Raw genomic sequence first — 55,258 nt, 5'->3', positions numbered from 1 at the left:
TTCGCGCTGCTCGCCAGCGACCTCACCTCCGCGGTGACCGGCGTCTGCCTACCGGCGGACCTCGGCACGCTCGCGTCCTGAAGCATCACCTTTACCGAAGGGATCGGCCATGTTGCGCGACAAGTACGAGCCGTGCGTCCTCACCGCCGCGGTGACCGGCGGCGACGTCCTTCCGAGCCAGAGCCCGCACATCCCGTGCGGCCCGGAGGCCATCATCGAGGAGGCCGTCGGCGCCGCCGAGGCGGGGGCCACCTGCGTCCACCTCCACGCCCGCGAGCCCGACGGCCGGCCCTCCGGCGACCCCGCCCTGTTCCGCGAGATCGTGGCCGGGATCCGCGAGCGGTCCGGTGTCGTCATCAACATCAGCACCGGCGGCACCCCGGGGATGCCCGAGGAGCAGCGCCTGGCCGGCATCCGCGCCTGCCGGCCGGAGATCGGCACGCTGAACCTCGGGACGATGAACTACGAGGGCTTCCCGAACAGGGCACGCTGGCCGAAGGTGCGGCATGCCTGGGAGCAGGAGGTCCTGGACAAGTCCGGCGAGGGCGTCTTCACCAACACGCTCGGCACCATCCGCCGCTTCGCGGCCGAGTTCCGCGACCTGGGCGTGACGCCGGAGTTGGAGGCGTACGACCTCGGGCACCTGTCCATGGTCCGCTTCCTGCTCGACGAGGGAACCCTTGAGGGGCCCGTGCGGATCCAGCTCGTGCTGGGCGTGCTCGGCGGCGCGGGCAACGCCCTCGACGACTTCTTCACGCTGTCCCAGGCGGCCGCCCGTATCCTCGGACCCGACGCTGCGAGCCTCAGCGTGGCCGCGACCGGTTTCCCGGGCGAGTTCCGGCATGTCGCGACCGCGCTGTCGTGGGGCGCCGACTGCCGGGTGGGCCTGGAGGACAACATCCGGGTCCGTCGGGACCGGCAGGCGGAGAGCAACGCGGAACTGGTCCGCGTCGCCACCGACCTCGCCGATCTGCTGGCCAGGCCGATCGCGACGCCCGACGCGCTGCGCAGCGAGCTGGGTCCCTGGTACAAGGCCACATAGAGGAGTGGAAACCAATTGGCTGCTCGCCCGCCGGCACATCACCAGAGCGGCAACAAACGCCCCGGCCACTTCGGCGGTCCGGCCGTCGGGGGCGCCCGCGCCGACGAGGGGCCGGACGGTGACGCCGACGCCGTCAAGGTGCTGCTCGGCCGCAACATCAACAGCCTGCGAACCCAGCGCGGCATGGCGGTCCGCGACCTGGCCGAGCAGGCCGGAGTGTCGGCGGCGTTCATCTCGCAGGTCGAGCACGGCACGGCGTCGCCCTCGGTGCCGACGCTGGTCCGCATCGCGCAGGCGCTGCGGGCCCACATCGGCGACCTGTTCCAGGCGACGCTGTCGCGCAGCCAGATCGTCCGGCACGACGAACGCGCGGCGTACGAGTACCCGGACCGCGGCATCACCGAGGCCCAGGTCAGCTCGGACGCCAGTGGGTGCCTGGAGGTGCTGTGGGTGAAGCTCGAACCCGGCGGTGGAACCGGCCCGGAGCTGTTCGCCCACGGCGCGGACACCGAGTTCGTGTTCGTCCTCAAGGGGCAGGTCGCCATCACCGTCGGGTCGGAGGCCCACCGCCTCTCCGCGGGGGACAGCCTCACCTTCCCCGGCAAGGACGTGCACGGCAGCCAGAACCTGTCCCGCGGTTCGTCGGAACTGCTCTGGGTGCAGACCCCCGCCTCGTACTAGGAGAGGTCTCGGCGCGCACCCTTCACCCTGTCACTACGGTCGTCGGGAAACGCCAGTGAACTTGTCCGAGAAGCCGACCGGCTTCGTCGCCATGCCCCAGGGCTCCGTCGCGTACTGGCGCGCCGGCACCCCCGGCCGGACCCCGGTGGTGTGCCTGCACGGCGGGCCCGGCCTGCCGCACTCCTACCTGGAGCCGCTCGCCCGGCTGGGCGCCGACCGGGAGGTGATCTTCTACGACCAGGCGGGCTGTGGGGAGTCCGGCCGGGGGTCGCCGGAGCCGTCGTGGTCGATCCCGTACTTCGTCGAGGAGCTGCGGGCGGTCGTGGCGGCCCTGGGCCTGGAGGAGTTCCATCTCTTCGGCAACTCCTGGGGCGGGTGGCTCGCCCTGGAGTACACGCTCGCCGACCCGCCCGCGGCGCCGGTCTCGCTCCTCCTCAACAGCTCCCCGCCGAGCGTGGAGCGCTGGATCGGCGGGGTGCGCGCGCTGCGCGCCCGGCTTCCGCGGGACGTCGTCCGGGCGATGGACGAGCACGAGAGGGCCGGCACGGTGCGCTCGCGCGAGTACCGGGACGCCCTCGCCATCTTCAACCGCCGGCACATGTGCCGGGTGCGGCCGTGGCCCGCACCGCTCAAGGCCGCGCTCGGCGGATTCGGCGACGAGGTGTACGCGGCCCTGTGGGGGGCGAGCGAGTTCGGGCCGGTGACCGGCGCGCTCGCGGACTGGGACGTCACGCCGCGCCTGCCGGGGATACGCGTGCCCACCCTGGTCACCTGCGGGCGGCATGACGAGGCCGCGCCGGAGCACATGGCGGCGCTGGCGGACGGCATCGCGGGCGCCCGGTTCCGGGTCTTCGACGACAGCTCGCACATGGCGTTCCTCGAAGAGCCGGACGCCTTCATCGCCGAGCTTTCGGCGTTCCTGGCCGACGTCGAGGCGCGGCGCCGGTGAACCCTCTTTCGACAAGGACGGGACGATGAGCGAAACCAAGGTCGGCCGGATCGGCCCCAAAGCGACGGCGGAGGGCCGGAACGCGGTCTGCTCCAGCGCGCATCCGCTCGTGACCGACGCGATGCTCGACATCCTGCGCGAGGGCGGCAACGCCATCGACGCGGCCATCGTCGGATGCCTGCTCAACGCGACGATCCAGCAGGACATGACGTGCCACGCGGGCACGGTCACGATGCTGTTCTGGAACGCCGAGCAGGGCCGGTGCCACGAGCTCAACAGCATGGGCACGATCGTGCCGGGGCTCGCCCCGTTCCGGCCGGTCGCCGTCTCGTCGGGGCCGTACACCGCGATCCCGGAGGGGCCGTGCGCGGTGATCCCCGGCTTCATGCCGGGGCTCAAGACGATGCACGAGCGGTTCGGGTCGCGGCCGTGGGACCGGCTCTGCGCGCCGTCGATCCACTGGGCCGAGGTGGGCCACGAGGTCGACTCCTTCGAGCACCTGGTCCTGGGCCACAGCGTCGAGCTGTACATGAACACCGCGTCCGGGCGGCGCCACTTCACCCCCGACGGGCATCTGCCGCAGGCCGGTCAGCGGTGGCCGAAGCCGGAGCTGGCCCGGACGCTGACGAAGCTGGCCGCCGAGGGGCCGGACCTGTTCATCGACGGTGAGTGGGCGCGGTTGTTCGTCGAGCGCGCGAACGAGGTCGGCTGGCCGATCGAGATGCGGCACATGCGCCAGGACGAGCCCCGGTGGGGAGACGGCCTGCGCTACCGGCACGGCGACGTCGAGGTCGTCCAGCAGGCGCCGCCGGAACGCCAGGCCGTCATGTCGGCGATGGTCCTCGGCATCCTCCACGAGCTGGGCGTCGCCGAGCTCGGGCACTATGCCGAGTCGCCCCAGTCGCTGTACTACATGGCGCACGCGCTGCGCCGGGCCGCGTACGAGACCGGTTTCATCAACGACCCGGAGGTGTTCGAGGACCCCAGCAGCGTGCTGATGTCGCGGGAGTACCACCGCGCGCTCGCCGCCGTGCTCAGGATGAGCCGCACCAAGGTGGACCTCACCGAGCACGTCCGGCTCACCGCGACGCCGGGCGCGCTCGGCGAGGCGACCGGCCGGTCGGGCGAGTCCGTCGGCAGCTGCGAGCTGAGCGTCGTCGACGCCGAGGGCAACTGGGTCCAGCTCGTCAACACGGTGCAGGGGGGAGGCGTCCCGGGCCAGGTCGTCGGCGGTGTACCGATGATCGGCAGCACCATGACGAGCAGCCTCACCGCCATGCTCGGCGGCTGGCTGACCGGCGGCGGCCGGATCCGCTCGGTCATCGGCAACACCCTGCTCCTGCGGGACGGCCGCCCGTGGCTCGCCCTCGGCACGCCCGGCATCCCGCACATCACGGTGCCGCAGGTCATGACGAGCATCCTCGAAAACGGCCTGGACCCGTACGCGGCGGACGACGCGCCCCGCATGCTGCCGCTCGCCGACGACTATTCGGTGACGGTCGAAAGCCGGCTGGCGCCCGAAGTCGTCACCGAGGTCGCCCGCATGGGCATCCTGGTCCGGCCGATGGCGCCGTACCAGTACCAGATGGGCAGCTTCCACATGACCTGGCGCGACGACACGGGGGCCCTGCACGCCTCCGCCGGCCCCCGCCGCGCCGGCCAGGCCGCAGCCTTCTGACCGCCCCCGCCGACGCCCGCCCTCCTCACCAGACCAGCGGGCTAATCCTCGTTTAACCCCTGAGGGGCTCTTATGGGCGGGGCCGGGACAGGGTGTTCCGGGGAGAGGGTCGGCGTGAAGGTTTGGGGTTGGGGTGTTGTCGCGGTGCTCTTGCTGGGGGGCGTCGCCGGGTGTGGGGATGGCGGGGGCGGGAGTGGGGTCGCCAGTGCCGGCGGGGTTACCGCCTCGGGGTCTGCCTCGCCCGGCAAGTCGGTTTCTCCGGAGGATGCTCAGCTGAAGTTCGCGCAGTGCATGCGGGAGAACGGGGTGGACGTTCCCGATCCGGGGAGTGGGGACGAGCACGCGCTGCGGCTGGGGAAGGGCGGTGACCGCTCGAAGCTGGAGGCCGCGCTCAAGAAGTGCCAGTCGTGGCTGCAGGCGGGCGGGAAGATGCCCGATCTCAAGGATCCGAAGGTGCGCGACCAGTACGTCAAGTTCGCGCAGTGCATGCGCGAGCACGGTGTCGACATCCCGGATCCGGGGCCGGACGGGCAGATCAAGCTCCCGACCGGGCAGGTCGACCGGGGACAGGCGGAGAAGGCGCGGGAGGCGTGCAAGGCGAGCCTGCCTGGAGTCGGGAAGTGAGGCGGGTCGTGGTCGCGGGTGGGCTTGCCGTCGTGGTGGTGGTGGTCGGCGGTGCCGTCGCGTGGACCAGGGACGGGAGTCAGGCGCAGGGCGCGCAGGCTCCGTTGGCGACGGCGGTCGTCAGCCGGGGCGATCTCGTGGACACCGAGAAGGTGGACGGGAAGCTCACCTATGGCGATGTCCGGGACGTGTGGGCCGGGGCGTCCGGTGTCGTGACGTGGGCGCCGGAGGCGGGCGCGACCGTTCAGCGCGGCGAGACCCTGCTCTCGGTGGCGGGCAGGCCTGCGACGTTGATGTACGGCGGACGGCCCATGTACAGGACGCTGCGTGAGGGTGTCTCTGGAAAGGACGTCCGGCAGCTTGAGGAGAACCTGCGGGCTCTCGGATACGGCGGTATCACCGTGGACGGGGAGTTCACCGGGGCTACGGGGGCCGCTGTCGAGGAGTGGCAGGACGACCGGGGGCTTACGGAGACCGGGCGCGTTGACGCTGGTCAGGTCGTCTTCCTGGGCGGGGCCGCGCGGGTCCGGGAGGTCAAGGCGCCCGAAGGGAAGCGGGTTGCCCAGGGGCAGCCCGCCCTGACGGTGGCAGGGACGAGACGGATCGTGCACGTCGATCTGGACGCCGACAAGCAGGATCTCGCGAAGAAGGGCGCCCGGGTCTCGGTGGAGCTGCCCGGTGGAGCGACCGTCAAGGGGACGATCAGCGAGGTCGGCGGCATCGCCCAGACGACCGGGTCGGGGCAGGACCAGAAGACCACGGTCGGCGTCGACATCTCGGTGGGGAACGCCAAGACGGGGCGGCTGGACGAGGCGCCGGTCAGTGTCGAGTTGGAGAGCGAGCGGCGGAAGGGCGTGCTCTCGGTGCCGGTCGAGGCGTTGCTGGCGCTGCGGGAGGGCGGGTTCGGCGTCGAGGTCGTGGACGGCTCCCGGCGCCTGCTGCCGGTGAAGGTCGGGGCGTTCGGCGGCGGGCGGGTCGAAGTCGCCGGGGGCGGGCTCCGCGAGGGGATGAAGGTCGGGGTGCCCGCCGAATGAAGGGCTTCGACGACGAGGGCTCGGACATCGTGGAGCTGGGCGGGGTGGTCAAGGAGTACGCGGGCGGGGTCGCGGCCCTCCGGGGGGTCGATCTGGTGATCGCGCCGGGGGAGCTGGTGGCGATCGTCGGGCCGTCCGGGTCGGGGAAGTCGACGCTGCTGCACATGATCGGGACGCTGGACCGGCCGACCCGGGGTAGCGTGCGGGTCGCCGGGCACGACGTCGCGGGGCTCGCGGACCGGGAGCTGTCGGCGCTGCGGGCGCGGCACATCGGGTTCGTGTTCCAGCAGTTCCACCTGGCCGCGGGGGTGAGCGCCCTCGACAACGTCGCCGACGGCCTCCTGTACAGCGGGGTCGGGCTGCGGGAGCGTCGGGGGCGGGCGCGGGCGGCGCTCGCTCGGGTCGGGCTGGCGGAGCGGACGGCGCACCGGCCGCACCAGCTGTCGGGCGGCGAGCAGCAGCGGGTCGCGGTCGCGCGGGCGGTCGTGGGCGAGCCCGACCTGCTGCTGGCGGACGAGCCGACCGGCAACCTCGACACCGCCGCGGGCGCCGATGTGCTCGCCCTGCTGGACGAGCTGAACCGCGCCGGCACCACCGTCGTGGTCATCACGCACGACATGGAGGTGGCGGCCCGGGCGCCGCGGCGGGTGCGGGTCCGGGACGGAGTGATCGTCGCGGACGAGCGGGCGGGGGTGGGGAGCCGATGAGGCCCGCTCGGCTCGGTGCGGGCGACGTGCTGCGCGTCGGGCTCGGAGGGCTCAGGGCCCGTCCGACGCGGGTGCTGCTGTCGGCCCTCGGGATCGCGATCGGGATCGCGACCATGGTCGCCGTCATCGGGATCTCCTCCTCCAGCCGGGAGGACCTGTTGCGGCGGCTCGACAGGCTCGGCACGAACCTGCTGACGGCCAAGCCGGGCGACACGCTGTTCGGAGACAAGGCGGAGCTGCCCGAGACGGCACCGGAGATGGTGCGGCGGATCGGGCCGGTCACGGCGGTCGGCGCGACGGGGTCGGTGGAGGCCACCGTCCGCCGCACCGACAGGATCCCGGAGGAGGTCACGCAGGGGATCGCCGTGCAGGCCGCCACGGCCGGGCTGCTCGGCACCCTCGACGTCGCGCCGGCGAGCGGGCGGCGGCCGGACGCGGCCACCGAGGGACGTCCCGTCGTCGTGCTCGGGTCGGAGGCGGCGCGGCGGCTCGGCCTGGACCGGGCGGGCGGCCAGGTCTGGATCGGCGGCCGGTGGTTCGTCGTCCTCGGCGTGCTCCGCCCGGCGGAGCTGGCCCCGGAGATCGACCGCTCCGCCCTCGTCGGCTGGGACGCCGCGCGCCGGTACCTCGGCTTCGACGGGCACCCCACGACGATCTACGAGCGCTCGGCGGACGCCTCGGTCGGCGACGTCCGGGACGTCCTCGCCCGGACGGTCAACCCCGAGCGTCCCGAGGAGGTCCAGGTCAGCCGGCCCTCGGACGCCCTGGAGGCGCGGGCCGCGGCGTCCGGGGCGTTCACCGGGCTGCTGCTCGGGCTCGGCGCCGTCGCGCTGCTGGTCGGCGGGGTCGGGGTCGCCAACACGATGGTGATCTCGGTGCTGGAGCGGCGCCGCGAGATCGGGCTGCGCCGGTCGCTCGGCGCCACCCGCGGCCAGGTCCGCGTCCAGTTCCTCGCCGAGTCGCTGCTGCTGTCGGCGTTCGGCGGCGCGGCCGGGGTCGTGCTCGGCGCGGCGGTGACCACCGGGTTCGCGCTGTGGAAGGGGTGGCCGCCGGTCGTGCCGGTGTGGGCGCTCGGCGGCGCGCTCGCCGCGACCCTGGCGATCGGGACGGTCGCGGGCCTGTACCCGGCGGCGCGTGCGGCGCGGCTGCCGCCGACCGCGGCGCTGGCGGCCGCGTGAGGCTGGTCACGATCTGTCCGATCGGTGCATGATTGGGCGACGTCGACCCGCCCTGGGGGAGGTGCCTCAACCACCATGCCGGTGCCACGCCCGCTCCGCGAGCGCTGCAGGGAGTTCCTCGGGATCGACGGGGAGATCCGCTACATCTTCCCCGCGATGACCTACGGCGGCGGCGCGGGCTTCCTCTTCGTGGTCACGGGCGACCAGGTCGCGGTGATCTCCACCGGCTCGCTGAGCCGCAGCACCCCGAAGAGCATCTGGGGCAGCTACCCGCGCGGCACCCGGATCGGGCCGGTGGAGACGGGTGTCGGCGCGTCGTTCGAGTTCGCGGGCGCCGTGTTCGAGCTCGACGACGAGTACGTGCCGGTCGTCAACGCGGCCGACGCCGAGGTGTTCGCCCGCGACAGCCTTCCCCGCGACCCGCTGCCCGATCTCTGACGAGGCGTCAGGACGACGGCGCCGGCTCGGTGGCCTTGGCCGGGGCGGGCTTGGACGGCGACGGGCTGCGCAGGAACAGCACCATCACCGGCACCAGGTAGGCCGCCCACATGACCAGCTGCAGCCAGGTGATCTGCGGCGTGACGTTCAGGACGCCCTGGAAGACGGTCTGCATCCAGTCGCCGGCGTCGCCGAACTTGGCGAAGAAGGCGTGCGGCTCCAGCGCGACCGAGTGCAGGCCGGGGAACACCTCGGCCTCCTGGAGGTCGTGGAAGCCGTAGCCGAACACGCCGGCGGCGACGACGATGAGCGCGGCGCCCGTCCAGGTGAAGAACCGCTTGAGGTTGATCTTGAGGCCGCCGCGGTAGAGCAGGTAGCCGAGGGCGACGGCCACGGCGAGGCCGAGGAACGCGCCGGTGATCGGCTGGGTGGACCCGCCGGAGGAGTTGGAGATGTTCGTCCACAGGAACAGCGCGGTCTCCAGCCCCTCGCGCCCGACGGCCAGGAACGCGACGGCGGCGAGGGCGAGCGGGCCGATGTCGAGCGCGCCCTCCAGCCTGCCCTCCAGCTCGGCCTTCATGAACCGGGCGGTCTTGCGCATCCAGAAGACCATCCAGGTGACCAGCCCCACCGCGACGATCGACAGGATGCCGCCGAACAGCTCCTGCGTCTTGAACTGCATCTCCGACGACGCGGCGCTCAGCGCGATCCCGAACCCGCACGCCAGGACGACGGCGGCGCCGATGCCCGTCCAGACGGGGAGCAGGGCCCGGCGGTTGCCGGTCTTCACCAGGTAGGCGATCAGGATGCTCACGACCAGGGCGGCCTCGAGCCCCTCACGCAGGCCGATGAGGAAGTTGCCCAGCAGCATCGACGCACTCCTCGGGGGATCGCACGGACGTTTTAGGCAAACCTAACCTAAGCCAGTGTGTGCCTCGCGGTCGCCCCCGTGCAAGTCCGGCCTAGAGCTCGCCCTTGCTGTCGAGGCGCAGGAACGCCTTGGCGATCGGCTGGGCGGTGAGCTCCACCTGCCAGCCGCGGGCGCCGAGGTCGCGCAGGGCGGCGCCGATCGCGGACGCCGAAGCCTCCGCCGGGGGCGTCCACGCCAGCCGGCGGACGTAGTCGGGCTGCACGAGGTTCTCCGACGGCATCGAGTGCTCCTCGGCGAGCGCGGCGACGACGGCGCGGGCCGCGGTGAGCCGCTTGGCGGCCTCCGGGTCGCGGTCGGCCCAGCGGTGCGCGGGCGGCGGCCCGTCGCCGGGCAGGTTGGACTCGGGCAGCGCGCGCTCGCCGAGCTCGCGGGCGCGGGCGACGGCGCGCAGCCACGCCGACTGGTGCCGGCGGGCGCCGCGGCCCCGCATCGTCGGCAGGGCCTGCAGCTCGGCCGGGGTCTTCGGGGACTTCTGCGCCAGCTCGATGATCGCCGAGTCCTGGAGCACCCGGCCGGGGGACAGGTCCCGCTCCTGGGCGATCTTGTCGCGCGCCTCCCAGACCTCGCGGACGGCGGCGAGCGCCCGCCGGTTGCGCACCCGGTGGATGCCGGACGTGCGGCGCCACGGGTCGGGACGCGGCGGCTTCGGCGGCGTGGCCAGGATCGCCGCGAACTCCTCCCGCGCCCACTCCAGCTTGCCCGCCGCCTCCAGCTCCTCACGGAGCACGTCGCGCAGCTCGACCAGCAGCTCGACGTCCAGCGCGGCGTAGCGCAGCCAGTCGTCGGGAAGGGGCCGCGTCGACCAGTCGGCCGCCGAGTAGCCCTTCTCCAGCACGAAGCCGAGCACGTTCTCGACCATGGAGCCGAGCCCGACCCGGGGGTAGCCGAGAAGCCGCCCGGCCAGCTCGGTGTCGAACAGCCGGCGCGGGACGAGCCCGACCTCGGCCAGGCACGGCAGGTCCTGGTTGGCGGCGTGCAGCACCATCTCGGCGTCGGCGAGCGCGGCGTCCAGCCCGGACAGGTCGGGCAGCGCGACCGGGTCGATCAGCGCGGTGCCGGCGCCCGCGCGGCGCAGCTGGATCAGGTAGGCGCGCTGCCCGTACCGGTAGCCGGAGGCCCGCTCGGCGTCTACCGCGACGGGACCGGTGCCCGCGGCGAACGCCGCGATGACGCGTTCCAGGTCGGCGGGAGCGGTGAGCACCGGCGGGACGCCCTCGCGCGGCTCCAGCAGCGGGACGGCGGGAGGACCGGTGTCGGCCTCCGCGCTCGCCTGGTCGGGGCCCGGCCCGGCCGGCCCGGGAACGGTCCCGGGAGGGGTCGCCGCCGTCTTCTCCGCACCGGCGCCCCGTTCGGGGCCGGTGGCGCGCGTTTCGGACACTCCCACTTCTTCCGTGTTCTCCCCCGCCGCCTCGGTTTCGGACGCTGTGCTCACGCCCCCTACCGTACGTCGCTCAGCCGCCCGCGCCGCCAGGCCGGTCCGGCAGCTCGGCGACACCGGCCGGCGGGAGCCCCGCCGTGGTGCACATCACCTCGCACCAGGCCAGCACGTGACCGGCGAGATCGTCGCCGGTCGGGGACCACGAGGCGCGCAGCTCCAGCTCCGTGGTGGACGGCTCGTCGCGCTTGTCGCCGAAGCTCTCCGACACCGCGCGGGTGATCGTCCCCGACACCCCGGCGTAGCCGGCGGGCTCCAGGGCCTCCAGCAGCCAGTCCCACGCGACGGAGCCGATCAGCTCGTCGGCGGCGATGTCGGGCTCCAGGTCGGCGCGGATGTAGGCGACGACCCGGAAGCCGTTCGTCCAGCCGGCGCGGCCGTCGGGGTCGTACAGCACGATGAGGCGGCCCATGGCGACCTCGGCGTCGTCGTCGCGGTAGACGCTGCCGGACATGGCCGCCGCGTACGGCGCCAGGCTCTGCGGGGCGGGCATGTCCTCCAGGTCGAGCTCCGGCCGGAGGGCGGGCCCGCCGAGGATCTCGCGCAGCGTGTCGACGGCCCGCTGGAAGGCAGGTGGGTTCATGGGTGGACCGGCCTGATCGCGGGGGAGTGTCGGGTCGCCGGGCACCGGCTCGGGCCGGTGGCGGTGGGACGGGGCGGTGCCGCAGGGGGCGGCCGGTGGACGTGGAGGGGAGGCAGGCACGGCACAGGTTTCGTCTCGGGGGCCGGGCCGGTCAGGCCACGGCCCGCACGGTGGCGGCGCGGCCGCGCGCCCGGGCGGTCTCGGGGGCCCGGCGGGGGGCCGGGGCGGTCACGGCGGTCACGGCGGGCGGCAGGCCGACCAGGACGGCCGAACCGCAGTCGGCGCAGGCCCGCTCGGGGCACTCCTCGCCGTGCCCGTCCTCGCACGGCGGCTGCTCGAACACCCGTTCATCACCGCAGGTGAAGCAGTACAAGGGGGAACCTCCCTCGGCTATGACACGCATCACGTTCGCACGCGCCGGTGACAGAATGCGGGACTTCGCTCGGCGTGTCCGGAAGTTCGTTGCGCCTCACGCGCCACTCCGGTGCTCTCCCATCGGCTTTTCGTGGGACCATCACAACGTGACCGCTGACGCAGCCCGTTCGAACGACCACTCTGCGCGCACGCCCGACGACGGCGGCCTCGCCGAGAGCCCCTTCCTGCTGGCCTGCCGGCGCCTGCCGGTGCCGCACACGCCCGTGTGGTTCATGCGCCAGGCGGGTCGCTCGCTGCCGGAGTACCTGCGGGTCCGCGAGGGCGTCCCGATGCTGGAGTCGTGCACCCGCCCGGACATGATCGTGGAGATCACGATGCAGCCGCTGCGCCGGTACGCGGTGGACGCGGCGATCTTCTACAGCGACATCATGGTGCCGCTCCGCGCGGTCGGCGTCGACCTCGACATCAAGCCCGGCGTCGGCCCGGTCATCGCCGATCCCATCCGCGACGCCGCGGGCCTGGACGTCCTGCGCCCCCTCTCGCCCGACGACGTCCCGTACGTGACCGAGGCCGTGGGGGACCTGGTCGGCGAGCTGGGCGCGACGCCGCTCATCGGGTTCGCCGGAGGCCCCTTCACGCTCGCCTCGTACCTGATCGAGGGCGGCCCGTCCAAGAACCACGAGCGCACCAAGGCGATGATGTACGGCGAGCCGGAGCTGTGGGCCCGGCTCATGGAGCGCCTGACCGACCTCACGATCGCGTTCCTGAAGGTGCAGGTCGCGGCCGGGGCGAGCGCGGTGCAGGTCTTCGACTCGTGGGTGGGCGCGGTCGCCGCGCAGGACTACCGCGAGTTCGTCCTGCCGCACGCCCGCCGCGTGTTCGCCGAGATCGAGCCGCTCGGCGTCCCGCGCATCCACTTCGGCGTCGGGACGGGCGAGCTGCTCGGCCTGATGGGCGAGGCGGGGGCGGACGTCGTCGGCGTCGACTGGCGGGTGCCGCTGGACGAGGCCGTCAGCCGGGTGGAGCCGGGCAAGGCCCTGCAGGGCAACCTCGACCCGGCGGTCCTCTTCGCGCCGTGGGAGATCGTGGAGCGTCGCGCCCGCGACGTGCTGGCCCGCGGCCGCACCGCCGAGGGGCACATCTTCAACCTGGGCCACGGCGTCCTGCCGTCCATGGACCCGGACATGCTGGCCCGCCTCGCCGACCTCGTCCACGAGGCGAGCACCGACGACCCGCACTAGACGGGCGGCGGCGGCCCCTGCCGCGGTGCCCGCGAGGGGTCCTCGCCCGCGCCGACGGCGGCCTTCGCGTCATCCGGCTCCGGTGCCTGCTCCGGGTTCCGCGCGGGGTCGGCCGCGTCGCCGTCCGCGGACCGGGCGCGCACCCGGCGGCGCAGGGCCAGCGCCGGCAGCCCGATCACGGCGGCCGCGACGAGGAACGGCAGCAGCCAGCCGACCACGGCGGCGACGCCGCCGACGAACGCGGTGAACGCGTGCCACCCGTTCTCCAGCCCGCCGACGAATCCGCCGCGGGGCTCGTCCTTCTCGGGCGGCGGGGCCTTGCTCACGAGCGTCACGGTCACGGTCGCGAACTGCGTGCGGTGGGCGAGCGACTTCTGGCGCGCCTGGAGCGCCTCCAGGTCGGCCTCCCGCTCGGAGATCTCCTGCTCGATGCTCATGATCTCGCTGACGGAGTTCGCCCGGTCGAGCAGCTTGCGGAACGACTCCAGCGCGGCCTTCGCGGACCGCACCCGCGCGTCGACGTCGGCCACCTCGCCCGTGACGTCCTCGGCCTGCTGGCTGAGCGACAGCTTCGTGCCGAGCTCGGCGCCGAGCCGGCCCAGCACCTCGGCGTACCGGTCACCGGGGATCCTGAGCGCGATCTCCGAGCGGGCCGGGTCGCTCGACGTCGACTCCCGCTCGACGTAGCCGCCCGCCGCGGCGACCAGCTGCTTGGCCTTGGCGGCGGCGGCCTCCACGTCCCCGGCCCGCACCCGCAGGTCGGCCGTGTGGACGACCTCGCGCCCGGTGGGCAGGGGCGCCTCCGGCCGCGCGGTCCCGCTCTGCGGGGCGCCCTCGGCGCGCCGGGCGCCGCCCGGCAGGGCCGGCGCCGTGGCCATGCCCCGGGGGGCGGAGTCCGACGCTCCGGAGGAGTGGTCGCCGCCCCCGCACGCGGCCATGCCCGCGGCCAGCGGCAGGACGACCAGTGCGCAGGTGATGCTCCTGACGATCCGCATGGGGCTTGGACGGGGTGCGGCGGATCACCGTTCCCCGGGACCGGTCGCGATCCGGGCACGAAGCGGGCACGCGGTGATCACGGGCCGTCGGTGAGGACGACCGGCCCGCCGATGTTCACGGACCCGAGCGTCCACAGGGCGCCGGTACCGGGGACGACCGCGAGCGCGGTCGCGTAGATGTTGCTCCTGTTGGGCACGGCGGTGGTCGGGACGCGCTCCCAGGTCCCGCCGCCGTAGCGGAGCAGGCCGGGCTTGGCGGGCTCGTCGAGCGAGTGCCCGAGCGCCCACAGCGTCCCGTCCTCGCCCTCGACGATCCTGGTGAGGGCGTTGAGGCCGGGCGGCGGGGTGACGCCCGTCCAGGCCGTGCCGTCCCAGTGCATCAGGACGGGTGAGGCCGGGGACGTGCGGTAACTGATGCCGGTGGCCCAGGCGTCGGTGGGGGAGAGGGCGATCATGTCGGTGAAGCCGGTCCCGGGGACGGGCTCGTGCACGGGGACGCTCCGCCAGGATCGCCCGTCCCAGTGGTGTGCGGCGAGCGTCTGGTCGGTGCGGGAGGCGGTGCCGAGGAACCAGATGTCGTCGTCGGCCCGGATGTAGGACGCGTACCGCTGCATGTCAGGGACGGCGGTGATGTGCGTCCAGGTATCGCCCGTCCGGCGGTAGACGTCGCCGTCGGTGCCGACCCAGACGCCGTCGGCCCTCGCCTGGAGGTCCGCGGCGCGGGCGCCGGACGGCAGCGCCACCTGCTCGAACCGCGATCCGGTGAAGTGCGCCACGTAGGGGGTCATCGTGGCCGTGTCGCCCGAGCCGTACTTCGGGCCGGTGATCCACACGTCCTCGGGACCGGCCGCGTCGACGTCGGCGATGGTGCCGCGGGCGGACAGGTTCTGGAGGCCGTACTCGACCCAGCGGGCGTCCTTCCAGCGCCGGACGACGGGGTTTCCCGGGATGCTCTGCCCGGTGCCCGGGATCGGGCCGGGGATCACCAGTTCGCCCTGGTTCCCGGCGATCCAGACGCTGTCGGGCGAGGCGGCGTCGACGTCGTAGAGGCTGTTGTTCGGCCAGAAGAACGGCAGCGGGACCTGTGCGAACCGGCCGCGGGCCGCGGCCGACGCGGGGGACGCGAGCCCTCCGGTCGCGAGCACTCCGGCCGTGAGGGCCGCCGTGACGAGGGCGGAGGTCTTCCGAGGCATCATGGGTGCCAGTATTCACTGGCGCGGTCTTGGGGTCTTGTCATCTCCGCGACAAAATCCGGGCGCCCGAGCGCGGCGCCGGGCCCGCCCCGGTGCGCGATCCGGCGAGGCGTCTGGGAGGCTGGAGGCATGACCACGTCCCATGCCGTTGTCGTCGGGGGCGGCATCGCGGGCCTCGCCGCCGCGCGCATGCTCGTCCGGGAGGGCGTCCGGGTGACGGTCCTGGAGGGCTCCCCCCGGATCGGCGGGAAGCTGCGGGTCAGCGAGATCGCCGGGATCCCGGTGGACGAGGGCGCCGAGTCGATGCTCGCCCGCCGTCCCGAGGGCCTGGACCTGGTGCGCGACCTCGGCCGCTCCGGCGACCTGGTGAACCCCGGCACCACGTCCTCGGCGATCCTCAGCCGCGGCGCGCTGCGGCCCATCCCGTCCGGCCAGGTGATGGGCGTCCCGTCCGACCTGAAGGCGCTGGCCGCCGCGCACGTGCTGTCGCCGTCCGGGCTCGCGCGCGTCCCCCTCGACCTCGTGCTGCCGGAGACGCCGCGCGGCGGGGACGTGTCCTGCGCCGACTACATCGGCGCCCGCCTCGGCGGCGAGGTCGTCGACCGGCTCGTGGAGCCGCTGCTCGGCGGCGTCTACGCGGGACGGGCCGAGCGGCTGTCCTTCGAGTCCACGCTGCCCGCCGTCGCCGCCGCCGCGCGCTCCCACCGGTCGCTGATCCACGCCGTCCAGGGCATCCGGGACGCCGCGCCGAAGAACCCCGGCCCGGTGTTCGCCACGCTGCCGGACGGGCTCGGCACGCTCCCGCACCTGGTCGCAGCCGACATCACCGAGGCCGGCGGGACGGTCAGGACCGGCGCCACGGTCCGCGGGCTGCGCCGCCGCGAGAACGGCTGGCGGCTGACCGTGGGCCCGGCCCGCGCCCCCGAGCACCTCGACGCCGACGCGGTGGTGGTCGCGGTGCCGGCGGCCCCGGCGTCCCGGCTGCTGGAGCCGGACGTCCCCGCCGCCGCGCGGGAGCTGGGCGGCATCGAGTACGCCAGCATGGCGATCATCACGCTCGCCTACCGGGCCACCGCGTTCCCGCGGCTCCCGGAGGGCAGCGGCTACCTCGTCCCGAACGTGGAGAGCGACACCGCCCGCGGCGGCCGCGGGGTCAAGGCCGTCACGTTCAGCTCGCTGAAGTGGCCGCACCTGCGCGAGCGCGACCCGGGCGTCGTCGCGGTGCGCTGCTCCATCGGCCGGTACGGCGAGGAGCACACGCTCCAGCGGACCGACGAGGAGCTCATCGCGACCGCGATGGCCGAGCTCGCCGCGACGTGCGGGGTCACCGAGCTGCCCGCCGAGAGCCGGGTGACCCGCTGGGGCGGCGGTCTCCCGCAGTACAACGTGGGCCACGCCGACCGCGTGGCCAAGGTCCGGGCCGCGGTCGCCGGAGCGCCGGGGCTGGCCGTCGCGGGCGCCGCCTACGACGGCCTCGGCATCCCGGCGTGCATCGCCTCCGCGCGTGCGGCGGCGCTCCGCGTGCTTGACCATTTGCGCGATCGAGAAGGAGTGGGACCATGACGGAGCAGCCGGGCAAGCCGAAGGCGCGCGAACTCAACAACGTCATCCGCTACACCATGTGGTCGGTGTTCCGGGTCGCGAACCCGGGAACCGTGGGCGAGCAGGAGGCGGCGGAGGTGCAGGACCTCCTCGACCAGGCCGCCCAGAAGGACGTCACTACGCGCGGCGCCTACGACGTCGCGGGCCTGCGGGCGGACGCCGACTACATGTTCTGGTGGCACGCGCCCACGTCCGACGACCTGCAGGAGGTCTACACCCGGTTCCGGCGGACGGCGCTGGGCCGCGCGAGCGAGCCGGTGTGGTCGCAGATGGCGCTGCACCGCCCGGCGGAGTTCAACAAGAGCCACATCCCGGCGTTCCTCGCCGACGAGGAGCCCCGCGCCTACGTGTGCGTCTACCCGTTCGTCCGCTCCTACGAGTGGTACCTGCTGCCTGACGAGGAGCGCCGCGCGATGCTCGCCGAGCACGGGAAGATGGCGCGCGACTACCCCGACGTCCGCGCCAACACGGTGTCGGCGTTCGCGCTCGGCGACTACGAGTGGATGCTGGCGTTCGAGGCCGACGAGCTGCACCGCATCGTCGACCTGATGCGGCACCTGCGGGGCGCGAGGGCCCGCCTGCACACCCGCGAGGAAGTGCCGTTCTACACGGGTCGCCGCAAGCCGGTCGCCGAACTGGTCGCCGGCCTGGCCTAGCCCGCCCCATCACTCCGAATCGCGCGTGGGGCGGGGGCGGCCGGCAGTAAAGTGCCGTCCGTGACCAAGTCTCCCGCCCGGCACACCCGCGGACGGCACGCCCGGCCGCCGTCCGAGTTCTCCACCCGCCTGCACCGCCTGATCGCGTCCCTGCGAGGCTCCCGGCGACGCCGGCTGGGCGTCGCCGGGGCGGTGACCGCCACGGTCGCGGTGCTCGCGGCCGTCGCCGTCCTGGCGCTGCCCGGCGGCTCGGGCCCCGCGCCCCGCGCCGCCGTCGCCGCCCGCACGGCCGCCGCACCGTCCCCGAACGAGCGCGTCGGGGACCCCGACGAGATCACCGACGCGGTGCCGTACTTCGAGACGAAGGACCCCGGCGGGAAGGTCGTCAAGCACGTCACCGACGTCCGCCGCAGCGGCAGCTTCGTGCGCGTCTACACCGACCTCGGGGAGTCCGACGAGAACTCCGATCCGGCCATCGACCTGTGCAAGTGGACGACCCAGTTCCTCAAGGACGGCGGCGACGACGAGCCCCGCGTCTTCGTCCACGGCAAGAGCGACGACAACGGCAGCGTCGTGCTGGCCAACAAGCAGAGCGACAAGGACGACTGCGAGGTCCCCGAGACCCCCTAGCGGCCGCCGGGCCGCGTCAGGGCCCGGGAGGTCGCGTCATTCGGCCGGTTCGAGGGTGAGGGAGATCGAATTGATGCAGTAGCGGTCGTCGGTCGGGGTGTCGTAGCCCTCGCCGTGGAAGACGTGCCCGAGATGCGAGTCGCACACCGCGCAGCGGACCTCGGTACGGACCATGCCGAGGGAGCCGTCCTCGATCAGCGTGACCGCGTCGGAGTCGGACGGCGCGAAGAACGACGGCCAGCCGCAGTGGCTCTCGAACTTGGTCTCCGACCGGAACAGCTCCGTCCCGCACGCGCGGCACCGGTACACACCGATGGTCTTGGTGTCGGTGTACTCGCCGGTGAAGGGCTTCTCGGTGCCCGCCTCCCGCAGCACGTGGTACTCCTCCGGGCTGAGCCGGGCCCGCCACTCGTCCTCGCTTTTGCGGATCTTCTCCATGGTTCGACCGTACCCGGCGGCGCCGCCGGGGAGGACTGTCGTGCCCGTGGGTTACCGTGCGGTTATGGCCTCGCCCTTCATCGAGATCCCGGTCGGGGATCGCCTCGTCAAGGTGACCAATCCCGACAAGGTCTACTTCCCCGAGCACGGCTACACCAAGCGGCAGCTCGTGGAGTACTACGTGGCCGTGGGGGAGGGGATCCTGCGCGCCACCCGCGACCGCCCGACGACGCTGGAACGCTGGCCCGCCGGGGTCTTCGAGGGCGCCCGCATGGCCACCCGCGAGGACTACGCGCGCGGCCAGGCGGGCATGGGCGCCGGGAAGTCCGACGCGTTCTACCAGAAGCGCATTCCGAAGGGCGCGCCCGACTGGGTGCGGACCGCCCGGATCGCCTTCCCCAGCGGGCGCTCCGCCGACGAGGTCTGCCCCACCGAGGTCGCCGTGATCGCCTGGGCGGCCAACCTCGGGACGCTGACCTTCCACCCGTGGCCCGTCCGCAAGGGCGACGTCGACCATCCGGACGAGCTGCGCATCGACCTCGACCCGCAGCCCGGCACCGACTTCGCCGACGCCGTCCGGGTGGCGCTCGGCCCGGCCCGCGACCTGCTCGCGGAGCTGGGCTACACCGGGTACGTCAAGACGTCCGGCAAGGGCGGCGTGCACATCTACGTCCGCATCGAGCCGCGCTGGACGTTCACCGAGGTCCGCCGGGCCGCCCTCGCCTTCGGCCGCGAGGTGGAGCGCCGCGCCCCCGCCGAGGTCACCACGAAGTGGTGGAAGGAGGAGCGGGGCGAGCAGATCTTCATCGACTTCAACCAGAACGCGCGCGACCGCACGATCGCGTCCGCCTACAGCGTCCGGCCGGCCCCGCACGCCCCGGTGTCGGCGCCCGTGACCTGGGAGGAGCTGTCCGGCGTCGACCCGCGCGACTTCACGATCGCCACGATGCCCGCCCGCTTCGCCGAGCTGGGCGACCTGCACGCCTCGATCGACGACGCGTCCTTCTCCCTGGACGCCCTCCTCGACATGGCCGACCGCGACGAGAAGGACCACGGCCTCGGCGACATGCCGTACCCGCCGAACTACCCGAAGATGCCCGGCGAGCCCAAGCGCGTCCAGCCCAGCAAGGACGCCGGCGACCACTAGGGAATTTCCGCCACGCGGCCTTTCTTGCACCGGGTGGCAGCCGGTCGAAGCGAAGGCGGAGCGATGTCCATACTGACCATCCGGTATCTCGGAGGGCCGAGCGCGATCCTGGAGATCGGAGGCGTGCGGCTTGTCGTCGACCCCACGTTCGACCCGCCCGGCGACTACCCGATGGGGTCGCGGAAGCTGACCAAGACCGCCGGGCCGGTGCTCGGCCCGGCGGACGTCGGCCGGGTCGACGCGGTGCTGCTGTCCCACGACCAGCATCCGGACAACCTGGACACGGGCGGCCGGGCCTACCTGGCCGGGGTTCCGCTGACCCTGACGACGGAGGCCGCCGCCGGACGCCTCGGCGGCACCGCCCGCGCGCTGCCGAACTGGGAGCACGCCGAACTGCCCCGCCCGGACGGCGGGACGCTCCGCGTCACCGGTGTCCCCGCCCAGCACGGTCCGGACGGCACCGCGCATCTGACGGGCCCGGTCACCGGCTTCGTCCTTTCCGGCGAAGGCCTGCCCACGACCTATGTGAGCGGCGACAACGCGTCCCTCGACGTGGTCCGGGCCGTCGCCGGGCGGTTCGCCCCGTTCGACGTCGCCGTGCTCTTCGCCGGTGGTGCCCAGACCCCGCTCGTTGGCGACGCCTACCTCACCCTGACCAGCGAGGGCGCGGCCGAGGCCGCCGTCATCCTGGGCGCCACCCAGATCGTGCCGCTGCACTTCGAGGGCTGGGCGCATTTCTCCCAGGGCCGCGACACCCTGGCGCCGGCCTTCGAGCAGGCGGGGCTGACCGATCGCCTCCACCTCGTCGGAGTCGGCGAGAGCGTCGCGTTGTGACGTGAGTGAGGCCCGCCGCCTCAGGGCGGCGGGCCTCACGGCCGGGTCGGCGTGTCAGGGGATCAGTAGAGCCTGCGCTCCTGGACGGGCAGGCTGACCTCGGACGGGCCGCGCCAGGTGGTCGCGCTGGGCGGCGGGGCGACCAGTGTGTTCACGTCCTCCCCGGCCGCCAGGACCGGGATGGAGACGGAGCTGCCGCGCAGGTCGACCGTCACCTGGGCGCCGGTGGGCGTGTCGAAGTTGTAGTCGGCGTCCGTTCCGGCGAGGACGAGCGCCAGCCGGTGCCCCTTCTTCAGTAGGTACTCCTGGCTGAGCGTCTGCCAGGAGACGGTGTAGTAGCGACCGGACTTCAGCGGCTCGGGCCTGCTCGGCGACCGGTGGTTCTGGGCGTCGAGCCACCCTCGGGCGACGACGTTGACCGGCGAGGTGACCGTCGTGACCTCGGTCTTCTTGTAGCAGGCGTCGTCGGCGGGCGTGCTCTCACCGTGGCAGTCCTCGGTGGTCAGGGTCCGGATGCCGGAGCCCGCGCCGAGGTAGTTCACGCGGGTGTCCTCGCCGTAGTCGACGAGCAGCGCGGTGAGGTTCGACGTGGGCCCGTCCAGCTTGATCCTCAGCCGGGCGTCCGGGGTGCCGGACAGGCGGCCGGTCTTCGGCAGCGGCGCCGACACGAACGCCGTCCGGTAGGGCCTCGTCGCCGTGGGATCGGCGACCATCGCCTCCTCCGGGTAGCCCGCGCCCTCAGGGCCGGCGGCGTCGGTGAAGGAGGCGGCCGCGCCCGCCGCGGCCGGCTTCAGGCCGAGGGAGCCGCCCTCGCCGGGGCGCAGGACGACGCTGCGCGCGTCCCGGGCCGGCCAGTCCCGCTGGGTGATCCACTGGTCCGGGCCGATCTCGATGTCGGCGCGCGGCTCGCTCATGATGCCGTTGGGCACCTTCTGCAGTTCGTGGTCGAACCACTTGTGCAGGGTCGCCACCCACGCGTCCCGCCGGGTGTCGAACGGATCGACGTGGCCGCGCTGGCTCAGCCAGACCTTGCGCTGGACGCCGCGCCGCGCGAGGGCGCTCCACCACTTGGCGAAGTGGTCGTCCTTCACGTTCAGGTCGTTGACGCCGTGGGCGGCGAAGATGCTCGCGTGGACCCGGGAAGCACGCGCGATCGTCCCGTCCCGGTAGTCGGCGGTCTTCCAGTAGGCGTTGTAGTTGCCGGTCGCGTCGTCCTCGCCCTCGTCCAGATCCGCGTTGACGGCCGCGCACTTGGCGGGCGGGTCGGTGTCGACGTAGTCGGCGAGCCACGGCTGCTCGTCGTCGGTGTACTTCACGCCGTTCATCCGGCTGTAGTCGTACCAGCTGCTGATCGCCGAGATGGGGACGATCGTCTCCAGCCCCTCGACGCCGGTGGCCGCCACGCCGTTGGCGAGCGTCCCGTCGTAGGACTTGCCGATCATGCCGGTGCGGCCGGTCGTCCAGGTCGCCTTCGCCGGGCTGCCGTCCGGCCGGTAGGCCCGGGCGCGCCCGTTGAGCCAGTCGATCACGGCCTTGCCGCCGAGGACGTCGGTCGGGCCGCCGCTGACCGGGCAGCCGTCGGAGCGGGTCGTCCCGACCATGTCCACGGCGAGGAACGCGTACCCGCGCGGAACGAAGTAGTTGTCGTAGTAGAGCGGGAACTTCACCGGGTTCCCGTTCGCGTCGTAGGTCTTGCGCTCGCTCTCGTTGCCGCGCCCCGCGTTGTCGTAGTAGGGGCTCTCATCCATGATCACCGGCACCCTCAGACCGTGCTCGGTCTCCTTCGGCCGGATGATGTCCACGTTGACGCGGTCCTTCTTGCCGTCCCGGTCGCTGTCCACGCCGGACTCGACGTAGACGTGCTCGCGGATCGCGTCCTTGTAGGAGAAGACGGGCTGGGTGACCCCGCCCCTCACCACGATCTTGGGGGACGTCCCGGCCAGCGCCGTCGCGCCGCCGCCCGTGCCCGCGAGCGCCGCGCCGGTCAGCACGGCCACCGTCATGGTCCGCCGGGTTCGTCTCAGGGATCGCCTGGCCAACCCGCACCTCCGAGTATGAAAATGATCTCCGACGGGGCACAGGCTCCTCGTCTGGAGGGCACGGGTAAAGGGCGGCGTGCGACGAAGTGGGCCCGGATGTGGTCACCTCCTGCCCTTGCCAAAGCGGAAATGTCCCTATTGCGGATTTCGGTTGTCCGGGAACGGGTCGCGGGGATGCCCGGCGCGCCGGCCGGGCACCCCCGCCTCATGGGTTGGAGCTATAGGAAGTCACTCAGGATGGGCCCGTTCCGCCTCAACTTCTCCAAGAAGGGCGTCGGGCACAGCGTCGGAGGGCGTGGAGCCCGCTACACCCGCTCGGCGGACGGGCGCCGTCACATGACACTGCGCGTCCCCGGAACAGGCCTGTCGTGGCGACGGTCCTTGAAATCGTCTAGCCGCTCTTCGCGCGATTGACCGCCGACAGGACGGCCTCCACCGACGCGTTGAGCACGGACGTGTCGCGTCCCGCGCCCCAGCGGGTCGCGCCGTCCACGCGGCATTCGGCGTAGGCGACGGCCACGGCGTCCCGCCCGGCCCCGGCCGAGTGCTCGGCGTACTGCAGGACGTCCACCTTGATCCCGGCGGACGCCAGCGCGCCGGTCAGCGCGTCCAGCGGGCCGTTGCCCGTGCCGGTGTGCTCGCGCTCGTCGCCGTCGACCCGGACGACGCCGGTGAAGTCGTGCCGCGCCGGGCCGGTGCTGGAGGTCCGCCATCCGGTCACCTGGACCGGTCCCGGCCGGTCGAGGTACTCGGCGCGGAACAGCTCCCACAGCTCGTCCGCCGTGACCTCCTCGCCGCTGCCGTCCGTCGCCCGCTGCACGACCTGGGAGAACTCGATCTGCAGGCGGCGCGGCAGGTCGAGCCCGTGCCCCGTGCGCAGCAGGTAGGAGATGCCGCCCTTCCCGGACTGGCTGTTGACGCGGATGACCGCCTCGTACCCGCGCCCGACGTCGGCCGGGTCGATCGGCAGGTACGGCACGTCCCACGGCAGCCCCTCCGGCGGCACGCCCCGCTCCCCGGCGAGCCGCGCGTGGCGGGCCATGCCCTTGCCGATCGCGTCCTGGTGGGTGCCGGAGAACGCCGTGTACACCAGGTCGCCGCCGTACGGATGCCGCTCGTGGACGGGCAGCCTGTTGCAGTGCTCGACCGTCCGCCGGATCTCGTCGATGTCGGAGAAGTCGATCCGCGGGTCGACGCCCTGCGCGTGCAGGTTCAGCGCCAGTGTGACCAGGTCGACGTTGCCCGTCCGCTCCCCGTTGCCGAAGAGGCAGCCCTCGACCCGCTGCGCGCCGGCCAGCATCGCCAGCTCCGCGCACGCGACGCCCGTCCCGCGGTCGTTGTGCGGGTGGACCGACAGGATGACCGCGTCGCGCCTGGCCAGGTTGCGGTGTATGTACTCGATCTGGTCGGCGTACACGTTCGGAGTGGCGATCTCGACCGTGGCCGGCAGGTTCAGGATCACCGGGCGGTCGGGGGAGGCGTCCCACAGCGCGGTGACCGCGTCGCACACCTCCAGCGCGTAGTCGGGCTCGGTGACGTTGAACGTCTCGGGGGAGAACTCGAACCGCACGCCGGGCCCGGCGAGCCGCGCCACGTCGGCCGCGCCGTCCAGGATCAGCCGCCGCACCCCGTCCCGGCCGGCCCCGAGCACGACGTCCCGCCACACCGGCCCCGTCGCCGTGTACAGGTGGACGACGGCCCTGGGCAGCCCCTCGATGGACGCGAACGTCCGCTCGATCAGCTCCCCGCGCGCGGGCGTGAACACCACGGGCGTCACGTCGTCCGGCACGCCGGTCTCGGCCAGGTGCCGGACGAAGTCGAAGTCGGTCCGGCTGGCCGAGGGATAGCCGACCTCGATCTCCTTGAAGCCCATCGTGACGAGCAGGTCGAACATGCGGCGCTTGCGGGCGGTGTCCATGGGCTCGGCCAGCGCCTGGTTGCCGTCCCGCAGGTCGACGGGCACCCACAGGGGCGCGCTCTCGATGCGCCCGGACGGCCAGGTGCGCTCGACGTCCGGCACGGGCGACGGCACGCGCTCGTGGGCGGACCGGTACCGGTGGAACGGCATGGAGCTGCCGCGCTGGGGGTTCCAGAAGGGCGCGCCGTCCGCCACCGGGCCGGACGGGGTGTGCAGGGTGGGGAAGTGCGTGCGCGGGGTCGGGACGTTCATGGGCCTGTTCCTCGTTCGATCGCCGGACGACCGGCAGCACCGGACCCCGCGGCGGGGTGCCGGTCCGGATCAGGCCCCGCCGCGGCGACCGAGAAGAAGGCCCTGCCACGACACGTCGCCCACCCAACCACACCTCAGCTCCTCAGACAAGCTGAGGTGGCCTAGTCTGGAGGCCCGCCGCCGTCCCCGGAGGACTCCCGATGCCGCTCGGCCCGCTCCGTCCCAGCCCGCTCGTCGAGCAGGCCGCGCAGCGGCTGCGCGACCAGATCGCCGCCGGGGCGTGGCCGGTCGGCACGCGGCTGCCCGGTGAGACGACGCTCGCCGGGGAGCTGGGCGTGGGCCGCTCCACCGTCCGCGAGGCCCTGCGCGCCCTGGCCGGAGCCGGTCTCGTGCAGGCCCGGCAGGGCGCGGGCGTCTTCGTCGTCGCGACCGAGCCGGCCGAGGACTGGCCCGCCCGGCTCCGCCGCGCCTCCGTCGCCGACGTCTACGAGATCCGCGCCATGGTGGAGGTCCGTGCCGCCGAGCTGGCCGCCGAGCGCCGCACCCCGGACGACCTGGCCGCCCTCGACCGGGCGCTCGCCGACCGTGACACGGCCCTCGCCGGCCCAAGCGTCGAGGCGTTCATCGACGCCGACATCGCCCTGCACACCGCCGTCATCGCCGCCGCGCACAACCCGGTCCTCGCCGACCTGTTCGCCGGGTTCGTGCCCGTCCTGCGCGACGGCCTGCTCGACCTCGCCTCCCTCGTCGACGTCCGCGCGGCCGACCACGCCCACGGCAGGACCGCCCACGCCGCCCTGGTCGAGGCCGTCCGCGCCCAGGACCCGGCGGCGGCGAGCGACGTCATCAGGGCCGAGCTCGACCGGACCCTGACCGGCCTACTCCAGAGCCGATAGGAGGGGAGGCAGGTCACCGTCGTGGACGACGGTCAGGCGGCGGGTGGCCCTGGTGAGCGCGACGTAGAGGTCCTGGCCGCCCTTGGCGGACTCGGCGAGGATCCCGGACGGGTCGACGACGACGACCGAGTCGAACTCCAGGCCCTTGGCCTCCTCGGCGGTCAGGACGACCACGGGCGAGTCGAGGGCCTCGGGGGTGGCGCCGACGGCGGCGTCCGGGAGAGCCCGCAGCACGCCGGCGTGGCGCGCCGCCGAGGCGATGACGGCGAGGCGGCCCTCCTTGAAGGCGCCGCCGATGTCCTCGCCGCCGGTCACGAGGACCAGCTCCGAGCGGACGAGGGACGGCAGCTCCTCGACCGGAAGCGCGACCGCGGCCGGCGGCGGCCCGTCGTCGCGGACCGGTTCGGGCGGCGTCTGGTCCGGGGCGACGGCGGCCAGGACGTCCGCGGCGACCTTCATGATGGCGGCGGGGGTGCGGTAGTTGACCATGAGCCGCTGCTCGCGCCACCGGCCCGGGACGTAGCGGTCGAGCATCTGGCCCCACGACGCCGCGCCGGCCGCGCTGCCGGTCTGGGCGATGTCGCCGACGACCGTGAGGGAGCGCGTCGGGACGCGCCGCATCACGGTCCGCCACGCCATCTCCGAGAGCTCCTGCGCCTCGTCCACGATGACGTGGCCGTAGGCCCATTCGCGGTCGGCCATGGCGCGCTGGGCGGTGGTGAGGCGCGGGCCGGCGTCGTGGTGGCGCTCGGCCAGCTCGCTCGCGGAGATCAGGTCGCTCGCCAGGATCATCTCGGTGCCGTCGGTCGTCTGCATGACCTCGCGGGCGTAGCGCTCCTCCTCGGCGAGCGCGGCCTGCGCCGCACGCGCGCGGGCCCTGTCGTCGGAGTCGTCCTTGCCGAGGAGCTCGGCGGCCTCGTCCAGTAGGGGGACGTCGGAGATCGTCCACGGTGAGCCGGGCGGGCGGTGCAGGAGCGCCCACTCGTCAGGGGACAGGCCGGCCTCGGCGCCCACGCGCGCCACCGCCTCGGCGGAGGCGTAGAAGTCGGTGAGGAGCCGCTCGGGGGTCAGGTCCGGCCAGAGCTCGTCCAGGGCGGACCTGACGGCCGGATCCTGCCAGAGGGCCTCCTTGGCCATGCGGAGGTCCGTCTCGTCCAGAAGGGGCTCGTCCTCGGCCTCGTCGACCAGCTCCTGGAGCCAGGCGGGCAGCCCGCCGGACTTGGCGATGTCTTCGAGCGGTTCGTCCATGATGCGGTCGAACTGCTCGGCCCGGTTGAAGGCGAGCGCCTCCAGCATGTCGTGGACGAAGCGGCGCCGCTGGATGTTGTGCGGGGCGCGCAGGGCACGGGCGCGTTCACGGATCTGCTCGCACTTGCCGGCCTCCACGACCAGGGTGAGGCCGTCGGCCTCGATGCGCAGCCCGCCGGCGGGGACGCGCTGCCGGTCGCGGACGGCGGCCTCCACGAGGCCGGCCATGCGCAGGCCGCCCTTGACGACGGCGGCCGCGGGCGTCTCGGCGGCCGCCGCCTTGAGCCCCGGGTACAGCTCGCCGACCGTGGCCAGCGCGACGTCCGTCTCGCCCAGGCCGGGGAGCACCTGCTCGATGTAGCGCAGGAACGTGGCGTTCGGGCCCACGATGAGGACGCCGCGCCGCTCCAGGACGTCGCGGTGCGTGTAGAGGAGGTAGGCGGCCCGGTGCAGCGCGGCGACCGTCTTGCCGGTGCCGGGGCCGCCCTGGACGACCAGCACCCCCTGGAGGCCGGAGCGGATGACCTGGTCCTGCTCCTCCTGGATGGTCGCGACGACGTCGCTCATCCGGCCCGTCCTGCCGCGGCGGAGGGTGGCCAGCAGGGCGGCCTCGCCGACGATGCCGCCGCGCTCGGACTCCTCCAGGCCCTCCAGGTCGAACACCTCGTCGTCCAGCCGGACGACCTCGCGGTGGCGCAGGTGCAGGTGGCGGCGGCGCGCGAGGGTGCCGGGCGCCCCCGGCGTGGCGGTGTAGAACGGCCGGGCCGCGGTGGCGCGCCAGTCGATCAGGACGGGCTCGTGGTCCTCGTCGCGCAGGCCGATGCGGCCGACGTAGAAGGTGTCGCCGGAGCCGTCCGCGTCGGCGCGGTGGTCGATGCGCCCGAAGCACAGGCCGTGCTCGACGGCGTTCAGCCGGACGAGCCGCCGGGCCGCCTCGTCGGTGGCGATGGCGCTCTCGACCCGCGCCTGGAAGGCGGCGCCGCCGCCCGCCGCCGGGCCCTCCCGCAGCGCGGTCGCGGCCCTGTCCCGTTCGGCGTCGAGCCGCGCGTACACGCGGGACACGTACTCCTGCTCGACGCGCACGGCGGCCCGCGCCGCCTTCTCTTCCCGTGCGGGGTTGACAGCGCCCGCTTGACGATGTCCCATGCCTCGACTACACTCCCTATTCATAGGGTGGAGTATCTCTATGCGCATTTGCGACTCGGAAGTCTAGCATCCTCGCACGCGCACCGCGTGATCTTCTAACGCCGTCCAAAAAGATCGTCTCTGTTGTGGCGGGCGTCATCCGCGCGGAACCCCCTGGTCATCGATCTTCGTGAGGCTGTCCGGCGAGCAGCACTGCCGGACCCCTCCGAAAGGTCACCCTCCATGGCCGACTCCGCCCGCCCGCTGAACCGGCGCGCCTTCCTTGCCTCCAGCGGGCTCGCCACCAGCGGACTCCTCACCGCCGTCGCCGTGACCGGCGCACCCGGCACCGCCCAGGCAGCCCCCCGCAGCCGCGCCCTGCCCGCCGATCCGTTCACCCTCGGCGTCGCCTCCGGCGATCCCGAACCCGACGGGTTCGTCCTCTGGACCCGCCTGGCCCTGGACCCGCACGACGAGAACGGCCTCGGCGGCATGCCCGCCCGGACCGTCCCCGTCCGCTGGGAGGTCTCCTCCGACTCCCGGTTCCGCCGCATCGACCGGCGCGGCACCGCCGCCGCCCGCCCCGACGCCGCCCACTCCGTCCACGTCGAACTGAACGGCCTGCGCCCTGGCCGCGACTACTGGTACCGCTTCCGCGTGGACGGCCACGTCTCCCCGGTCGGGCGGACGCGCACCGCCCCCCACCCGGCCACCTTCGGCCCCGCCCTCGCCATGGCCTTCGTGTCGTGCTCGCAGTTCGAGCACGGCTACTTCACCGCGTACCGGCGGCTGGCCGAGGAGCACCCCGACCTGGTCCTGCACCTGGGCGACTACCAGTACGAGTACAAGAAGGGCGTCTACACGATCCCGGGCGGCAACGTCCGCGACCACGAGGGCCCCGAGACGGTCAGGCTCGCCGACTACCGGCTGCGGCACGCCCAGTACAAGACCGACCGGGACCTGCAGGCCGCGCACCAGGCCGCCCCGTGGCTCGTCGTGTTCGACGACCACGAAGTCGAGAACAACTGGGCCGACCTCATCCCCGAGGAAGGCTCCGACACGCCCTCCGAGGACGCCTTCCGCGCCCGCCGCGCCGCCGCGTTCAAGGCCTACTACGAGAACATGCCGCTGCGCCGCCGGTCCATCCCCGCGGGCCCCGACATCCAGGTCTACCGGCGGGTTCGGTGGGGCCGCCTGGCCAACTTCCACATGCTCGACACCCGCCAGTTCCGCGACGACCAGGGCTGCGGCGACGGCTACAAGGACTGCCCCGCCGCCACCGACCCGAAGCGCTCCATCACCGGCGACGAGCAGGAGCGGTGGCTGCTCGACGGCTTCCGCCGCTCCACCGCCCGGTGGGACGTCCTCGGCCAGCAGGTGTTCTTCGCCCAGCGCGACAACACCGCCGGGCCCGTCAAGAAGACCTCGATGGACTCCTGGGACGGGTACGCCGCCTCCCGCGACAGGATCACCAAGGGCTGGCTGGACGCCGAGGTCCGCAACCCCGTGGTCCTCACCGGCGACGTCCACGCGCACTGGGCGAGCGACCTGAAGGCCGACTACGACGACCCGAACTCCAGGACGGTCGGCTCTGAGCTGGTGTGCACCTCCATCACCAGCACCGGCGACGGCGCGGACTCCGACCCCGCCGCCCACCCCTACCTCAAGATCAACCCGCACCTGCGCTTCTACAACAACCAGCGCGGCTACGTGCTGACGAGGATCGGCAAGGAGGAGATGAGGGCCGACTTCAAGACGCTCCCGACCGTCCGGACCCCGGGCGCCGACATCTCCACGAAGGCGACGTTCGTCATCGAGGACCGCGTCCCCGGCGTCCACCAGGCCTACCTGCGGCCCTACGCCTCGGCGAAGGCGGCGGCGCAGCCGGATCAGGAGCTGATCCGGCAGACCGTCCGGAACGAGACCCAGCCCTGAGGACGGGCGGCCGGGACGCGCGGGGCGTCCCGGCCGCCCCCGCCCTCAGCGGTCCACGCGCGGGCTCGTCGCGGGGCCGTCGAAGATGTCGTCGAGGTCGTAGGCCACCGGCACCTCCAGCTGGGCGTAGGTGCAGGAGTCGGGAGTCCGGTCGGGACGCCAGTTCCGGAACCGGGCGGTGTGCCGGAACCGGTCGCCCTCCATCGCCTCGTACGCCACCTCGACCACCAGCTCCGGACGCAGCGGAACCCAGCTGAGGTCCTTCTTGCCGGTCCAGCGGGAGATCGCGCCGGGCATGCGGTCGACGGTCGCCTCCGTCTGGTTCGCCCACGCGGCCCACGGGTGCTGGGCGAGATCCTGCAGCCGGTAGGGCTCCAGCTCCTCGACCAGTTCGGCGCGGCGCTTCATCGTGAACGAGGCCGCGACGCCGACGTGCTGGAGGTGTCCGTCGGTGTTGTAGAGCCCGAGCAGCAGCGACCCCACGATGGGCCCCGACTTGTGCCAGCGGAAGCCCGCCACCACGCAGTCGGCCGTCCGCTCGTGCTTGACCTTGAACAGGACGCGCTTGTCGGGCTCGTACGGGACGTCCCGCGGCTTGGCGATGACGCCGTCCAGGCCGGCGCCCTCGAACTCGTCGAACCAGCGCAGCGCCAGCTCGTAGGAGTCGGACGCGGGCGTGACGTGGATCGGCGCCTTCGCCCCGGCCAGGGCGTCGACGAGCCGCTGCCGCCGCTCGCCGAGCGGCACCTCCATCAGCGACTCGTCCCCGAGGGCGAGCAGGTCGAACGCCACGAACGACGCCGGGGTCTGCTCCGACAGGAGCTTGATCCGTGACGCGGCCGGGTGGATGCGCTGCTGGAGGCCGTCGAAGTCGAGGCGCGTCCCCTTGGGCAGCACGATCTCGCCGTCCACCACGCACCGCTCGGGCAGCTCGCGCCGCACGGCCTCGACCAGTTCGGGAAAGTAGCGGGTGAGCGGCTTCTCGCCGCGGCTGGACAGCTCCACCTCGTCACCGTCGCGGAAGACGATGCAGCGGAACCCGTCCCACTTCGGCTCGTACAGCAGGTCGCCCTTGGGCATGGTCTTGACCGCCTTGGCCAGCATCGGCGGCAGCGGCGGGCTGATCGGCAGGTCCATCCCCCCATCTTGCGCCCCGGCACCGACAAAAGGGCATCCCGGGGGTCCGATAACGTGCAGGTCATGCGCCGTCTGCTGCCCGAGCCCGCCGCCGGCGGCGTCGATCCCTACGAGGCCTACGGCGACCCGCCCCGCCTGCGGCTCGGCATGGTCATGAGCGCGGACGGGTCCGTCACCGACGCCGAGGGCTGGACCGACGGCCTCGGCGGCGCCGCCGACTTCCGCGTCTTCCGGACCCTGCGCGCCCTGGCCGACGGGATCGTCGTCGGTGCCGGGACCGTCCGCACGGGGCGCCTCGGCCCGGCGCGCCTGCGCGACGACCTGCGCGCGCGCCGCGGCGGGCCGCCCGCGCCGATCGTCGTGGTGAGCCGCTCCCTCGACCTGGACTGGACGCTCCCGCTGTTCACCGAGGCCGAGACGCCCACCATCGTCGTGACGACCCGGAACGCCAGGGCCAAGGTCCCGGGCCATCTCCAGACGGTCGCGGAAGGCGACGGCGACGTCGACCTCCCCGCCGCCGTGAGAGCGCTGCGCGAGGACCTCGGCCTCGACCGTCTCCTCTGCGAGGGCGGCCCCTCGCTGGCCACCGCGCTCATCAGGGCGTCCCTCGTGGACGAGCTGTGCCTCAACATCGCCCCCACCCTCCTCGGAGGCGCACTCCACACCCGCCTGCTGGAGGGCCTGGACGCCGAGGTGCCGCTCGACCCGGCCGCCCTCTACCTGGACGAGGGCGTGCTGTTCGTCCGCTACCGGCTGCTGGTGTAGCGCGGCCTCGCCCGGCTCCGCGGAGAGGATCCGCCGAGGGGGATCCGGCCGCCCGGCGACCGGTCAGACCGGTGTGGTGACGGTCTGTCCTCCAATCTGTACGAATCCGTCATGCCGGAAGCGTTGGGGAGCGACACTAGGCGGCAGGGGGACGAGTGAGAATCTCACGAAAGGAGCGGGGGTGGAGTACGCCGCATTGGGCGCGTGGATCATCGCCGCCGTCGCGGGCGGGTACCTGCTGGTCGTGTGGCTGGTCAACGGGGGGCGTTCGACGAAGGTGACGCGGTTCCCGCGTCTGGTCGTGGCGGGGCATCCGCTCTCGGCCGTCGCGGGCCTCGTCGTGTGGATCGCCTACGTCGTCACGGGGAACGCCGCCTACGCCTGGGTCGCCTTCGCGGCCCTGCTCGTCGTCATCTTCCAGGGGCTGCTGCTGTTCACCCGCTGGCTCGTCGGCCGCGGCGGCCGCCACGCCAGGGGCGCCGAGCAGGCGTTCCCGGCCGCGGCGGTCGCCGTCCACGGCGCGGTCGCGGTCGCGACGTTCGTCCTGGTCTTCCTGACCGCGATGGAGGTCGGCCGGGCGTGAGCCCCGCGGCTCACGCCCCGCGCCGCAGCACGAGCAGCGCGCGGTCCCCGACCGTCACGACGTCGCGGGCCTTGAGGCGGGGACGGTCGCCGACGGCGCCGGCCTCGGCGGTGTCGAGGGCGAACTCCCAGCGCTCGCCGTACTCGGCGCCGGGCAGCGTGAACTCGACCGGCTCCGAGCCGGCGTTGACCAGCAGCAGGAAGGAGTCGTCCCGGACGCGCCGGCCGCGCGGGTCGGGCTCGGTGATGGCGTCGCCGTTGAGGAACACGCCGAGGGACTTGGCGAAGCCGACGTTCCAGTCCTGGTCGGTCATGCTCTCGCCGGCCGGGGTCAGCCAGGCGATGTCGGCGGCGGCGCCGCGGCCCGTCCCGGTGAAGAAGCGGCGGCGCCGGAACACCGGGTGGTCGTGCCGCAGCCGGGACAGGAGCCGGACGAACTCCATGTCGCCCGAGTCCTCCCAGTGGACCCAGGCGATCTCGTCGTCCTGGCAGTAGGCGTTGTTGTTGCCCTGCTGCGTGCGGCCGATCTCGTCCCCGTGGGAGAGCATCGGCACGCCCTGCGACAGGAACAGCGTGGCGAGGAAGTTGCGGCGCTGCCGCGCCCGCAGGTCGAGGACCCCGGGGTCGCGGGTGGGGCCCTCGACGCCGCAGTTCCAGGACCGGTTGTCGTCGGTGCCGTCCCGGTTGTCCTCGCCGTTGGCCTCGTTGTGCTTGTGGTCGTAGGACACGAGGTCGGTGAGCGTGAACCCGTCGTGGCAGGTCACGAAGTTGATGGACGCGAACGGGCGGCGCGAGCTGTGCTCGTACAGGTCGGAGGAGCCGGTCAGCCGGGACGCGAACTCCGGCATGGTCGCGTACGAGCCGCGCCAGAAGTCGCGGACCGTGTCGCGGTACTTGCCGTTCCACTCCGTCCACAGCGGCGGGAAGTTGCCGACCTGGTAGCCGCCCTCGCCCACGTCCCACGGCTCGGCGATGAGCTTCACCTGGGACACGACGGGGTCCTGCTGGACGAGGTCGAAGAACGCGGCCAGGCGGTCGACGTCGTGCAGCTCGCGGGCCAGCGCCGAGGCGAGGTCGAAGCGGAACCCGTCGACGTGCATGTCCAGGATCCAGTAGCGCAGCGAGTCCATGATGAGCTGCAGCGCGTGCGGGTTCCGGACGTTCAGCGAGTTGCCGCAGCCGGTGTAGTCGAGGTGGTAGCGCTTGTCGTCGTCGCGCAGCCGGTAGTACGAGGCGTTGTCGATGCCCCGGAACGACAGCGTCGGGCCCAGGTGGTCGCCCTCGGCCGTGTGGTTGTAGACGACGTCCAGGATGACCTCGATGCCCGCCTCGTGCAGGGCGCGGACCATCGCCTTGAACTCCAGCACCTGCTCGCCGGACTGCCCGGAGGAGCTGTAGGAGTTGTGCGGCGCGAAGAACCCGATCGTGTTGTAGCCCCAGTAGTTGTCCAGGCCCCGCGCCACCAGGGCGTGCTCGGGGACCGACTGGTGCACCGGCATCAGCTCGACCGCCGTCACCCCGAGGTCGAGGAGGTGGTCGATCATCACCGGGTGCGCGAGGCCCGCGTACGTGCCGCGCTGCTCCTCGGGGACGGCCGGGTGCAGCTTCGTCAGGCCCTTCACGTGCGCCTCGTAGATGACGCTCTCGTGGTAGGGGACGCGCGGCGACCGGTCGTCGCCCCAGTCGAAGAACGGGTTGACCACCACGTTCTTCGGCATGTACGGGGCGCTGTCGTCCTCGTTCAGCGCGTCGGGGTCGGCGAACCGGTAGGAGAACAGCGCCTCGTTCCAGCGGATCAGCTCGCCCGGCGTGACGCCCGCGACGGCCTTGCCGTACGGATCGAGCAGCAGCTTGGAGGGGTTGCAGCGGTGCCCCTCGCGAGGGTCGAACGGCCCGTGGACCCGGTACCCGTAGCGCTGGCCGGGCCCGATGCCGGGCAGGTAGCCGTGCCAGACGAACCCGTCCACCTCGGGCAGGTCCCGCCGCGTCTCACGCCCCTCGTCGTCGAACAGGCACAGCTCGACCCGCCGGGCCACCTCCGAGAACAGCGCGAAGTTCGTGCCCGTGCCGTCCCAGGTGGCACCCAGCGGATAGGGATCCCCGGGCCATACCTCCCGCATGCTCCTCCACCCCTCGGCCGGTTCGTCCTGGCCCGTCGATTGTGGCCTACCCGCTCCCTTCCCCGCGCGCCGCGGCCCCTCACCGCGCGCGTGTCATTCCCGCGCGGCGCCGCGGGGGAGCCGCCAGACGACCTCCTCGTCGCGGGTCTCCCCGGTGCGGCGCAGCCCGATCCTGGACGCGACGGCCGCGGACGCGCGGTTGTCCGGGGCGACGGTCGCGACGACGTCGCGCACGCCGTGCGCCGCGAGCCAGTCCAGCAGCGCGCGGGCGGCCTCGGTGGCGAACCCGAACCCCTGGTACGGCATGCCGATCACCCAGGCGACCGACGCGGCGGGCCGCGGCGGGCCCGGCGTGATCGTCGACCCGGCCGCGGCGGGCGTCACGGCGAACCCCGGCGGCGCCGGCGCGACCGTCGCCTGCACGTAGCCGACGGCCTGCCCGTCCCGGGCGCGGCGGACGATCCAGTTCAGCCAGCACTCCTGGTGGTAGGGCGCCGGGCCGGCGACCAGGTGCGCGTAGCGGGCGCGCAGCTCGTCGCGCGTGAGGGGCTCGCCGCCGATGTGGCGGTGCAGGCGCGGGTCGTCCAGAACGGGGGCCATCTCGTCCGCGTGGTGGACCGCCAGCGGCTCCAGGACGAGGCGCTGGGTGCGGATGGTGTCGGCGATCGGCCCGTACACCCGCCGATCGTATGCTCTCGCGGGCCGGCGGGCCCGGGAACGGCCGTCAGAGTCGCCACTCGGACCGCTTGTCGGACAGCCGCCGCGTCCAGGCGCCGCCCGGATGCTGCCGCGGGTGGAGCCACAGCCACGGCTGGGCGTGCCGGAACGGCAGGTCGGTGCCGGGCTGCCACGGGAACAGGCCGTCCCCGTTGGGCCACACGACCTGGAGGATCGGCAGCGGCGGACGCCGGTAGAACGCCACGGCGCCGCCGAACAGCCCGTCGAACCAGTGCGGGTCGACGTCCCGGAAGGCCGCCTGCTGCCCCCGCACGACGCCGTCGCGGCGCTCGCCGTCCGCGGGGACGCGGCCCTCGGCGGTCTCTCCGCCGAGCATGTTGAGGATCTCTTCCGTCTCGTACACGTCGCCGCCGAACATCGCGAGCTCGGGGGCGCCGTGGCTGTGCCACAGGCCGACCGTGTACGCCCAGCCGGGCCCGTCCTCGTCCGGCTGGACGAGGACGACGCTCCAGCCGTACTGGGTGATGTGCACGATCGTGCGGAGCTGGAAGTTGTCCAGCCGGTCGCGGTCGCCGTAGTCACGGCACATCACGCAGGTGCATGAGGGGCGATCGCCGGACATGACCCTCAGTTTACGATCAATGGACCCTGGGCGAGCATGCCGTCACGCGCAGGATCACCAGAACACGCCGGTGTCGCGCGGCGGCGCCTCGTGCCCGTGCCGGGCGTCGGGGCCGCGCAGGCTCCGGACCGCCATGGCGCCCAGCAGCATCGCGGCGGGCATGCCGAGGGGCAGGGCCGTGAGCGGCGCGACGGACGCCACGTCCAGGGCCGTCCCGCCGAGCAGGCCGGCGACGCCGAGGTCGGCGCCGCGGCGTCCCGCGCCCAGGGGCAGCGCCAGGAGGGCGGCGGCGACGGCGAGCCCGGCCGCGGGCGCGGCCAGCGCGCGGCGCCGGACGAAGAAGGCCAGCGCCACGCCCAGCGCTCCCAGCACGGGCAGCGCCATCACGCCGTACCAGCGTTTCGGCTCCGGCCTCATGCCGATCTGGATGACCGGCGCCGGGACGCCTTTGCGCAGGTGCCACAGGCGATTCCCAGATTTGTCGGGACCCGCCGTCGCGGATACCGGCGGCAGCCGCAATTTCATGACGGTGTCGTCGAAACCCCCCGCGGCGAGTTCGCGCGCCGCGGCGGAAGTGTCGATTCGCAGGAACGGCCTGCGTCCCGTCCGGTAGGCGCGGTCGATCTCGGCGCGGGCGAACGGCGCCCCGCGGCCTTTTCCGGTGCGGACGCGGACACCCCCGGTGCCGGGGAACAGCGCCCTGATGATCCGCTGCGCGAGCGCCCGCACCTCGGCGTCCGACCGGAGCCGTCCCGCCGCGTACAGATCGACGTGGGCGCCGCCGCCGGCCAGAAGGACGACCTCCATGCGCGACCGCTGCTCCCGGGGCGGCGCCGCACCGCCGCATCCGGCGAGCACGGCGAGCACTAGCAGGGTCATCGCGACCGAGGCAAGCCGCCGAAAACGCACCCAGGGCCTCGCTTCGTCGGTCGGTGTCGCGGCACCGGAAGAATGATCTATTTTATGCGCGACCACCGGTGGAGCACAGTAGGGAGAAGATGATGGCCGACGATCCGGTCAACGCGATCGACACCTCCGTTCCGCACTCCGCGCGGATATGGAACTACTGGCTCGGCGGCAAGGACAACTACCCGGTCGACCGCGAGGCCGGTGAACAGTACGTCAGCATCTATCCGGGGATCGTGGACATCGCGCGGACCGGCCGGCACTTCCTGGCCCGCGCCGTCCGGTATCTGGCGGGGGAGGCGGGCGTCCGCCAGTTCCTGGACGTCGGCACCGGGCTGCCCACCGTCGACAACACCCACGAGGTGGCGCAGCGCGTCGCGCCCGAGGCGCGCATCGTGTACGTCGACAACGACCCGCTCGTGCTGTCCCACGCGCACGCCCTGCTGACGAGCCGTCCCGAGGGCGAGACCAGCTACATCGAGTCCGACATGCGGAATCCCGAGCAGATCCTCCGGGTCGCCCGGGGCAGGCTCGACTTCGACCGCCCGATCGCCCTGATGCTGATGGGCGTCCTCGGGCACGTCGACTCCTACGACGAGATCCTGCACATCATCCGGACGCTGATGGGCGGCCTGCCCTCCGGCAGCCACCTCGCCCTCTACGACGACACTGACACCGACGAGGCCCACAACAAGGCGCAGCAGGAGTACGACGACACCGGCGCCGTCCCGTACCGGCTGCGCCGCCCCGAGCAGATCGCCGGGTACTTCGACGGATTCGAGCTGGTCGAGCCCGGCGTGGTGGCGTGCGAGAAGTGGCGCCCGGAGCCGAGCCCGTTCGGCGAGACGCCGAGCACCTCGACCCTCTGCGGGGTCGCCCGCAAGGCCTGACCGGGCGGCGCGACCGGACGAGGCGGTCGGCCGGAACCGGCCGACGGCCCGTCCGGCCCGGCCACCGGTCAGGCCGTCGCCAGTTCCACCGGGATGTTGCCGCGGGTGGCGTTGGAGTAGGGGCACACCTGGTGGGTGGTCTCGACGAGCTGCCGCTTGGTCTCCGCGCTGAGGGCGTCGGGCAGCTTCGCCAGCAGTTTGACGTCGAGCTGGAAGCCGCCCGAGCCGTTCGGGCTGAGACCGACCTCCGCGGTCACCGACATGCCGGAGACGTCGATCTTCTGCTTCCGCGCCACCAGCTGCATCGCGCTGGCGAAGCACGCGGCGTACCCGGCCGCGAACAGCTGCTCGGGGTTCGTGCCGTCGCCGTCGCCCCCGAGCTCCTTCTGCAGGGCCAGCCGGAGGTCCAGCCGCCCGTCGGAACTGAACGCGCGCCCGTCGCGCCCGGTGGCGGTGGCGGTGGTCGTGTACTGCCGCATGAACTGCTCCTTCCAATAGACAGACAGGTCTGTCTGCATTCCGGAGCCTAGACCGATCTGTCTGGTAGCGTCAAGGTGTGACCACGACATCCTCGGCGCCTCGCCGGAGCGCGGCCTGGTCCCGCGTCTTCGACACCGCGACGCGCCTGTTCTACGCCGAGGGCGTGCACGCCGTGGGCATCGACCGGATCATCGCCGAGGCCGGCGTGGCTAAGGCGACCTTCTACCATCACTTTCCGAGCAAGGACGACCTCGTCCGCGTCTACATCAACGAGCAGAGCCTGCGGCAGCGCGGCATCGCCGACATGCCCGAGTCCGCGACGCCCCGCGAGGCGATCCTCACGGCGTTCGAGCGGATGTGCACCTTCGGCTCCTCCGCCGCCTACCGCGGCTGCCCGTTCATCAACGCCGCCGCCGAGTACCCCGACCCCGCCCACCCGGTGCGCCGGGCGATCGACGAGCACCGGGAGTGGTGCCGGAGCCTGTTCCGCGACCTGCTGGTCGCCGCCGGCCACCCCGAACCCGACCGCACCGCCCACGTCCTCATGCTGCTCAGAGACGGCCTCTCCGTCGGCTTCGACCTCGACGACCCGGCCGCGGTCCGCGCCGCGGTCGACGAGGCCGTCACCACAGCCCTGGACGCCCCCACCCGTCCCCCCGAACCCGCCGCGCACTGACCGCCGGTCCACCGATTCCCGCTAGGGTGCGCCCGTGGCCGGACCCTCGCGGCGGCCGCTGCTCTTCCTCGACGTCGACGGACCGCCCTCGCGCATCGGGTCGACCCCGGTGGGGGAATCACCGGGGCCGACTACCGGGTGCTGGGGGAGTGGATGCGCGCGGTCGTGTCCTGAGCGCGTGGCGCGAGCTCCCGCTCGTCAGCGGTGGAGAAGGGTCTCCTCGGTCATGCGGGAGAGTTTTTCGGGGTTGCGGACGGCGTAGAGGCCGGTGACACGGCCGTCGTCGATGCGGGTCGCGATGACGGTGTCGATCTCGCCGGTGCGGCCGAGGACCAGCGCGGGGTGACCGTTGACGTGCGTCGGCCGTAGCGAGACCGCGCCGGAGATCCGGGCGAGCACGTCGGCCACCTTGTCGGCCCCCACGACGGGCGCCAGCGCGGCCTGGACGACTCCGCCGCCGTCGGTCAGCAGGACGACGTCCGGTGCGAGGACGTCGAGCAGGTTCTGCAGGTCGCCGGTCTCGACCGCCCGCTGGAAGGCGTGGAGCGCGGCCCGGGTGTCGGACGGGGAGGCGGCTTCGCGGGGCCGGCGCGCGGCGACGTGCCTGCGGGCCCGGTGGGCGATCTGGCGGACCGCGTCGGGGTTCTTGTCGACGGCGTGGGCGATCTCTCCGTAGTCCAAGCCGAACACCTCGCGCAGCACGAACACCGCCCGCTCGGTCGGCGCGAGGGTCTCCAGCACCATCAGCATCGCCATCGAGAGGCTCTCGGCCAGCTCGACGTCCTCGGCCACGTCGGGCGCGGTCAGCAGCGGCTCGGGCAGCCAGGGCCCGACATAGGACTCCCTGCGCCGGCGCAGCGTGCGCAGCCGGGTGAGCGCCTGCCGGGTGGTGGCCCGCACCAGGTACGCGCGGGGATCCCGCACCGTTTCGAGGTCGACGCCCGTCCACCGCAGCCAGGTCTCCTGCAGGACGTCCTCGGCGTCGGCGGCCGAGCCGAGCATCTCGTAGGCGACGGTGAACAGCAGGTTGCGATGGGCGACGAACGCCTCGGTGGCGGTGTCCATGCGGCCGGCGGCCGTGCCCTTCGATCGTCCGTCCATGTCCCTCTTCCCGTTGCGCGTTCCGTGCTGTGCACAGGACGCCCGGCCCCGTCCATCTGTGACACCCGGGATCAGTGGCACACGTCACACGCGGGCGCTGTCACGGGCGAGGGGGCGGCGTCATCTCGTGTCCAGAGCCGCGTGAAGGGACGCGCCGGCCACGAGACGGGAGCTTGATCATGAACGAGGACGCCGGGCGCCGGACGGTGGCGATGGTCACCGGGGCGAACAAGGGCATCGGCCGGGCGGTCGCCGAGGGGCTCGCAGGCCGGGGCATGACGGTCCTGGTCGGTGCGCGGGACCGGCGGCGCGGACAGGAGACCGCCGCGGCGCTGCGCGAGGCGGGAGGCGACGCCCACGCGGTCCTCCTGGACGTCACCGACACGGCCACCGTCCAGGAGGCAGCGAAGCTGGTCGAGGAGCGTTACGGGATCCTCGACGTTCTGGTCAACAACGCGGGAATCACCGGCTCGGGACGGGCGGCGCCCCAGGACGCCGTCGACCAGATCCCCAGTTCCGTCGACCTGGAGATGGTCCGGGCGGTGTTCGCGACCAACGTCTTCGGCGTGATCGCGGTGACCAACGCCATGCTGCCGCTGCTGCGGCGGTCGCCTGCGGCGCGCGTCGTCAACGTCAGCAGCCACGCCGGGTCGCTGGCCCTCACCAGTGATCCGGACGGACCCTTCGCGGCACTGCTGCCGTCGGCGGCCTACACGCCGTCCAAGGCGGCGCTGAACGCGCTGACCGTTCAATACGCCAACGAGCTGCGGAAGGACGGCGTGCTCGTCAACGCCGCCGCCCCGGGCTTCGTCGACACCGACAGCAACGACCACACCGGGCACCTCACCCCCGCGCAGGGCGCCGCCGTCGTGGTGCGCCTGGCCACGCTCGGCGCGGACGGGCCGACCGCCGGTTTCTTCGGCGAGGACGGCCCGCTGCCCTGGTAGGACGCCTCAGGCGGTCGGAACCTCAAAGGTCGGGTTCGGGGCGTTGCCGCCCTGGACCCGACCTTTGACGTTCCGGAGGGGCGTCGGCGCCGCTGCGGGCCCAGCGGGACGTGAACTCCGCAGGTCACGAGCGCATGAGCTCGTCATAGCCGGCCCGGCAGACGGCGGTGGGATACGCTCGCCCCCCAATGACGTCGACCAGTGGTAGGTGCGCCGGGGGAGGGCACAATGAACACGGCAACGTTGATGATCTTCGGTATGGCTCTCGGCATCGTCGCCGTCATCGCGTGGAGGACGTTCCAGAGCAAGGACTGAGGGGATTCCGCCGCCGTCCCCATGCGGCGATCAGCGAATCGCTGCCGGGTACGGCGCCGAGTACGGCGTCCCTCCCTGAACCCCGCACCCGTCCATGATTGAGATCGTGCTCCCCATGTCCCGGATCTGGATCTGCGCCTCGATGTCAAAGATCATCCGTGCTGACCATCTCACCGCGCTCTTCGTCTCCGACGGCTCGCCGGACTACCGGGCGGCGGAGACCAACAGATCAGGCGTCCTGTGGGCCAACGTCTTCGGCCGGACCGAACCCGTCCGCATCGACGAGTTCACGGGCATCACCGCGGCCGAGCTACTCGACGCCGTCACCAAGGCGATCGGCCAGGCCGACCCCGACGAACCGGTGACCTACATCCGCCTCTACCGCGCAGGCGACCACAACGCGGTCACCAGGGTCAAGACCTACAACTCCTATCCCCTGACCGACGGATCACAGGTCGACGACCAAGAAAGGACCTGATGAGGCCGGACGGGCGGCCGGCCATGTCCCCACAGGACCCGGCGAGCCGCCCGAGCATGTCACCTCATTCGAAGCGGGTCCTGGCGCGTCCGCTCGGGGCCATGCCCGCCCTACGAAGGGTCAGGGCTTGCGGCCGACGCCGCCTGTCATGAAGCGGACGTCGACGGTGCTGGCGTCCAGGACGGGCTCGTCGGGGCGCCACAGCGGGAGCGGGACGAGGCCGGGCGGCAGGATCTCGAAGCCGTCGAAGAAGGTGGCCAGCTCGGCAGGGGTGCGGACGCGGCCGGTGCCGAGCTGCTCCAGGAGTTGCTTCTCCAGTGCGACGGACTCGGGGGCGTCGCCCAGGCGGGTGAAGTTGGTGATGAAGAAGAAGGAGCCGCTGGGCATCGCGTCCCGCAGTACCTGGACGATCTGGCCGGGATTCTCCTCGTCGCCGAGGTGGTGCAGGATGCCGACGAGCATCACGCAGACGGGCTGCTCGAAGTCGATGAGCGCGCGGACCTCCGGACGGCCGAGGAGTTCGGCGGGCCGGCGGATGTCGGCGGTCACCACAGTGGTGTTGGCGTTGTCGGCCAGGATCGCGCGGCCGTGCGCCAGCACGATCGGGTCGATGTCGACGTACACCACGTGAGCCTGCGGGTTGACCTCCTGGGCGACCTCGTGGGTGTTGCGGACGGTCGGCAATCCCGATCCCAGGTCGAGGAACTGGGTGATCCCCTCCTCCGCGGCGAGGTAGCGGACGACCCGGTGCAGAATCGCGCGGTTGTGCAGGGCGATGTCCCGCAGCTCCGGCATGATCGCGAGGCTGGCCTCGGCCACGGTCCGGTCCACCGCGTAGTTGTCCTTGCCGCCGAGCATCACGTCGTAGACGCGTGCCGCGGTCGGAACGCCGGTGGGAATCTGCGGGGACGACTCGGCCATGTGCACCTCAACGCTCAGGAGATCTTGCTCCGATCGTAGCTTCGCGGAGCCGCGCAGAATGCGAAAAACCCCTATGCCAAGGGACTTCTCGCGAAACCTGGTGCCAGAACCCCCATCCCCGATCCCGGGCCCTGACGATTCGCGATGAGGACCGCACCTCAGTCCTCATCTGGTCACGTCAAGGCTGTCCGGGGTGAGGTGCACGGGGGTAGTTCAACGAGCGTGCCGCCGAAGCCATCTCGGCTCGCCGTCGATCCCGGGACGTCCGGGAGCTCTTGGCGGAGTGGGAATCCGTGAGGGGCGACCCGAAACGGCCGACCCGGCCACGACGACAGGGAGGCCACCATGCCGACACCGACGACGAACTGCGGGACGGGCGAACCGCTCATCCGGCTCGGGGGCGGCGAGGCGCCGGTGCTCAACTACAACCTCCCGCAGGGCGGCTGCTTCTCGGCACAGGGGTCCATTCCCCTCGGCATCGACCCGTCGTGGTTCCGCGACGAGGTGACGGCGGAGCCGGAGGTGCACTGGTGGAAGGTGCCGGTGCCGAACCCCGACGACCTGATCGACGACATCGTCAAGGGGACGCTCTCGCCGCAGCTCACGTCCCAGCTGCTCGACCCCCGCATCCCGGCGATCCTCCAGCCGGCCGCGTCCCCCGACCAGATCTCGCGGGCGCCGCGCATCGCGTCCGCCCGTCTCCCGCAGCCGGCCGGGCGCGTCCGCGTCCCGGCCGCGAGCAGCCCTCCGACGCGCCCCACCCGCCGGCGGGTCGCGGCCAAGCCGACCTATACGGCGTCGCACCTCGTGCGCGCCGTCGAGGACCGCCTGCGGCCGATGGTCACGACGGGCTTCAGCGGCGACCTGCAGATCAAGTTCCTGCCGCAGCCGGTGCGGCCGGTCGCCCGGCTCGCGGTGATCGAGTACTACCGCGTGTGCTCCTACCTCGGCGACTACGGCGCGGGCCGGACGCTGTCGACGACGTCGCTGTTCCCGGGGGAGTCCACCACGATCACGCTCGCCACCTACCGCGACGAGGAGACGACGGCCACGGAGTCCTCCAACGTCCTCGACTCGTTCACCGAGTCCGCTGCCGACGAGATGGAGTCGCTGGTCGAGGAGCAGATCGGCACGACGCTCGGAAGCGCGACATCGAGCACGCAGTCGAGCACCACGGGGGGCGGCGTGAACTTCGGCGTGGGCATCGACCTCTTCGGCCTCGTCGAGCTCGGCTTCGGCGCCGAGCACAGCGGCTCGCAGAGCGACGCCACGACCGTGGCGATGACCAGCGAGATCAACACCCAGGCGATCAACCATGCGCTCAGCTCGCATGTGGAGACCAGCAGCTCGTCGCGGCAGGTCGAGGTCAACACGACCACGAGCGCCACCGTCGGCACCGGGGAGTCGACGACCACCGTTCGGCAGATCGCGAACATCAACCACAGCCGGGTGCTGAACATCGTGTTCCGGCAGCTGCTGCAGGCCTACGACACCGTGACGTACCTCTATGACGTCAAGGTGCTGTTCTCCAACGGCTACCCGGAGTCCGTCCGGCTCATCGAGCTCGGGCAGCTCGACGACGTGCTCCCGCAGCTCGTGTCCGCCGAGCACGTCGCCGCCGTGCGCAAGCGGATCCTGCAGCCGTACTGCGCGGTCTTCAACTACGAGGGCCGGGCGGTCCGCTTCCTGGAGAAGGTGGAGCGCGAGGCGCCCTGCGACCTGACGGGAAAGACCGAGCGCATCGTGTACATCCGCCGGCGGCCGGACCTGCGCGACGAGGTCGGGAGCATCAGCGTGCCGGGCGTCATCAAGAACGTCGAGCGGTACGTGCTGCCGACCCCGGCCGTGATCGCCGAGGCGCTGCTCGGCGGAGGCGAGGCCCTCGACTGCTACAACCAGGAGCTCCAGTCGACCACCATCGACGCCGCCGAGCTCCAGAACCGCAAGCTCACGCAGGCGATCGGCATCGTCGGCGAGATCGAGGACCCGCAGGCCCAGGCCGCCGCGTGGGCACGCATGCACAACCCGGCGCCCACCGTCGACGAGCCGTCCGAGACCCAGCCGCCGGCATGACCGGCGCCCCGGGCGTGTTGACCACGTCCGCGCTCGACACCCCGGCGGCGTCCCCCGCCGACGTGGTCCCGTCGCCGTTCGCGGCGGTGAGCGGGCGTCCGCCGCTGCTCGACCCGTCGGCGCTGCGGACGGAGCCGACCGGCGCGGACGTGGAGGCCTGGTGGGACGCCCTCGTCGCAGCAGGGCTCGATGTCCGCCAGCCGTCGGCGCTGCTGACCCAGCTCGATGCTCTGCTGGTGGCCGCCACCGGGCTCGACGGCCAGGACCTGCTCGACAACCTCGCCGCCCGCACGGCGCTCGTCCGAGGGCTGGTCGCTCACGCGTTGGTGCAACTCGGCCCGGCGCTAGAACGGGCGGGCGCCGTGGTCGGCGCCCTGCCCGTCACGTCCCCGATCGTCGACTACGTCGCCGGCCGGGAGAACCTCGTGAGCGCGGCGCTGCAGTCGGCCGCCGACATCAGCGTGTTCGTCCCGGTCCCGCTGTCGGCGGCCGTTTCGTCGAGCACGCGGCTCGCCGGGTTCCTGACGAGCGACGCTCCGGAGGCGAAGGCCGTCAAGGCCGCGGCCCTGGAATTCGCGCAGGGCGTCTACGACGGCTTCATGATGTCGGGCCTGGTCGACCCCTCCATCGGGAACCGGTTCTACGAGCAGGCGGTCGCGAACGCGCGGGCCCTGCACGTCCTGCTGCCCACGATCGTCGACGCCGGTCTGGTGTACGGGATCGTCATCCAGCCGCTGGTCGACGTACTGGACCTCATCAAGCTCGTCTTCGGCGACCTCATGGGCATAGTGAAGACGCTGCGGTTGCTCGGGGCCGCCGCGGTGGCCGACCCCGCCGTCGCGCACGGCCTCGGGGTGCTGATCGGACAGCAGCAGGCGTCGTCGTTCGAGGCGTCCTTGTTCGAGACCGGCCCGGCCACGTTCTACTTCACCCTGTCCACGGCGATCGGCGAGCTGCTCCAGAACACCGCGCTGGGCGCCACGGGCGCCGGGCTCGTCATGGTGGTGGGCACGAAGGCGCTGCGCGCCACCAAGGTGACCGCGGCGGCGGCGAAGCTGATCGTCACCGTGGTCGAGCACCTGCCCGGCTCGGCACCGGGACGCGAGCGCCTGATCGCCGCGCTGCGCGCCATGGCCGACGCGTTCGACAACCGCTGGAGGCTGCTGGAGGAGCTCGCCGGCGACTCGGAGGAGGTGCTCGCGGCGATCCGGCGCCTGCTGGCTCGCGAGGATCTGCGCAAGCTGCTCTACGACCTCTCCGACTACGCCGAGGAGGCGCGGGGCGACCTCGACCCGGCGCTTCCCGACGCGAAGCTGGTGGCCGAGATCAAGGCGCGCGAGGTCCAGGTGCTCGCCGTCCTCACGCGCCTGGGAGGCATGACCGACGTCGAACTCGACGGCGTGTCGGCCTACCGCCGTATCTGGTCCGAGGACGGCCCTCCGCGCGGAATGACCAAGCCCTGGACGGACGCCCTCGGCTCGCCGGAAGGCGACAAGGGCGGCAACCAGGACACGCGATGGTTCGACCTCCTCGATGGCGATCCCATTGGCACGGGCCTCTGGGCGCTCCTCGGCGAGCTCGATCCCGTCACCAACGGCCGCGGCCTCTACGCCGTGCTCGTCGACTTCTGGGCGGGGGACTCCAAGACCGCCGGCGCGATCGGCAGCCTCTACGGCGCGCGCGACCTCTACCGCGAGCTCAGTCCCGACCACCCCGACGTGCGGTTCGACTTCGAGATCACCTTCACCGGTCCGGAGGGGCGCCGCGACCTCGACGTGGTCGTCTTCCGCGGGGACGACTCCCCGCCGGACGGCGTCATGGGGTTTCTGCTGGTGGTCGAGATCAAGAACATCGTCGGCGGGTTGATCAGCGACCGGCTCAAGAGCCAGATGGGACGCGATCTCGCACGGCACATCGGCGCGGGCGACGTCGATTTCGCGAAGCTGCGCTGGCTGGTGCCCGCGGCCGATCTCAAGGCGCTCGAAGGGCCGCTCGGCGACGCGTTCCGCGCAGCGCTCAACGATGACCGCGTCCAGGACGCCGTCGCAGCGTCGCCACACGACATGATCGACGTGATGACCCGGCTCGACGCCGCGATCAGAGGCGGCCGCCTGATCGGCTCCTTCGACGTCAACGCACCATGAACCCGCGCAACCCTCGCCTGCAGACTCCGAACGCCGACCTTGAGTTCAGCCGACTTTCGGGGTGGCGCGGTCGATGATGGGGGCGACGTCCAGGCCCGGCGGGAGGGTGCCGAAGGCGCCGCCCCAGTCGCCGCCGAGGCGGGTGGCGCAGAAGGCGTCGGCGACCGCCGGGTGCCCATGCCTGACCAGCAGCGATGCCTGTAGGACCAGCGCCAGGCCCTCGGCGACTCGGCGGGCGCGGTACTCGATGGTCGCGGTGTCGGCGAAGGCTTCCTTGGCGTCCTTGATGGCCGCGTCCAGGCGCTTGTCGGCTCCTTGGGAGAGGTCGACCTCGTCGAAGAACGCCTCTAGGGTTTGCGGTTCGCGTAGCGTTGCGCGGAGGAGATCGAGTGCGGCTACGTTGCCGGAGCCCTCCCAGATGGAGTTCAGGGGCGACTCGCGGAAGAGGCGGGGCATCCCGGACTCCTCGACGTAGCCGTTGCCGCCCAGGCATTCGAGGGCCTCGGCGGCGTGCGCGGGCCAGCGCTTGCAGATCCAGTACTTGCTGACCGCGAGGCCGAGGCGCTTGAAGGCGGTCTCGCTCTCGCTGCCGCGCACCGAGCGGTCGGTGGCGCCCGCGAGGCGCAGCATCGTGGTCGTGGCGGCCTCGGACTCGATCGCGAGGTCGGCCAGGACGTTGCGCATCAGCGGCTGGTCGATCAGCGGCCGGCCGAACGCCGAGCGGTGCGCCGCGTGGTGCGCGGCGGTGGTGACGCCGAGCCGCATCCCGGACGCGGCGCCGATCACGCAGTCCAGGCGGGTCATGTTGACCATCTCGATGATGGTGCGGACGCCGCGGCCCTCGTCCCCGACCCGCCACGCGACCGCCTCGTCGTACTCCACCTCGGAGGAGGCGTTGGACCGGTTGCCGAGCTTGTCCTTCAGCCGCATCAGGCGCAGCGGGTTGAGGCCGCCGTCCGGCAGGACGCGGGGGACGAGGAAGCAGGTCAGCCCGCCGGGCGCCTGGGCGAGGGTGAGGAACACGTCGCACATCGGAGCGCTGGTGAACCACTTGTGGCCGACGAGGCGGTACGTCCCGTCCGGCTGGGGCGCGGCCGTGGTGGTGTTGGCGCGGACGTCCGAGCCGCCCTGCTTCTCGGTCATGGACATGCCGGCGAGAAGCGCGGTCTTGGTGAGCGGCGGCCGCAGCCCGAAGTCGTACTCCGGCCTGGCCAGGAGCGGCTCGTACCGCGCGGCCAGCTCCGGCGACTGCCGCAGCGCCGGGACGGCGGCGTAGGTCATCGAGACGGGGCAGCCGTGGCCCGCGTCGACGCGCCAGGTGTAGAACTTCGCCGCGCGGGCGACATGGGCGCCCTCGCGGGGGTCGGTCCACGCCGAGCCGTGCAGGCCGTGCGTCACCGCGACGGTCATCAGCTCGTGCCACGCCGGGTGGAACTCGACCTCGTCGATCCGGTGCCCGCAGCGGTCGTGGGTGCGCAGCACGGGCGGGTGCTCGTTGGCGAGGCGCCCCCACTCCTGGGCCCGCTCGCTGCCGGCCAGGCGGCCGAGCTCGCGCACCTCGGCCTCGGCCCACCCGGCGCCCTCGCGGTGCAGCCCGTCCAGCAGGGCCGCCTCGTCGGAGGCGTCGTGCCCGGCGAGCGGGGGGACCTGGTTGAACACCTCGTGCGTCACGCGCTCTCCCAACGTTCATGCCGTCGACCAGCAGAATACAGAACGCGGTTCGGGCGCCAGGTTGATCATGCCTGTGGGGTGGGAGGACGTCCATCCTCCTCAGGTGGTGGGGTGATCTCGTCCGCGCGGCGGATTGTCCAGCGCCGCCGGGGGCATACCGTCGAAATCATGAGTCAGACCGGTCCGCAGCCCGAGCGGCACACCGCGAGCCGGCCGCCGGAGCGGCGGCGGGGCGCCGGCCCCGTCCCCGAGCCGGTCGACGTGACGACCGCACCCGACACCGGGCGGGCGTCCGGCGGCGGGCGTGCCTCGGACGCCGGGCGTGCCTCGGGCACCGGGCGGGCGAACGACACCGGGCGGGCGAACGACACGGTGCGGGCGTCCGACGCCGAGCGCGAGGCCGTCGTCGAGCGGCTGCGGATCGCCTCGGTGGAGGGGCGGCTCACCTTCGAGGAGCTGACCGAGCGCACCGAGGCCGCCTACGCGGCCGTCAGCCGCGGCGACCTCGAACTCATCACCGCCGACCTGCCCGGCATGGGCGCGCCCGGGGCCAACCCCGCGCCCGTGCAGGTCAAGCGCAGGTTCAGCGCGGTCATGGGGGACTGCAAGGAGCGCATCGTCGGGCGCATCGACGGGCCGCTGGAGGCCGTGTCGGTGATGGGCGACGTCGAGCTCGACCTGCGCGGCGCCCAGGTCCCCACCGGCGAGGTGCACATCTGCGTGACCGCCGTGATGGGCGACGTCAAGATCATCGTCCCGGACGGCGTCAGCGTCGTGCTGACCGGGCACAACTTCCTCGGCGACCGGCGGGTCGCGGTCCGCGACCCGCATCCCGGCGCCCGCGTCCCCGTCGTGCGCGTCACCGCGACCGCCGTGATGGGCGACATCAAGATCGTCGACGACGAGCACCACGGCCCGCTCCGGAACGCCCTCACCACCTGGTGGAAGGACCACCGGTAGGGGGTCAGACCGCGGCCGCCGCGCGGGGGGCCTCCAGCGCCCCGGCGTAGCGGCGGACGATCAGGTCGGCGACCTCCGGAGCCGCGCCGAGGGCGGGGGAGACCGCGGCGGCGCCGGCGGCCAGGGACTCCCGGCGGACCTTGTCGGCGAAGTGGCCCGGCGCGAGGATGTAGGACGCCACCGCCACGCGCGGCGCGCCCGCGTCGAGCAGGGCCCGCACCGCCTCGGCCGGCGCCGGGCGGGCCGCCGTCGCGTAGGCCGGCACCACGTCCCGCCAGCCGCGCGCACGCCACCGCCGCGCCAGCCGCGCGTTCGTGGCGTTGGCGGACGGGTCGCTGGATCCCGCCGAGGCGAGGACGACCGCCGTGTCCGGGTCGCCGGGCGCCACGCCCGCCTCGGACAGGCGCCGCTCCAGGGCGTCCAGCAGCAGCGGGTGCGGGCCGAGCGTGCCGGCCGTGCGCAGGACGAGCCGCGGGTGCCGGCCGTGCACCCGGTTCAGCACGCCAGGGATGTCGGTCTTGCTGTGGTAGGCCGCGGTGAGGAGCAGGGGCAGCACGACCGCCTCGTCCGCGCCGCCCCCGGCCAGGCCGTCCAGCACCTGGTCGGGGGCGGGCGGCGCGTGGTCCAGGAACGAGGCGTGCACGGGCACGTCCGGGCGGCGCGCCCGGACGGCGTCGAGCAGCGCGGCGACGGTCGCGGCGGCGCGGGGGTCCCGGCTGCCGTGCGCCACCGCGACCAGGGGGACGCTCACAGATGGATGCCGCACTCGGTCTTGCCCATCCCGGCCCACCGGCCGCTGCGCGGGTCCTCGCCGGGCGCGACCGGGCGGGTGCACGGCGCGCAGCCGATCGAGGGGTAGCCGTCGTAGTGCAGCGGGTTGACGAGCACCCCGTTGTCCTCGATGTAGTTGTCCATGTCCTCCTGGGACCAGCCCAGGATCGGGTTCACCTTGACCATGCCGCGCTTGCGGTCCCACTCGACGACCCGGCGGTCGCGGCGGCTCGCGGTCTCGTCCCGGCGGATGCCGCTGAACCAGGCCATGTAGCCCTCCAGCGCGCGGCCGAGCGGCTCCACCTTCCGCAGGTGGCAGCACAGGTCGGGGTTGCGGCCGTACAGGCGCGGGCCGAGCGCGGCCTCCTGCTCCTCGACCGTCCGGGACGGGGTGACGTCGATGACGTTCACCGGGTAGACGGCCTCGACGGCGTCGCGCGTTCCGACGGTCTCGGCGAAGTGGTAGCCCGTGTCGACGAACAGCACGTCGATGCCCGGCTTCACCTTCGACACGAGGTGGATCAGAGCCGCGTCCGACATGGACGAGGTGAGGCAGATGCGGTCGCCGAACGTGGCGACCGCCCACCGGATGATCTCCAGTGTTGGGGCGCCCTCCAGCGCGGCGGCGGCCGACTCGACGATGTCCTGGAGGTCGAGGGTGGGTCTGTCGGTCTCCAGCAGTGTCACCGGGGGACCTCCTTGCTCGCGGTGCGGGGGGTGCCGACACCGAGGAACTTCAGGCTGAAGGAACGGACGCAGTCGGGGCAGAACCACGCCCCGGGCGTTTCATCCCGGGGTTCGAGGCCCTCCTCGCCGCAGTAGGGGCAGTAGAACGGCGCCATCCGCTCGCTCATGCCAGATCAGCCCCGCTCACTTGAGGTCCGCCTCGTCGGCGCGGTGCACCCACTCGGCGAACGTCTCGCCGCCTGTGCGCTGCTCGTCGAACCTGCGCACGACGCGCTCGACGTAGTCGGTGAGCCCGGCCGAGGTGGTCTTCAGCCCGCGGACCTTCTTGCCGAACGACGCGCCGAGCCGCCCTCCGAGGTGGATCTGGAAGCCCTCGACCTGCTCGCCGTCGTCGTCCACGACCAGCTGGCCCTTCAGCCCGATGTCGGCGACCTGGATGCGGGCGCACGCGTTCGGGCAGCCGTTGACGTTGATCGTCAGCGGCTGGTCGAAGTCGGGGAGCCGCTCCTCCAGTTCGTCGATCAGGTCCATCGCGCGCTGCTTGGTGTCGACGATCGCGAGCTTGCAGTACTCGATGCCCGTGCACGCCATCGTCTGGCGGCGGAACGTGGACGGCCGGACCTGCAGGTCGTGCTCCGCCAGCTCGTCGGCGAGGGCCTCGGTGTCCTTCTCCGGGACGTCCAGGATGACCATCTTCTGCTCGTTGGTCGTGCGGACCCGGCCGGAGCCGTAGCGCTCGGCGAGGTCGCCGATGACGCCGAGCAGTTCGCCGTCCACCCGGCCGACACGGGGCGCGAACCCGACGTAGTAGGCGCCGTCCTTCTGCGGGTGGATCCCGACGTGGTCGCGGCGGGCGAGCGGCGCGGCGGGCTCGGGGCCGTCCGGCAGCGCGAACCCGAGGTACTCCTTCTCCAGCACCTCGCGGAACTTCGCGGCGCCCCAGTCCTTCACCAGGAACTTCAGGCGGGCGCGGCTGCGCAGCCGCCGGTAGCCGTAGTCGCGGAAGATGGAGGTGACGCCGTGCCACACCTCGCTGGTCTGCTCGGGCTTGACGAACACGCCGAGGCTCTGCGCGAACATCGGGTTGGTGGACAGCCCGCCCCCGACGAACACCTGGTAGCCGGTCTCGCCCGCATCGTCCACCACGCCCACGAACGCGATGTCGTTGATCTCGTGGACGGTGCAGTGCGACGTGCAGCCCGACATCGCCGTCTTGAACTTGCGCGGAAGGTTGGAGAACTCCGGGGAGCCGATGTAGCGGTCGTGGATCTCGCGCAGCCGCGGCGTCGCGTCCACGACCTCGTCGGCCGCGATCCCGGCCAGCGGGCAGCCGATGATCACGCGCGGGACGTCGCCGCAGGCCTCCATGGTGTGCAGCCCGACCGCCTCCAGCGCCTCCCAGATCGCCGGGACGTCCTCGATCCGCACCCAGTGCAGCTGGACGTTCTGGCGGTCGGTGATGTCGGCGGTGCCGCGCGCGTACCGGGTGGAGACGTCCGCGATCGTGCGCAGCTGCGGTCCGCTCAGCTGCCCGCCGTCGATCCGCACCCGCATCATGAAGTAGCGGTCCTCGAGCTCCTCGTCCTCCAGCGCGCCGGTCTTGCCGCCGTCGATGCCGGGCTTGCGCTGGGTGTACAGGCCCATCCAGCGGAACCGGCCGCGCAGGTCGGACGGGTCGATGGAGTCGAAACCGCTCTTGGAGTAGATGTCGATGATCCGGCGGCGGACGTTCAGTCCGTCGTCGTTCTTCTTGTTCTCTTCGTTCTTGTTGAGCGGTTCGCGGTAGCCGAGGGCCCACTGGCCCTCGCCCTTCTTGCGTTTGGTCGCGGGTGGCACGGCGCGCGTCCTCATCTGTGGTCGTGAGGGACGCGCAGCGCACCGGCGCTCTGAGGCAGCCGGCTCGACGCTGAGCAGGATGAAGTCAAAGGTGACGCCGATGCGCCACGCGCCCGGCTGTACAGGGGCGTGGTCGGAGCGTCACCTACAGATCGCGCTGCGGACGCGGAGGAAGTCGACGTGCCGGCGCTTGGCCAGCAACGGGTCCGCGGCAGTCATACCCGCACTCTGACATGCCGTCTCGCGGACTGTCCAGTGACGTCCGGCATGCGGACGCGTGAGATGCGTCATCCCTGCCGCCTCCAGTTCACCCGAGGCTCGGCCTTCCCGCCGGTCGCGGGGTCCGTGCGGCGCCCGGCGGTGGGCGCGCCGGGCGCGGGGGCGGCGGGCGCGGGGTGGTGCTGGCAGTCGCACCAGGAGCCGCCACGGCACTCCTCGTGGTGGCGTTCGCGGCACGACTGGCAAATCATGTCTCCCATTGTCACCCATGAAGGCAAATGCCCGGTTCGACGTGGGCGCGCGCGGATGATCATGGTCCGGAGAACGTTCCGTGCCGTCATAACGGGTATGCACCAAGGGATGTGCACGGAACGGGCGGCACGCCCGCGGGACGACCGGGCGGGGGAGGGGATCGGCGTGCCACGCGCGGAGCGGACCAGTGAAGTGGGCGATGGGACACGTTCCGGGCGCGCGACCCTCTACGGTGGGGCGGTGTGACCACCGTCTCCGACGCAGCGGGCGCCTCCCGGGCTGGGGACTCGCCCTCCGGAAAAGCGCCGGAGGGCCCGCAGCGGCGCCTGCGGGACCTCCTGCCCGCGCGGGTGCGCGCCGCCGTGCGGGCCGCCGCGGGGATCGCCTGGACGCTGACCAAGGGCACCGCCATCGGCGGGTTCCGCTACCGGGTCACCGGGCTGGCTGCGGAGGCCGCGTTCTTCGCCCTGTTGTCGATGCCGCCCCTCGTCATCGGGCTCATCGGCACGATGGGCCACCTGCGCGGCCTGTTCGGCACGGAGACGATCGCCGAGGTGCGCTCGTGGGTGATCGAGCACTCGCAGACGGTGCTGACCGGCCCGACCGTCAAAACGGTCGTCGTCCCGCTCATCGACGACGTGATCAGGGGCGGCAGCCCCGACATCGTGTCGGTCAGCTTCCTGATCTCGCTGTGGGCGGGGTCGCGGGCGACGAACGTCTACGTCGACACGATCACGATCGCCTACGGGCTGTCGGGTGTGCGCGGCGTGGTCCGGACCCGGGTGCGCGCCTTCGTGCTCTACCTCATCGGGCTGCTGACCCTGATCGTCGTGATCCCGATGTTGGTGGCCGGCCCCGCGGTGGTCCGCCAGGCGCTCCCGGAGAGCACCGAGGCCGTCCAGGCGCTGTACTGGCCCGTCGTGGTGAGCCTGTCGATCGTCTTCCTCTCGCTGCTGTACCACATGAGCGTCCCGGTGCGGACGTCCTGGTGGCGCCAGACGCCCGGCGCGGCGCTGGCACTGCTGATCTGGATCGTGGGCAGCTTCGTCCTGCGGATCTACCTGGCCGGCTCGCTGAGCGGGGTGTCGGTGTACGGGTCGCTGGCCGCCGCGATCGCGCTGCTGGCCTGGCTGTACGTGGCGGCGCTCGCAGTGCTGATCGGGGCCGCGCTGAACGCCGAGATCGACCGGCTGTGGCCCAGCGGGGACACCGCCCGGATCCGCGCCGCGCTGGAGGCGGAGGCCGACCAGGCGCCCCGGGACCAGGGTGCGACGGGTAAAAACCACCCCGGTTGAGGTCCTGAAAAGGGCAAACATGTCGTAGCCTCGCCTGACATGACCCCCCGTGAGGAGACAGGCCGGCTGCGGACCGTGACCGGCACGATCGCGACGTCCGACATCACCGGGCCGGTGCTCTCCCACGAGCACCTCCAGCTGGACCTGCGCTGGCCGGCGCGCCCCCAGCTCGCCGACTCCGACCCGAGCCGGTGGCTGGACGAGGAGAAGGCCGTCCAGCGGGAGCTGAACGCCCTGCGCAAGGACCACGGCCTCGGCCTCGTGGTCGACCTCACCTGCTCGGGCATGGGACGCAACGCCGCCGCGCTCGCCCGCATCAGCGCCGGCGCCCGGGTCGCCGTGGTGGCCGGGACGGGCGTGTTCACCGAGCCGTTCCACCCCGCGTTCGTCCGTGAGGTCCTCGCCGCCGGAGCGGCCCCCGCGGCCCCCGGATTCGAGCCGGGCCCCTCCGGGGCCGAGTACTCGGGCCCGTCGGCGGTCGACCGGCTCGCGGAGCGGCTGCTCGCCGAGGTCGGCTTCGGCATGGACGGCACGAACTCGCTGCCCGGTGTCATCGGCGAGATCGGCACCTGGGGAGAGGCGCCGACCGAGGCCGAGGAGCTGTGCCTGCGCGCCGCCGGCCAGGCCGCCCGCTACTCCGGGCTGTCGGTCGCGACCTACGGGCGCGCGGGCCTCGCCCAGCTGGAGATCCTCACCTCCGCCGGGCTGCCCCCCGAGCGCGTCGCGGTGGGGCAGCAGGACCGGGTGGACGACACCGCCCAGCACCGCAAGATCGCCGAGTCGGGCGGCTACGTCTCGTTCGGCACCCTCGGCCTCGCGGGGGAGGACGCCGCCGCCGTCGGCGCCCGCGTCCGCCGCGTCCTGGACCTGCTGGAGGCCGGGCACGCCGACCGGGTGCTGCTGAGCACCGGGGTCGCCCGGATGGCCC

The 55,258-nt window shown here is 72.8% G+C and carries 54 protein-coding genes (2 of these 54 only partly in view); 30 read left to right on the top strand and 24 right to left on the bottom strand.

Annotated elements, in window-relative coordinates:
• From AB0H37_RS30685 to AB0H37_RS30640, 10 genes are all read left to right on the top strand, one after another.
• Positions 1-81: the final stretch of an SDR family oxidoreductase gene (locus AB0H37_RS30685; RefSeq protein ID WP_360616555.1), read on the top strand. Its footprint begins 675 nt before the window's first position; 81 of the gene's 756 nt are visible here — the last part of the coding sequence; its start codon lies beyond the left edge, outside the window; the stop codon is at positions 79-81.
• Positions 82-109: 28 nt separating this feature from the next.
• Positions 110-1,042, top strand: coding sequence for a 3-keto-5-aminohexanoate cleavage protein (locus AB0H37_RS30680; protein ID WP_360616543.1), 933 nt, complete (start codon positions 110-112; stop codon positions 1,040-1,042).
• A 15-nt stretch (positions 1,043-1,057) separates the two neighbouring features.
• Entirely contained in the window at positions 1,058-1,723 is a 666-nt protein-coding gene (locus AB0H37_RS30675; protein WP_360616542.1) for an XRE family transcriptional regulator, read from the top strand.
• A gap of 55 nt (positions 1,724-1,778) precedes the next feature.
• Positions 1,779-2,672: a proline iminopeptidase-family hydrolase gene (locus AB0H37_RS30670; RefSeq protein WP_360616541.1), complete on the top strand. Its 894-nt coding sequence runs from the start codon at positions 1,779-1,781 to the stop codon at positions 2,670-2,672.
• 25 nt (positions 2,673-2,697) lie between these two features.
• Positions 2,698-4,350 carry a gamma-glutamyltransferase gene (locus AB0H37_RS30665; protein WP_360616540.1) on the top strand — a complete coding sequence of 551 codons (1,653 nt, stop codon included), beginning with the start codon at positions 2,698-2,700 and terminating at the stop codon, positions 4,348-4,350.
• A gap of 306 nt (positions 4,351-4,656) precedes the next feature.
• Positions 4,657-4,974, top strand: a complete 318-nt coding sequence (locus AB0H37_RS30660) for a hypothetical protein (RefSeq protein ID WP_179836238.1) — start codon at positions 4,657-4,659, stop codon at positions 4,972-4,974.
• Positions 4,971-6,008, top strand: a complete 1,038-nt coding sequence (locus tag AB0H37_RS30655; RefSeq protein WP_360616539.1) for a peptidoglycan-binding protein — start codon at positions 4,971-4,973, stop codon at positions 6,006-6,008. The genes AB0H37_RS30660 and AB0H37_RS30655 overlap by 4 nt, the downstream gene beginning before the upstream one ends.
• A complete protein-coding gene (locus tag AB0H37_RS30650; RefSeq protein WP_360616538.1) occupies positions 6,005-6,715 on the top strand; it encodes an ABC transporter ATP-binding protein in 711 nt (236 codons plus the stop codon). Before AB0H37_RS30655 ends, AB0H37_RS30650 begins: the two co-directional genes overlap by 4 nt.
• On the top strand, positions 6,712-7,893 hold the full coding sequence (locus tag AB0H37_RS30645; protein WP_329088163.1) for an ABC transporter permease: 1,182 nt from the start codon (positions 6,712-6,714) through the stop codon (positions 7,891-7,893). The genes AB0H37_RS30650 and AB0H37_RS30645 overlap by 4 nt, the downstream gene beginning before the upstream one ends.
• Before the next feature lie 75 nt (positions 7,894-7,968).
• Positions 7,969-8,331, top strand: a complete 363-nt coding sequence (locus tag AB0H37_RS30640) for a hypothetical protein (RefSeq protein WP_179836235.1) — start codon at positions 7,969-7,971, stop codon at positions 8,329-8,331.
• Positions 8,332-8,338: 7 nt separating this feature from the next.
• Here AB0H37_RS30640 and efeU read toward each other — a convergent pair whose 3' ends face one another.
• The 4 genes from efeU to AB0H37_RS30620 form a co-directional block, all read right to left on the bottom strand.
• Positions 8,339-9,202, bottom strand: coding sequence for an iron uptake transporter permease EfeU (gene efeU / locus AB0H37_RS30635; RefSeq protein WP_329088167.1), 864 nt, complete (start codon positions 9,200-9,202; stop codon positions 8,339-8,341).
• Between the two features lie 91 nt (positions 9,203-9,293).
• Positions 9,294-10,493: a ribonuclease D gene (locus tag AB0H37_RS30630; protein ID WP_360616554.1), complete on the bottom strand. Its 1,200-nt coding sequence runs from the start codon at positions 10,491-10,493 to the stop codon at positions 9,294-9,296.
• A gap of 220 nt (positions 10,494-10,713) precedes the next feature.
• Positions 10,714-11,280 (bottom strand): DUF3000 domain-containing protein, encoded by a 567-nt coding sequence (locus AB0H37_RS30625; RefSeq protein WP_179836234.1) that lies wholly within the window; start codon positions 11,278-11,280, stop codon positions 10,714-10,716.
• Between the two features lie 151 nt (positions 11,281-11,431).
• Entirely contained in the window at positions 11,432-11,653 is a 222-nt protein-coding gene (locus AB0H37_RS30620) for a hypothetical protein (protein WP_329088169.1), read from the bottom strand.
• Between the two features lie 229 nt (positions 11,654-11,882).
• Here AB0H37_RS30620 and hemE point away from each other — a divergent pair, with 229 nt between their 5' ends.
• Positions 11,883-12,896: a uroporphyrinogen decarboxylase gene (gene hemE / locus AB0H37_RS30615; protein ID WP_329098621.1), complete on the top strand. Its 1,014-nt coding sequence runs from the start codon at positions 11,883-11,885 to the stop codon at positions 12,894-12,896.
• On the opposite strand, the gene AB0H37_RS30610 is transcribed toward hemE, so the two are convergent.
• Both AB0H37_RS30610 and AB0H37_RS30605 read right to left on the bottom strand, forming a co-directional pair.
• Positions 12,893-13,891 (bottom strand): DUF4349 domain-containing protein, encoded by a 999-nt coding sequence (locus tag AB0H37_RS30610; protein WP_360616537.1) that lies wholly within the window; start codon positions 13,889-13,891, stop codon positions 12,893-12,895. The genes hemE and AB0H37_RS30610 overlap by 4 nt on opposite strands.
• Before the next feature lie 77 nt (positions 13,892-13,968).
• Positions 13,969-15,087, bottom strand: coding sequence for a hypothetical protein (locus AB0H37_RS30605; protein WP_360616536.1), 1,119 nt, complete (start codon positions 15,085-15,087; stop codon positions 13,969-13,971).
• 126 nt (positions 15,088-15,213) lie between these two features.
• Here AB0H37_RS30605 and hemG point away from each other — a divergent pair, with 126 nt between their 5' ends.
• The 3 genes from hemG to AB0H37_RS30590 are packed head-to-tail and all read left to right on the top strand — an operon-like array spanning position 15,214 to position 17,972.
• Complete coding sequence (hemG, locus tag AB0H37_RS30600; RefSeq protein WP_360616535.1) at positions 15,214-16,647, top strand: protoporphyrinogen oxidase; 1,434 nt, start codon at positions 15,214-15,216, stop codon at positions 16,645-16,647.
• The gene (hemQ, locus tag AB0H37_RS30595) at positions 16,644-17,342 is read left to right on the top strand and encodes a hydrogen peroxide-dependent heme synthase (RefSeq protein WP_179836228.1); all 699 of its coding nucleotides are present in this window, start codon (positions 16,644-16,646) and stop codon (positions 17,340-17,342) included. Before hemG ends, hemQ begins: the two co-directional genes overlap by 4 nt.
• Positions 17,343-17,402: 60 nt before the next feature.
• Positions 17,403-17,972, top strand: coding sequence for a hypothetical protein (locus AB0H37_RS30590; RefSeq protein WP_179836227.1), 570 nt, complete (start codon positions 17,403-17,405; stop codon positions 17,970-17,972).
• Between the two features lie 36 nt (positions 17,973-18,008).
• Here AB0H37_RS30590 and msrB read toward each other — a convergent pair whose 3' ends face one another.
• On the bottom strand, positions 18,009-18,410 hold the full coding sequence (msrB, locus tag AB0H37_RS30585) for a peptide-methionine (R)-S-oxide reductase MsrB (protein ID WP_179836226.1): 402 nt from the start codon (positions 18,408-18,410) through the stop codon (positions 18,009-18,011).
• 64 nt (positions 18,411-18,474) lie between these two features.
• Between msrB and AB0H37_RS30580 the strand changes: the two genes are divergently transcribed.
• Both AB0H37_RS30580 and AB0H37_RS30575 read left to right on the top strand, forming a co-directional pair.
• Positions 18,475-19,557 carry a DNA polymerase domain-containing protein gene (locus AB0H37_RS30580; protein WP_329088180.1) on the top strand — a complete coding sequence of 361 codons (1,083 nt, stop codon included), beginning with the start codon at positions 18,475-18,477 and terminating at the stop codon, positions 19,555-19,557.
• A gap of 63 nt (positions 19,558-19,620) precedes the next feature.
• Positions 19,621-20,391, top strand: a complete 771-nt coding sequence (locus AB0H37_RS30575; protein ID WP_360616534.1) for an MBL fold metallo-hydrolase — start codon at positions 19,621-19,623, stop codon at positions 20,389-20,391.
• A 62-nt stretch (positions 20,392-20,453) separates the two neighbouring features.
• Here the strand turns inward: AB0H37_RS30575 and AB0H37_RS30570 are convergent, their stop codons facing one another.
• Entirely contained in the window at positions 20,454-22,394 is a 1,941-nt protein-coding gene (locus tag AB0H37_RS30570; RefSeq protein WP_360616533.1) for a Xaa-Pro dipeptidyl-peptidase, read from the bottom strand.
• A gap of 51 nt (positions 22,395-22,445) precedes the next feature.
• Between AB0H37_RS30570 and AB0H37_RS30565 the strand changes: the two genes are divergently transcribed.
• On the top strand, positions 22,446-22,844 hold the full coding sequence (locus AB0H37_RS30565; protein ID WP_360616532.1) for a DUF4236 domain-containing protein: 399 nt from the start codon (positions 22,446-22,448) through the stop codon (positions 22,842-22,844).
• Here the strand turns inward: AB0H37_RS30565 and leuA are convergent.
• Positions 22,822-24,498: a 2-isopropylmalate synthase gene (gene leuA, locus AB0H37_RS30560; protein WP_360616553.1), complete on the bottom strand. Its 1,677-nt coding sequence runs from the start codon at positions 24,496-24,498 to the stop codon at positions 22,822-22,824. The two genes, AB0H37_RS30565 and leuA, sit on opposite strands and share 23 nt — an antisense overlap.
• Positions 24,499-24,800: 302 nt before the next feature.
• Here leuA and AB0H37_RS30555 point away from each other — a divergent pair, with 302 nt between their 5' ends.
• A complete protein-coding gene (locus AB0H37_RS30555; protein ID WP_329088185.1) occupies positions 24,801-25,496 on the top strand; it encodes a FadR/GntR family transcriptional regulator in 696 nt (231 codons plus the stop codon).
• Here AB0H37_RS30555 and AB0H37_RS30550 read toward each other — a convergent pair.
• Positions 25,479-27,890 (bottom strand): ATP-binding domain-containing protein, encoded by a 2,412-nt coding sequence (locus AB0H37_RS30550; protein ID WP_360616531.1) that lies wholly within the window; start codon positions 27,888-27,890, stop codon positions 25,479-25,481. The two genes, AB0H37_RS30555 and AB0H37_RS30550, sit on opposite strands and share 18 nt — an antisense overlap.
• Positions 27,891-28,112: 222 nt before the next feature.
• Here AB0H37_RS30550 and AB0H37_RS30545 point away from each other — a divergent pair, with 222 nt between their 5' ends.
• Entirely contained in the window at positions 28,113-29,804 is a 1,692-nt protein-coding gene (locus tag AB0H37_RS30545; RefSeq protein ID WP_329088189.1) for an alkaline phosphatase D family protein, read from the top strand.
• Positions 29,805-29,849: 45 nt separating this feature from the next.
• Here AB0H37_RS30545 and AB0H37_RS30540 read toward each other — a convergent pair whose 3' ends face one another.
• Positions 29,850-30,941: an ATP-dependent DNA ligase gene (locus AB0H37_RS30540; RefSeq protein ID WP_329088191.1), complete on the bottom strand. Its 1,092-nt coding sequence runs from the start codon at positions 30,939-30,941 to the stop codon at positions 29,850-29,852.
• Between the two features lie 63 nt (positions 30,942-31,004).
• On the opposite strand from AB0H37_RS30540, the gene AB0H37_RS30535 reads away from it, so the two are divergent.
• Positions 31,005-31,706, top strand: coding sequence for a dihydrofolate reductase family protein (locus tag AB0H37_RS30535; RefSeq protein ID WP_329088193.1), 702 nt, complete (start codon positions 31,005-31,007; stop codon positions 31,704-31,706).
• 181 nt (positions 31,707-31,887) lie between these two features.
• Positions 31,888-32,289: a hypothetical protein gene (locus AB0H37_RS30530; protein ID WP_329088195.1), complete on the top strand. Its 402-nt coding sequence runs from the start codon at positions 31,888-31,890 to the stop codon at positions 32,287-32,289.
• 10 nt (positions 32,290-32,299) lie between these two features.
• Here the strand turns inward: AB0H37_RS30530 and glgX are convergent, their stop codons facing one another.
• From glgX to AB0H37_RS30510, 4 genes are all read right to left on the bottom strand, one after another.
• Positions 32,300-34,408 (bottom strand): glycogen debranching protein GlgX, encoded by a 2,109-nt coding sequence (gene glgX / locus AB0H37_RS30525; protein ID WP_360616530.1) that lies wholly within the window; start codon positions 34,406-34,408, stop codon positions 32,300-32,302.
• 93 nt (positions 34,409-34,501) lie between these two features.
• Positions 34,502-35,086 (bottom strand): GNAT family N-acetyltransferase, encoded by a 585-nt coding sequence (locus AB0H37_RS30520; protein WP_179836214.1) that lies wholly within the window; start codon positions 35,084-35,086, stop codon positions 34,502-34,504.
• 46 nt (positions 35,087-35,132) lie between these two features.
• Positions 35,133-35,708: a DUF4262 domain-containing protein gene (locus AB0H37_RS30515; protein WP_329088201.1), complete on the bottom strand. Its 576-nt coding sequence runs from the start codon at positions 35,706-35,708 to the stop codon at positions 35,133-35,135.
• A gap of 54 nt (positions 35,709-35,762) precedes the next feature.
• A complete protein-coding gene (locus AB0H37_RS30510) occupies positions 35,763-36,587 on the bottom strand; it encodes a hypothetical protein (RefSeq protein ID WP_360616529.1) in 825 nt (274 codons plus the stop codon).
• 119 nt (positions 36,588-36,706) lie between these two features.
• On the opposite strand from AB0H37_RS30510, the gene AB0H37_RS30505 reads away from it, so the two are divergent.
• Complete coding sequence (locus AB0H37_RS30505) at positions 36,707-37,504, top strand: SAM-dependent methyltransferase (protein ID WP_329098627.1); 798 nt, start codon at positions 36,707-36,709, stop codon at positions 37,502-37,504.
• Positions 37,505-37,572: 68 nt separating this feature from the next.
• On the opposite strand, the gene AB0H37_RS30500 is transcribed toward AB0H37_RS30505, so the two are convergent.
• Positions 37,573-37,983, bottom strand: a complete 411-nt coding sequence (locus tag AB0H37_RS30500; protein ID WP_329088204.1) for an organic hydroperoxide resistance protein — start codon at positions 37,981-37,983, stop codon at positions 37,573-37,575.
• A 77-nt stretch (positions 37,984-38,060) separates the two neighbouring features.
• Here AB0H37_RS30500 and AB0H37_RS30495 point away from each other — a divergent pair, with 77 nt between their 5' ends.
• Entirely contained in the window at positions 38,061-38,660 is a 600-nt protein-coding gene (locus AB0H37_RS30495; protein WP_360616528.1) for a TetR family transcriptional regulator, read from the top strand.
• Positions 38,661-38,858: 198 nt separating this feature from the next.
• On the opposite strand, the gene AB0H37_RS30490 is transcribed toward AB0H37_RS30495, so the two are convergent.
• Positions 38,859-39,761, bottom strand: a complete 903-nt coding sequence (locus AB0H37_RS30490; RefSeq protein WP_360616527.1) for an RNA polymerase sigma-70 factor — start codon at positions 39,759-39,761, stop codon at positions 38,859-38,861.
• A 179-nt stretch (positions 39,762-39,940) separates the two neighbouring features.
• Here AB0H37_RS30490 and AB0H37_RS30485 point away from each other — a divergent pair, with 179 nt between their 5' ends.
• On the top strand, positions 39,941-40,708 hold the full coding sequence (locus AB0H37_RS30485) for an SDR family oxidoreductase (RefSeq protein WP_329088209.1): 768 nt from the start codon (positions 39,941-39,943) through the stop codon (positions 40,706-40,708).
• 430 nt (positions 40,709-41,138) lie between these two features.
• Positions 41,139-41,501, top strand: a complete 363-nt coding sequence (locus AB0H37_RS30480) for a hypothetical protein (protein ID WP_329088212.1) — start codon at positions 41,139-41,141, stop codon at positions 41,499-41,501.
• Positions 41,502-41,621: 120 nt separating this feature from the next.
• On the opposite strand, the gene AB0H37_RS30475 is transcribed toward AB0H37_RS30480, so the two are convergent.
• Complete coding sequence (locus AB0H37_RS30475; RefSeq protein ID WP_179836207.1) at positions 41,622-42,422, bottom strand: SAM-dependent methyltransferase; 801 nt, start codon at positions 42,420-42,422, stop codon at positions 41,622-41,624.
• Positions 42,423-42,767: 345 nt separating this feature from the next.
• On the opposite strand from AB0H37_RS30475, the gene AB0H37_RS30470 reads away from it, so the two are divergent.
• Both AB0H37_RS30470 and AB0H37_RS30465 read left to right on the top strand, forming a co-directional pair.
• On the top strand, positions 42,768-44,495 hold the full coding sequence (locus AB0H37_RS30470; RefSeq protein ID WP_360616526.1) for a hypothetical protein: 1,728 nt from the start codon (positions 42,768-42,770) through the stop codon (positions 44,493-44,495).
• Positions 44,492-46,639, top strand: coding sequence for a hypothetical protein (locus AB0H37_RS30465; RefSeq protein WP_360616525.1), 2,148 nt, complete (start codon positions 44,492-44,494; stop codon positions 46,637-46,639). Before AB0H37_RS30470 ends, AB0H37_RS30465 begins: the two co-directional genes overlap by 4 nt.
• Positions 46,640-46,684: 45 nt before the next feature.
• Here AB0H37_RS30465 and AB0H37_RS30460 read toward each other — a convergent pair whose 3' ends face one another.
• Positions 46,685-48,310, bottom strand: a complete 1,626-nt coding sequence (locus AB0H37_RS30460) for an acyl-CoA dehydrogenase family protein (RefSeq protein ID WP_360616524.1) — start codon at positions 48,308-48,310, stop codon at positions 46,685-46,687.
• A 168-nt stretch (positions 48,311-48,478) separates the two neighbouring features.
• Between AB0H37_RS30460 and AB0H37_RS30455 the strand changes: the two genes are divergently transcribed.
• Positions 48,479-49,270, top strand: coding sequence for a DUF1707 domain-containing protein (locus AB0H37_RS30455; protein WP_360616523.1), 792 nt, complete (start codon positions 48,479-48,481; stop codon positions 49,268-49,270).
• Between the two features lie 4 nt (positions 49,271-49,274).
• Here the strand turns inward: AB0H37_RS30455 and AB0H37_RS30450 are convergent, their stop codons facing one another.
• The 5 genes from AB0H37_RS30450 to AB0H37_RS30430 all read right to left on the bottom strand — a co-directional run bounded on the left by AB0H37_RS30450 (position 49,275) and on the right by AB0H37_RS30430 (position 53,034).
• The gene (locus AB0H37_RS30450) at positions 49,275-50,021 is read right to left on the bottom strand and encodes a sirohydrochlorin chelatase (protein WP_360616522.1); all 747 of its coding nucleotides are present in this window, start codon (positions 50,019-50,021) and stop codon (positions 49,275-49,277) included.
• Positions 50,018-50,728, bottom strand: a complete 711-nt coding sequence (locus AB0H37_RS30445; protein ID WP_360616521.1) for a phosphoadenylyl-sulfate reductase — start codon at positions 50,726-50,728, stop codon at positions 50,018-50,020. Before AB0H37_RS30445 ends, AB0H37_RS30450 begins: the two co-directional genes overlap by 4 nt.
• Positions 50,725-50,895, bottom strand: coding sequence for an Insertion element protein (locus AB0H37_RS30440; RefSeq protein WP_179836185.1), 171 nt, complete (start codon positions 50,893-50,895; stop codon positions 50,725-50,727). The genes AB0H37_RS30445 and AB0H37_RS30440 overlap by 4 nt, the downstream gene beginning before the upstream one ends.
• Before the next feature lie 16 nt (positions 50,896-50,911).
• Positions 50,912-52,564 carry a nitrite/sulfite reductase gene (locus AB0H37_RS30435; RefSeq protein ID WP_360616520.1) on the bottom strand — a complete coding sequence of 551 codons (1,653 nt, stop codon included), beginning with the start codon at positions 52,562-52,564 and terminating at the stop codon, positions 50,912-50,914.
• Between the two features lie 287 nt (positions 52,565-52,851).
• Positions 52,852-53,034: a hypothetical protein gene (locus tag AB0H37_RS30430; RefSeq protein WP_329088274.1), complete on the bottom strand. Its 183-nt coding sequence runs from the start codon at positions 53,032-53,034 to the stop codon at positions 52,852-52,854.
• Between the two features lie 243 nt (positions 53,035-53,277).
• Here AB0H37_RS30430 and AB0H37_RS30425 point away from each other — a divergent pair, with 243 nt between their 5' ends.
• Both AB0H37_RS30425 and AB0H37_RS30420 read left to right on the top strand, forming a co-directional pair.
• Complete coding sequence (locus AB0H37_RS30425; RefSeq protein WP_360616519.1) at positions 53,278-54,330, top strand: YhjD/YihY/BrkB family envelope integrity protein; 1,053 nt, start codon at positions 53,278-53,280, stop codon at positions 54,328-54,330.
• A gap of 39 nt (positions 54,331-54,369) precedes the next feature.
• Positions 54,370-55,258: the 5' portion of an aryldialkylphosphatase gene (locus AB0H37_RS30420; RefSeq protein ID WP_360616518.1), read on the top strand. It continues 140 nt past the right edge of the window; only the first 889 of its 1,029 coding nucleotides appear in the window; it begins with the start codon at positions 54,370-54,372; the stop codon falls past the right edge of the window.

This window comes from Actinomadura sp. NPDC023710 (assembly GCF_040639875.1).
GTDB classification, from domain to species: domain Bacteria; phylum Actinomycetota; class Actinomycetes; order Streptosporangiales; family Streptosporangiaceae; genus Spirillospora; species Spirillospora citrea.
Note: the sequence above shows the minus strand (reverse complement) of the source record. Positions and strands in the feature narration are given on the sequence as shown.

Excerpts from the sequence above, each read along its gene's own strand:
- AB0H37_RS30680 (WP_360616543.1), top strand. The coding sequence starts at position 110 with ATGTTGCGCGACAAGTACGAGCCGTGCGTCCTCACCGCCGCGGTGACC.
- AB0H37_RS30665 (WP_360616540.1), top strand. The coding sequence starts at position 2,698 with ATGAGCGAAACCAAGGTCGGCCGGATCGGCCCCAAAGCGACGGCGGAG.
- AB0H37_RS30650 (WP_360616538.1), top strand. The coding sequence starts at position 6,005 with ATGAAGGGCTTCGACGACGAGGGCTCGGACATCGTGGAGCTGGGCGGG.
- AB0H37_RS30645 (WP_329088163.1), top strand. The coding sequence starts at position 6,712 with ATGAGGCCCGCTCGGCTCGGTGCGGGCGACGTGCTGCGCGTCGGGCTC.
- AB0H37_RS30640 (WP_179836235.1), top strand. The coding sequence starts at position 7,969 with ATGCCGGTGCCACGCCCGCTCCGCGAGCGCTGCAGGGAGTTCCTCGGG.
- efeU (WP_329088167.1), bottom strand. The coding sequence starts at position 9,202 with ATGCTGCTGGGCAACTTCCTCATCGGCCTGCGTGAGGGGCTCGAGGCC.
- AB0H37_RS30625 (WP_179836234.1), bottom strand. The coding sequence starts at position 11,280 with ATGAACCCACCTGCCTTCCAGCGGGCCGTCGACACGCTGCGCGAGATC.
- AB0H37_RS30610 (WP_360616537.1), bottom strand. The coding sequence starts at position 13,891 with ATGCGGATCGTCAGGAGCATCACCTGCGCACTGGTCGTCCTGCCGCTG.
- AB0H37_RS30605 (WP_360616536.1), bottom strand. The coding sequence starts at position 15,087 with ATGATGCCTCGGAAGACCTCCGCCCTCGTCACGGCGGCCCTCACGGCC.
- hemG (WP_360616535.1), top strand. The coding sequence starts at position 15,214 with ATGACCACGTCCCATGCCGTTGTCGTCGGGGGCGGCATCGCGGGCCTC.
- hemQ (WP_179836228.1), top strand. The coding sequence starts at position 16,644 with ATGACGGAGCAGCCGGGCAAGCCGAAGGCGCGCGAACTCAACAACGTC.
- msrB (WP_179836226.1), bottom strand. The coding sequence starts at position 18,410 with ATGGAGAAGATCCGCAAAAGCGAGGACGAGTGGCGGGCCCGGCTCAGC.
- AB0H37_RS30580 (WP_329088180.1), top strand. The coding sequence starts at position 18,475 with ATGGCCTCGCCCTTCATCGAGATCCCGGTCGGGGATCGCCTCGTCAAG.
- AB0H37_RS30575 (WP_360616534.1), top strand. The coding sequence starts at position 19,621 with ATGTCCATACTGACCATCCGGTATCTCGGAGGGCCGAGCGCGATCCTG.
- AB0H37_RS30570 (WP_360616533.1), bottom strand. The coding sequence starts at position 22,394 with ATGACGGTGGCCGTGCTGACCGGCGCGGCGCTCGCGGGCACGGGCGGC.
- AB0H37_RS30565 (WP_360616532.1), top strand. The coding sequence starts at position 22,446 with ATGAAAATGATCTCCGACGGGGCACAGGCTCCTCGTCTGGAGGGCACG.
- leuA (WP_360616553.1), bottom strand. The coding sequence starts at position 24,498 with ATGCCGTTCCACCGGTACCGGTCCGCCCACGAGCGCGTGCCGTCGCCC.
- AB0H37_RS30555 (WP_329088185.1), top strand. The coding sequence starts at position 24,801 with ATGCCGCTCGGCCCGCTCCGTCCCAGCCCGCTCGTCGAGCAGGCCGCG.
- AB0H37_RS30550 (WP_360616531.1), bottom strand. The coding sequence starts at position 27,890 with ATGGGACATCGTCAAGCGGGCGCTGTCAACCCCGCACGGGAAGAGAAG.
- AB0H37_RS30545 (WP_329088189.1), top strand. The coding sequence starts at position 28,113 with ATGGCCGACTCCGCCCGCCCGCTGAACCGGCGCGCCTTCCTTGCCTCC.
- AB0H37_RS30540 (WP_329088191.1), bottom strand. The coding sequence starts at position 30,941 with ATGGACCTGCCGATCAGCCCGCCGCTGCCGCCGATGCTGGCCAAGGCG.
- AB0H37_RS30535 (WP_329088193.1), top strand. The coding sequence starts at position 31,005 with ATGCGCCGTCTGCTGCCCGAGCCCGCCGCCGGCGGCGTCGATCCCTAC.
- glgX (WP_360616530.1), bottom strand. The coding sequence starts at position 34,408 with ATGCGGGAGGTATGGCCCGGGGATCCCTATCCGCTGGGTGCCACCTGG.
- AB0H37_RS30515 (WP_329088201.1), bottom strand. The coding sequence starts at position 35,708 with ATGTCCGGCGATCGCCCCTCATGCACCTGCGTGATGTGCCGTGACTAC.
- AB0H37_RS30510 (WP_360616529.1), bottom strand. The coding sequence starts at position 36,587 with ATGACCCTGCTAGTGCTCGCCGTGCTCGCCGGATGCGGCGGTGCGGCG.
- AB0H37_RS30505 (WP_329098627.1), top strand. The coding sequence starts at position 36,707 with ATGATGGCCGACGATCCGGTCAACGCGATCGACACCTCCGTTCCGCAC.
- AB0H37_RS30500 (WP_329088204.1), bottom strand. The coding sequence starts at position 37,983 with ATGCGGCAGTACACGACCACCGCCACCGCCACCGGGCGCGACGGGCGC.
- AB0H37_RS30490 (WP_360616527.1), bottom strand. The coding sequence starts at position 39,761 with ATGGACGGACGATCGAAGGGCACGGCCGCCGGCCGCATGGACACCGCC.
- AB0H37_RS30485 (WP_329088209.1), top strand. The coding sequence starts at position 39,941 with ATGAACGAGGACGCCGGGCGCCGGACGGTGGCGATGGTCACCGGGGCG.
- AB0H37_RS30480 (WP_329088212.1), top strand. The coding sequence starts at position 41,139 with ATGTCCCGGATCTGGATCTGCGCCTCGATGTCAAAGATCATCCGTGCT.
- AB0H37_RS30475 (WP_179836207.1), bottom strand. The coding sequence starts at position 42,422 with ATGGCCGAGTCGTCCCCGCAGATTCCCACCGGCGTTCCGACCGCGGCA.
- AB0H37_RS30470 (WP_360616526.1), top strand. The coding sequence starts at position 42,768 with ATGCCGACACCGACGACGAACTGCGGGACGGGCGAACCGCTCATCCGG.
- AB0H37_RS30465 (WP_360616525.1), top strand. The coding sequence starts at position 44,492 with ATGACCGGCGCCCCGGGCGTGTTGACCACGTCCGCGCTCGACACCCCG.
- AB0H37_RS30455 (WP_360616523.1), top strand. The coding sequence starts at position 48,479 with ATGAGTCAGACCGGTCCGCAGCCCGAGCGGCACACCGCGAGCCGGCCG.
- AB0H37_RS30440 (WP_179836185.1), bottom strand. The coding sequence starts at position 50,895 with ATGAGCGAGCGGATGGCGCCGTTCTACTGCCCCTACTGCGGCGAGGAG.
- AB0H37_RS30430 (WP_329088274.1), bottom strand. The coding sequence starts at position 53,034 with ATGATTTGCCAGTCGTGCCGCGAACGCCACCACGAGGAGTGCCGTGGC.